The 45,509-nt window shown below is 49.8% G+C and carries 40 protein-coding genes and 4 pseudogenes; 40 read left to right on the top strand and 4 right to left on the bottom strand.

Annotated features, from left to right (window positions below; translation table 11 throughout):
- Nucleotides 1-64 precede the first annotated feature (64 nt).
- Entirely contained in the window at nucleotides 65-469 is a 405-nt protein-coding gene (locus DW819_RS12960; RefSeq protein WP_118586754.1) for a PaaI family thioesterase, read from the bottom strand.
- Between the two features lie 245 nt (nucleotides 470-714).
- Between DW819_RS12960 and DW819_RS12955 the strand changes: the two genes are divergently transcribed.
- From DW819_RS12955 to DW819_RS12920, 8 genes are all read left to right on the top strand, one after another.
- Complete coding sequence (locus tag DW819_RS12955; protein WP_118586757.1) at nucleotides 715-1,899, top strand: acyl-CoA dehydrogenase family protein; 1,185 nt, start codon at nucleotides 715-717, stop codon at nucleotides 1,897-1,899.
- 161 nt (nucleotides 1,900-2,060) lie between these two features.
- A complete protein-coding gene (locus DW819_RS12950; protein ID WP_118733604.1) occupies nucleotides 2,061-3,296 on the top strand; it encodes a CoA transferase in 1,236 nt (411 codons plus the stop codon).
- A 34-nt stretch (nucleotides 3,297-3,330) separates the two neighbouring features.
- Entirely contained in the window at nucleotides 3,331-4,473 is a 1,143-nt protein-coding gene (locus DW819_RS12945) for an acyl-CoA dehydrogenase family protein (RefSeq protein ID WP_118586763.1), read from the top strand.
- 24 nt (nucleotides 4,474-4,497) lie between these two features.
- Entirely contained in the window at nucleotides 4,498-5,286 is a 789-nt protein-coding gene (locus tag DW819_RS12940; RefSeq protein ID WP_118542899.1) for an electron transfer flavoprotein subunit beta/FixA family protein, read from the top strand.
- A 21-nt stretch (nucleotides 5,287-5,307) separates the two neighbouring features.
- Nucleotides 5,308-6,318 (top strand): electron transfer flavoprotein subunit alpha/FixB family protein, encoded by a 1,011-nt coding sequence (locus DW819_RS12935; protein ID WP_118733603.1) that lies wholly within the window; start codon nucleotides 5,308-5,310, stop codon nucleotides 6,316-6,318.
- Nucleotides 6,319-6,470: 152 nt separating this feature from the next.
- Nucleotides 6,471-8,258, top strand: a complete 1,788-nt coding sequence (fadK, locus tag DW819_RS12930; protein ID WP_118733602.1) for a medium-chain fatty-acid--CoA ligase — start codon at nucleotides 6,471-6,473, stop codon at nucleotides 8,256-8,258.
- A complete protein-coding gene (locus DW819_RS12925; RefSeq protein WP_118733601.1) occupies nucleotides 8,186-8,737 on the top strand; it encodes a hypothetical protein in 552 nt (183 codons plus the stop codon). Before fadK ends, DW819_RS12925 begins: the two co-directional genes overlap by 73 nt.
- Nucleotides 8,738-8,816: 79 nt before the next feature.
- On the top strand, nucleotides 8,817-10,118 hold the full coding sequence (locus DW819_RS12920; protein WP_118733600.1) for an SLC13 family permease: 1,302 nt from the start codon (nucleotides 8,817-8,819) through the stop codon (nucleotides 10,116-10,118).
- An 84-nt stretch (nucleotides 10,119-10,202) separates the two neighbouring features.
- Here DW819_RS12920 and DW819_RS12915 read toward each other — a convergent pair whose 3' ends face one another.
- On the bottom strand, nucleotides 10,203-11,096 hold the full coding sequence (locus DW819_RS12915; protein WP_118733599.1) for a LysR family transcriptional regulator: 894 nt from the start codon (nucleotides 11,094-11,096) through the stop codon (nucleotides 10,203-10,205).
- Nucleotides 11,097-11,269: 173 nt separating this feature from the next.
- Here DW819_RS12915 and DW819_RS12910 point away from each other — a divergent pair, with 173 nt between their 5' ends.
- Nucleotides 11,270-12,298, top strand: coding sequence for an MBL fold metallo-hydrolase (locus tag DW819_RS12910; protein WP_118733598.1), 1,029 nt, complete (start codon nucleotides 11,270-11,272; stop codon nucleotides 12,296-12,298).
- Here the strand turns inward: DW819_RS12910 and DW819_RS12905 are convergent.
- Complete coding sequence (locus DW819_RS12905) at nucleotides 12,252-13,016, bottom strand: ATP-binding cassette domain-containing protein (protein WP_118733597.1); 765 nt, start codon at nucleotides 13,014-13,016, stop codon at nucleotides 12,252-12,254. The genes DW819_RS12910 and DW819_RS12905 overlap by 47 nt on opposite strands.
- A 197-nt stretch (nucleotides 13,017-13,213) precedes the next feature.
- Between DW819_RS12905 and rimP the strand changes: the two genes are divergently transcribed.
- The 9 genes from rimP to DW819_RS12860 all read left to right on the top strand — a co-directional run bounded on the left by rimP (nucleotide 13,214) and on the right by DW819_RS12860 (nucleotide 21,819).
- Nucleotides 13,214-13,678: a ribosome maturation factor RimP gene (rimP, locus tag DW819_RS12900; protein ID WP_118733596.1), complete on the top strand. Its 465-nt coding sequence runs from the start codon at nucleotides 13,214-13,216 to the stop codon at nucleotides 13,676-13,678.
- Between the two features lie 23 nt (nucleotides 13,679-13,701).
- Entirely contained in the window at nucleotides 13,702-14,856 is a 1,155-nt protein-coding gene (nusA, locus tag DW819_RS12895) for a transcription termination factor NusA (RefSeq protein ID WP_118733595.1), read from the top strand.
- Nucleotides 14,857-14,937: 81 nt separating this feature from the next.
- Nucleotides 14,938-15,207: a YlxR family protein gene (locus DW819_RS12890; protein WP_118531989.1), complete on the top strand. Its 270-nt coding sequence runs from the start codon at nucleotides 14,938-14,940 to the stop codon at nucleotides 15,205-15,207.
- Nucleotides 15,200-15,535, top strand: a complete 336-nt coding sequence (locus DW819_RS12885) for a ribosomal L7Ae/L30e/S12e/Gadd45 family protein (RefSeq protein WP_118733594.1) — start codon at nucleotides 15,200-15,202, stop codon at nucleotides 15,533-15,535. The genes DW819_RS12890 and DW819_RS12885 overlap by 8 nt, the downstream gene beginning before the upstream one ends.
- Nucleotides 15,522-18,401: a translation initiation factor IF-2 gene (gene infB / locus DW819_RS12880; RefSeq protein ID WP_118733593.1), complete on the top strand. Its 2,880-nt coding sequence runs from the start codon at nucleotides 15,522-15,524 to the stop codon at nucleotides 18,399-18,401. The genes DW819_RS12885 and infB overlap by 14 nt, the downstream gene beginning before the upstream one ends.
- A 136-nt stretch (nucleotides 18,402-18,537) precedes the next feature.
- Nucleotides 18,538-18,903 (top strand): 30S ribosome-binding factor RbfA, encoded by a 366-nt coding sequence (rbfA, locus tag DW819_RS12875; protein ID WP_118733592.1) that lies wholly within the window; start codon nucleotides 18,538-18,540, stop codon nucleotides 18,901-18,903.
- Between the two features lie 17 nt (nucleotides 18,904-18,920).
- Entirely contained in the window at nucleotides 18,921-19,889 is a 969-nt protein-coding gene (locus DW819_RS12870; protein WP_243025850.1) for a bifunctional oligoribonuclease/PAP phosphatase NrnA, read from the top strand.
- Nucleotides 19,889-20,866, top strand: a complete 978-nt coding sequence (truB, locus tag DW819_RS12865; RefSeq protein ID WP_118733591.1) for a tRNA pseudouridine(55) synthase TruB — start codon at nucleotides 19,889-19,891, stop codon at nucleotides 20,864-20,866. The genes DW819_RS12870 and truB overlap by 1 nt, the downstream gene beginning before the upstream one ends.
- A 2-nt stretch (nucleotides 20,867-20,868) precedes the next feature.
- On the top strand, nucleotides 20,869-21,819 hold the full coding sequence (locus DW819_RS12860; RefSeq protein ID WP_118733590.1) for a bifunctional riboflavin kinase/FAD synthetase: 951 nt from the start codon (nucleotides 20,869-20,871) through the stop codon (nucleotides 21,817-21,819).
- A gap of 179 nt (nucleotides 21,820-21,998) precedes the next feature.
- Here the strand turns inward: DW819_RS12860 and DW819_RS12855 are convergent, their stop codons facing one another.
- Nucleotides 21,999-23,477 carry a DUF1846 domain-containing protein gene (locus DW819_RS12855; RefSeq protein WP_118733589.1) on the bottom strand — a complete coding sequence of 493 codons (1,479 nt, stop codon included), beginning with the start codon at nucleotides 23,475-23,477 and terminating at the stop codon, nucleotides 21,999-22,001.
- Between the two features lie 244 nt (nucleotides 23,478-23,721).
- Between DW819_RS12855 and DW819_RS12850 the strand changes: the two genes are divergently transcribed.
- From DW819_RS12850 to DW819_RS12745, 22 genes and pseudogenes are all read left to right on the top strand, one after another.
- Nucleotides 23,722-25,182, top strand: coding sequence for a putative glycoside hydrolase (locus tag DW819_RS12850; protein WP_118733588.1), 1,461 nt, complete (start codon nucleotides 23,722-23,724; stop codon nucleotides 25,180-25,182).
- Between the two features lie 67 nt (nucleotides 25,183-25,249).
- On the top strand, nucleotides 25,250-25,792 hold the full coding sequence (locus DW819_RS12845) for a DUF1653 domain-containing protein (RefSeq protein WP_118733587.1): 543 nt from the start codon (nucleotides 25,250-25,252) through the stop codon (nucleotides 25,790-25,792).
- Nucleotides 25,793-25,858: 66 nt separating this feature from the next.
- Nucleotides 25,859-27,742: an excinuclease ABC subunit UvrC gene (gene uvrC / locus DW819_RS12840; RefSeq protein WP_118733586.1), complete on the top strand. Its 1,884-nt coding sequence runs from the start codon at nucleotides 25,859-25,861 to the stop codon at nucleotides 27,740-27,742.
- A 100-nt stretch (nucleotides 27,743-27,842) separates the two neighbouring features.
- Complete coding sequence (gene hprK, locus DW819_RS12835) at nucleotides 27,843-28,766, top strand: HPr(Ser) kinase/phosphatase (protein ID WP_118733585.1); 924 nt, start codon at nucleotides 27,843-27,845, stop codon at nucleotides 28,764-28,766.
- Between the two features lie 57 nt (nucleotides 28,767-28,823).
- Complete coding sequence (gene murB, locus DW819_RS12830) at nucleotides 28,824-29,732, top strand: UDP-N-acetylmuramate dehydrogenase (RefSeq protein WP_118733584.1); 909 nt, start codon at nucleotides 28,824-28,826, stop codon at nucleotides 29,730-29,732.
- Nucleotides 29,733-29,748: 16 nt separating this feature from the next.
- Entirely contained in the window at nucleotides 29,749-30,606 is an 858-nt protein-coding gene (gene rapZ, locus DW819_RS12825) for an RNase adapter RapZ (protein ID WP_118733583.1), read from the top strand.
- Nucleotides 30,607-30,669: 63 nt separating this feature from the next.
- The gene (whiA, locus tag DW819_RS12820) at nucleotides 30,670-31,635 is read left to right on the top strand and encodes a DNA-binding protein WhiA (RefSeq protein ID WP_118733582.1); all 966 of its coding nucleotides are present in this window, start codon (nucleotides 30,670-30,672) and stop codon (nucleotides 31,633-31,635) included.
- A gap of 46 nt (nucleotides 31,636-31,681) precedes the next feature.
- Nucleotides 31,682-31,939, top strand: coding sequence for an HPr family phosphocarrier protein (locus DW819_RS12815; protein ID WP_118733581.1), 258 nt, complete (start codon nucleotides 31,682-31,684; stop codon nucleotides 31,937-31,939).
- Between the two features lie 114 nt (nucleotides 31,940-32,053).
- On the top strand, nucleotides 32,054-35,521 hold the full coding sequence (locus DW819_RS12810; protein ID WP_118733580.1) for a DNA polymerase III subunit alpha: 3,468 nt from the start codon (nucleotides 32,054-32,056) through the stop codon (nucleotides 35,519-35,521).
- A gap of 136 nt (nucleotides 35,522-35,657) precedes the next feature.
- Nucleotides 35,658-36,632 (top strand): 6-phosphofructokinase, encoded by a 975-nt coding sequence (gene pfkA, locus DW819_RS12805; protein WP_118733579.1) that lies wholly within the window; start codon nucleotides 35,658-35,660, stop codon nucleotides 36,630-36,632.
- Between the two features lie 190 nt (nucleotides 36,633-36,822).
- Nucleotides 36,823-37,164 carry a DUF6145 family protein gene (locus DW819_RS12800; protein WP_118733578.1) on the top strand — a complete coding sequence of 114 codons (342 nt, stop codon included), beginning with the start codon at nucleotides 36,823-36,825 and terminating at the stop codon, nucleotides 37,162-37,164.
- Complete coding sequence (gene dusB, locus DW819_RS12795; RefSeq protein ID WP_118733577.1) at nucleotides 37,161-38,165, top strand: tRNA dihydrouridine synthase DusB; 1,005 nt, start codon at nucleotides 37,161-37,163, stop codon at nucleotides 38,163-38,165. Before DW819_RS12800 ends, dusB begins: the two co-directional genes overlap by 4 nt.
- A gap of 110 nt (nucleotides 38,166-38,275) precedes the next feature.
- On the top strand, nucleotides 38,276-38,761 hold the full coding sequence (gene greA / locus DW819_RS12790) for a transcription elongation factor GreA (protein ID WP_118733576.1): 486 nt from the start codon (nucleotides 38,276-38,278) through the stop codon (nucleotides 38,759-38,761).
- A 235-nt stretch (nucleotides 38,762-38,996) separates the two neighbouring features.
- Nucleotides 38,997-40,493: pseudogene (gene lysS / locus DW819_RS12785) on the top strand (lysine--tRNA ligase); the annotation flags it as partial.
- A gap of 248 nt (nucleotides 40,494-40,741) precedes the next feature.
- Nucleotides 40,742-40,963, top strand: coding sequence for a DUF6462 family protein (locus DW819_RS12780; RefSeq protein ID WP_005340583.1), 222 nt, complete (start codon nucleotides 40,742-40,744; stop codon nucleotides 40,961-40,963).
- An 8-nt stretch (nucleotides 40,964-40,971) separates the two neighbouring features.
- A complete protein-coding gene (locus tag DW819_RS12775) occupies nucleotides 40,972-41,430 on the top strand; it encodes a DUF6462 family protein (protein WP_004611514.1) in 459 nt (152 codons plus the stop codon).
- A gap of 3 nt (nucleotides 41,431-41,433) precedes the next feature.
- Entirely contained in the window at nucleotides 41,434-41,718 is a 285-nt protein-coding gene (locus DW819_RS12770) for a DUF6462 family protein (RefSeq protein ID WP_005340582.1), read from the top strand.
- 88 nt (nucleotides 41,719-41,806) lie between these two features.
- Nucleotides 41,807-42,004: pseudogene (locus DW819_RS15975) on the top strand (hypothetical protein); the annotation flags it as partial.
- Nucleotides 42,005-42,007: 3 nt separating this feature from the next.
- Nucleotides 42,008-42,697 carry a SpoVG family protein gene (locus DW819_RS12760; protein ID WP_117477954.1) on the top strand — a complete coding sequence of 230 codons (690 nt, stop codon included), beginning with the start codon at nucleotides 42,008-42,010 and terminating at the stop codon, nucleotides 42,695-42,697.
- Between the two features lie 60 nt (nucleotides 42,698-42,757).
- Nucleotides 42,758-42,994, top strand: a pseudogene (locus DW819_RS12755) (DUF6674 family protein); the annotation flags it as partial.
- Nucleotides 42,995-43,297: 303 nt separating this feature from the next.
- Nucleotides 43,298-45,217: a tetracycline resistance ribosomal protection protein Tet(O) gene (tet(O), locus tag DW819_RS12750; protein WP_117477955.1), complete on the top strand. Its 1,920-nt coding sequence runs from the start codon at nucleotides 43,298-43,300 to the stop codon at nucleotides 45,215-45,217.
- A gap of 50 nt (nucleotides 45,218-45,267) precedes the next feature.
- Nucleotides 45,268-45,509 (top strand): annotated as a pseudogene (locus tag DW819_RS12745) (tetracycline efflux MFS transporter Tet(40)); the annotation flags it as partial.

Below are 45,509 nucleotides of genomic sequence, written 5' to 3'. Positions count from 1 at the left end.
CTGCTTATTCTGTAGGGCCTGACCGAACCTTCGGACCTTATTGGTTATTCTCTAAATTGCAATTTTATATTTCCTTCCCCAGGAACATTGTAAAGTTTCCCGTCGCCAGCAGTTCTTCTTCCTCTCCGGTGATATCCACCCGGCATACGGCGGTGTGCCTTCCTTTATGAACAATGTTGGACTCCACATAGATCGTCCCGCTGTTTACGCCGCGCACAAAGTTAATTCCGGCGCATTGGGTGACGTTGGTGACTTCGCAGGCGTAGGTGGACATGCCGGCGGCAATGTCGCAGAGAGAGAAGAGGAAGCCGCCGTGGGCATTGCCGTACAGATTCAGGCATGCTTCCGTCAGTTCTATGGAAAGCCGGACATGTCCCGGCTCCACTTCTAATATATTCAGGTTTTCCTGCCCTCCGATGGGCTGGATATGCCGTCTGATCCCTTCCATGATTTCCGGTCTTGTAATCATAAGAAACCTCCATTTGTCAAAAATATACAACTTCACACGCTAGACTATAACACCCTCAAAATCCATTTACAAGTCAAAAATCGATTGATAGTTTTTTCCGATTAATTCGATACGTTCGCACGGATACAGCCGATTGGATATTTACGGACAGGCACGTTATAATAACATCATCAAGATTGTTAAAGAAATAGCAACAAAATAAAAATGAACAATCAAATGATCAACTCAAATAAGGAGGATATCACATGAGCAAGTTAACAAAGGAAGAGTTCCAGGCTTACTTAAAACAGATCCGCGAGCTGGCAGAAGGTCCGTTGGAAGAGATCCAGAAAGAAGTCGAGGTAACCAACAAATTCCCGCAGGAGTTCTACGATCTGGCGATCGAGAACAATTTATACCGTTGTTCCTTACCGGAAGAGTACGGCGGATGGGGCTTAAACGAGCTTGAAATCTTACAGGTACAGGAAGAGTTCTCCAGAGGACCGGGCGGAATGAGAATGCATCTTCACTATGCAATGGATTTAAACTGGAGAATCCTGGATGACTATGGCAGCCCGGAGCTGAAAGCAGAGTACATGTCCAAGTTCCAGAACAAGGAAGTATTCACCTGCTTCGCGCTGACTGAGGCAACCGGCGGCACCGGCGCTGACTTACATACCATGGCAGTGAAAGATGGCGACAGCTATGTATTAAACGGCGAGAAGACCTTGATCTCCCACACCGACTGCTGCGAGTTCGCATACGTTATCGCAGTAACCAATCCGGATTCTGATAAAGATGACAGACTTTCCGCATTCTTCGTACCGATGGATGCACCGGGATTCGAAGTGATCAACATGCCGCATATGATGGGCTGCCGCGGTGCAGGCCATGGCGATCTGAAATTCACCAACTGCCGCATAGACAAGAAATATCTGTTAGGCCGTGAGGGACAGGGACTTGAGATTGCAATGCACTCCTTATCCGTATCTCGTGCCCACATCGCAGCCAGCAACCTGGGTATGGCACAGAGAATGTTAGAACTGTCCCTGGCATACGCACATGACCGTGTAACCTTTGGCAAACCGATCGGAACCCGTCAGGCTATCCGTGTAAAGATCGCAGATATGTCCATGATGGTACACGCACTGCGCTGCATGGTTTACGATTTCGCAAAGGCTTATATGGAGAACCCGACCGGCGAGTACATTGAGGAGAAGGCTGCTATGTGTAAGCTCTTCAGTATTGATACCACCAGAAAAGTCAGCGATGAGATGCTTGAGATCTTCGGCGGCGTAGGCTACTTCGAGGACTGCAAGTACGGCCCGGTTGAGAGACTGTACCGCGACTGCCGCGCAATGTGGCTGGAAGAGGGCGCTCCGACCGTTCAGAGAATTACCATTTCCAGAAATACCATCAAACACGGTGCTCATATGGAGTACGTGCTGTAAATATTTTTTCCTAAACAGGGTCGTCAGGTTCCTACTTGGGCCTGGGGACCCTGTTCCCCCTAAATGACAGGCGCTGCTGTCTGCGCAGCGCGTAAACAGCAATGCAATGATCGGACTGCAGGACGGGTACCCCGGAATGCAGAGAGATGGAGGAATACTTTATGAGACCTTTGGAAGGAATCAAGGTCGTTGATTTAACGACTTATCTGGCCGCGCCGACTACGGTGCGTGTACTGGGAGAGTGGGGCGCTGACTGCGTGAAGATCGAATCCGCAAAAGGCGATCCGGCTAGAACCCAGGGGGCAGTGTTCAACATGCCTTATAACGATGATGAAAACCTGGCCTTCGATGTAGCCAATTTAAATAAGAAATTTATCACATTGAACTTAAAAGATCCGAAGGGTCTTGAAATTGCCTACCGCCTGTTAGCGGAGGCCGATGTGTTTGTAACGAATACAAGAACAAAGTCCTTAAAGAAACTGGGACTGGATTATGATACCTTAAATGAAAAATTCCCGAAACTGATCTTCGCACAGGTGCTGGGCTATGGCGAGTACGGACCGGAGAAGGATACCGCCGGATTTGACGTAACCTGCTACATGGCAAGGGGCGGCGTATTCGGAACCACCGTAAACCGCGGCGACGCGCCGATGATCCCGACCAACGGATTTGGTGATTTCCAGGTTTCCCTGGCTCTGGCTTCCGGTATCTGCGCTGCTTTATATGGAAGAGAAAAATCCGGCAAGGGCGATAAAGTAACCGTCAGCCTGCATCACGCAGCTGTCTATGCCCTCAGCACCGGCCTGATTTCCGCACAGTACGGCAACCAGTATCCGAAGAACCGTACGGAGGTCGTAAACCCGTTCAATGATGTATTCCGTACCAGCGATGGCAAATGGGTATGCATCTGCTGTCCGGAATATGACCGTGATTACGAGAAGATGTTCACCGTGCTGGACGCTCCGGAGATGTTAACGGAGGAAGCGAAAGAGAAGTACCGCCGCTGCGAGAGCATCAACGCAAACGGACTGAACCAGGAAGTAGTCGCAGCGTTAGACCGCGCGATCGCAAAGTTCACCAGAGAGGAACTGATGGAGCGCCTGAAAGCGAACGACATGCCGTGTGAGGCCTGCATGGAGCCGGTGGATATTTACAAGGATGAGCAGGCAGCAGCCAACCACATTCTTGCAAAGATCCCGTACCCGTCTGGCGAGCGCTTTATGCCGACCAACCCGATCCGCTTCGGCAGCATGGGCGAGCCGGAATATGTGATCGGCGGATCACAGGGCGCGCACACCGTAGAGCTGATGAAGCATGTGGGCTACAGCGACAAGGAAATCGAGGAAGCCATTGCTTCCGGAGCCGCAACCGGTGAGACAAAACTGAAAAAATTATAGGTTTAAAAATAAGAAAGGGGAAGGTGACACAGATATGAGCTTAATGTACACCGAGGAACAGAAAGCGCTGATTGCTCTTGTAAAAGAGATGGCAGAGAACGAGATCAAGCCTTATGTGAAAGATGCGGATGAAAAAGGCGAGTGTCCGAAAGAACTTTATAAATGGGGATTTGACATGGGACTTCATATGCTGGAGGTTCCGGCCGAGTACGGCGGAGCTGGTTTAAGCTATGAGACCACCGCAATGATCTTCGAGGAACTGGCCAAGGTGGATGCCGGTTATGCCATCACCTTTGTCACTTCTTTCGTAGCATTAAGAAACGTCATCCTGGCAGGTACCAAGGAGCAGGGCCAGTATTTCGCAGATAAAGTGGCTCCGGGCGCATTCGCAGGTTTCGCCCTGACCGAGCCGAACGCCGGTTCCGATCCGGCAGCGATGCGCGCGACCGCAGTAAAAGATGGCGATGAGTACATCTTAAACGGAACCAAGACCTTTATTACCAACGGCGCGGTAGCAAGCGTTTTCGTAGGTTTCTTCAAGACCAACCCGGCAGCAGGACACAAGGGAATTTCCGCTTTCATCATCGATGCGGACGCTCCTGGCGTAACCGTTGGCGCTCACGAGAACAAGATGGGCCTGCGCCTCTCCAACACCACCGACCTGATCTTTGAGAATGTCCGCGTAAAGGCATCCGCCATGGTAGGACCGGAAGGCAGCGGATTTAAGCTGGCTATGAACGCCCTGAACTTATCCCGCGCGTTCGTGGCAACCCTGGCAGTCGGCATCATGCAGCGCGCACTCGATGAGTCCGTGAAGTACGCAAAAGAGAGAAAACAGTTCAATACCCCGATCATCAAATTCCAGATGGTACAGCAGATGTTAGCCGATATGGCTATCAAGATCGAGGCATCCAGATGCCTGGTCAACAACACCATGAAGATGATGGATGCAGGTATCATGGTTCAGAAAGAGGGCTCCATCTGCAAGACCTTCGTTTCCGACTGCGCCCAGGAGGTTACCTCCAATGCAGTTCAGATCTTCGGCGGATATGGCTACAGTAAGGAGTATCCGGTTGAGAAGCTGATGCGCGATGTCAAAGTATTCCAGATCTTTGAGGGTGCAAACCAGGTACAGAGACTGACTATCGCCAACGTATTAAATAAAGAATACAAATAGGAAAAACCGACAGGAGGATTGAAGATGAATATCGTTGTTTGTATCAAACAGGTTCCGGATACCACAGAGATCAAGATCGATCCGGTTAAAAATACACTGATCCGTACCGGCGTGCCGAGCATCATGAATCCGTTCGACAAGAACGCTCTGGAGACCGGACTTTCCTTAAAAGACCAGTATGGCGGCAAAGTAACGGTTATTTCCATGGGACCGCCGCAGGCAAAAGCTGTTTTGAGAGAGGCACTGGCTATGGGCGCTGATGAGGCTTATCTGGTAACGGACCGCGCATTCGGCGGATCCGATACCTACGCTACCAGCTACATCTTATCCCAGGCAATCAAGAAACTGGGCGCTTACGATGTCATCCTGGGCGGCAAGCAGGCAATCGACGGAGATACCGGCCAGACCGCACCGAGTATCGCAGAGCATCTGGGCGCAACTCGTCTGACTTACGTTCTGAGCTTAAAGGTTGAGGGCGACAAAGTCATTGCAGAGCGCCAGGTAGAAGAGGGCGTGGAAGTCATCGAGACGAAGTTCCCGGTACTTTGCACCGCAACCAAAGAAAGCAACAAACCGCGTTACGCAACCGTAAAGGGCGTTATGAGATCCTTCAACACCGAGATCGGTCAGATCACCCTGGCAGATCTGCCGGACGCAGACACCACCAAGATGGGACTGAAGGGATCCCCGACCAAAGTAAAAGCAACATTCACTCCGAAGAGAACCGCAAACTGTGTGAACATCGAAGGCGTAAGCCCGGTGGAGATTGCGGACAACCTGATCGGAAAGCTGGTTGAGGCAAAAGTACTTTAATAAACAGAGGAGGTCGTCAAGATGAGTTTTGATACATGCAAGGACGTATGGGTATTTATCGAGAGCTTCCAGGGTCAGCCGAAGAGTGTCGGCCTGGAGCTGTTAGGACAGGGAAGAAAGCTGGCGGACGGACTGAAACAGAAGCTCTGCGCCATTGTTATCGGCAAGGATGTAGACGCAGCTGTAAAAGAATCCGCAGCGTACGGCGCCGACAAGATCTATGTGATCCAGGGCGACGAGTATGAGAACTATTCAGCTGACGCTTACGGAAACGTATTCTTAAAGCTCTGTGAGAAATATGATCCAAACACCATTTTAGTAGGCGCAACCGTAAACGGAAGAGACTTGGGATCCAAGATCGCAGTCAGCCTCCGCACCGGCCTGACTGCCGACTGTACCGCGCTGAGTGTCGATGAGGACACCGGAAATGTAGTATGGGAGCGTCCGGCATTCGGCGGAAACTTATACGCGCAGATTCTCTGCAGCGAGACCAGACCGCAGATGGGTACCTGCCGTCCGGGCGCGTTCAAGAAGCCGGAGCGCAACGAGAACAATCAGCCGGAGATCATCAAAGAGGATATTCATACCCCGGAGAGCGAGATCCGCACCAAAGTGCTTGATTTCATCAAGGCATGTGAGGACAACGATATGCGTCTCGATGAGGCAGATGTCATTGTATCCGGCGGCCGCGGCATGAAGAGTGCTGAGAACTTCGGTATCTTAAAAGAGTTGGCAGATGTGCTTGGAGGAACCGTAGGATGCTCCAGAGCAGCGGTTGACGCAGGCTGGATGCCGCAGAGTAAGCAGGTAGGACAGACCGGCTCCACCGTAACCCCGAAAATCTACTTTGCATGTGCCATTTCCGGTGCAGTGCAGCACGTAGCGGGCATGAGCGGATCCGGCACCATCGTAGCCATCAACAAAGATGAGACCGCGCCGATCTTTGAGGTTGCGGATTACGGAATCGTGGGCGATGTCTTTGAGATCGTTCCGGCGCTGGTAAAAGAACTGAAAGCAAAGCAGCAGGCGTAAGACCACAGGAAAACGGACCGGCCAAAGACTGGTCCGGGGCATGCATGACAGGTGAAACAACACGGGAAAGCGCGTTTTGTACGCGCTTTCTGCGTATAGAGAGAAATGCACCGGATGCGGGAGCGCTGCGGAAGGATAGAAGGAGGCAGGTTATGTTTGAGGAAAGGAAAATCAATCCGGAACTTCTGAAACAGTATCGAGAGCAGGGGTACTGGAAAAATGAGACGCTTCTGGACTGCTGGGAGCGGGCCGCAGCGCAGTACCCGGACCGGGAATATGTGGTGGATGACCGTGGTTACCGCTACACCTACCGGGAACTGGACGAAGCGGCAGGCCGGGTAGCCTCCTACCTGATGGAGCTTGGAATCCGCCCGGGCGAGGTGGTTTCCTACCAGTTCCCGATCTGGAGTGAGTTTGCCATGCTGACCATTGCCTGTTATAAGGTCGGAGCTGTGGCACACCCCATTGCCATGTCCTATGAGGAGAAGGAACTGGCAAGAAGCTTAAACGTAACCGAGTCCCGCTGTTATTTCGGTCCGACTTATTTTTACAAGACCGATTATGAGGAGCGGATTCTGGCTGTCCGCGATCAGACGCCGCTGTTAAAGGATATTGTGCTGATTGACAGCGTGAAACCGGCAAAAAGCAGTGTCCGTCTGCTTCGGGAAATTCTGGCTTCCTATGAGCCGCTTCCGAAGGAACAGTGCGTCCACACGAAAAACGGACAGGACATCGCGGTGATCCTCTGTACCTCAGGGACGACCGGCGGCACCAAGGGCGTGCTCTTAAGCCATGACAATGTGCGCTTTGCGGAGGAAGCCTTTAACCGGGAACTGGGTCTTACAAAGGAAGATATCATGTTCATGCCAGCGCCGCTGCATCACGCAACAGGGTTTCATCACGCCATCATCGCGCCGATGCTTTACGGGGGCAAGGTGGTGCTGCAGCAGAAGTACCAGTGCCGTGCGGCTATCGATCTGATGAATCGGGAGAAGGTAACCTATTCCATGGGAGCGACCCCGTTCATTTATGATATTTTGCGGGAGCTGGATGCCAACGGCGGCGGCCTTCCTACACTGAAATTTTATCTGTGCGGCGGTGCTCCGGTGCCGGGATATCTGGTACAGCGGGCCAACCGCTATGGAATTCTGCTGTGTGAGGTGTATGGCTCCACGGAGAGCGTTCCCCATGTGTTTGTGAGACCAGAGAAAGCGCTGGAGAAAAACGGAACAACTTCCGGGTGGGCTGTGGATGGAATGGAAGTCCGGGTTGTAGATGAGGATGGCCGGGATGTGCCTTTCGGAACCCCTGGTGAGGAATGGTCCCGGGGACCGGCGGTTTTTGCCGGATATTTAAAGGCCCGGGATATTACGGATGGTGTTCTGGATGACGATGGCTGGTTTCACAGCGGTGATCTCTGTGTTATGGACGCGGAGGGCAATATCCGCATTATCGGACGAAAAAAGGATATGATCGTCCGGGGCGGGGAAAACCTGAATACCAACGAGATCAACGATGCACTGGAGGGCTGTCCGGGTATGGGAGACCATACCATCATCGGAATGCCGGATGACCGTCTGGGAGAGCGGATATGTGCCTTTGCGGTGCCGCTGCCCGGGTATGAGGAACTGTCTCTCTGTCAGGTACTTTCCTATTTGAAAGAGAAGAAAGTGCCGAAGCGGTTCTGGCCAGAGCGCCTGGAGCTGATTGACCGGATTCCCCACACGGGAAGTGGAAAGGTGAAAAAATATCTGCTGCGGGAAGAACTGGAGCGCAGGAATAAACAGAACGCTGCAAGTTTGGAGCACCCAGAGCAGGAATGCAGGCATATGCAGGAATGTAAGCATATGCAGGAAGGAGAACGGATATGGAAGAGGTATTTGGAGCAAGACGGTGCCGCGACACCAGAAAGCCCCGTGCAGAGCAGTGTCCTGACGTAACGTTTTACCGTTGCAGTACCTGTGGAGCACTGTTCCCGGTAACGGGAGCCGAAAAGGCAGAAGGACTTGAGATTTTCTGCTGTGGAAAACCGGCGGAAAAACTGGAGCCGAGAAGAGCGGAAGAGGTGAAAGAGGTCATTGAGGCGGATTACCAGATTACCGGCGGCTACAATGACAACGCGGTGAAGGTTTCCTGGAAGCGGAAGCCTTATGGCAGCCACCCGGAATGGGTTTACTTAAAAACTTTCACCGGTGGCTATCTGAAATATATTTCAGATGGAAAACGTTCTCCGATTGTCTTTGCCCTGGCTGACACAGATGCGTTCTGTTATTGTGACGAAGACCCGTGTCTGGAGTGTGTGTTCCGCTGTAAACGGGGGTTTACAGCATATTTTTATGATGCGGAGGCAGGTCTTGTGGAGCTGCCGCTGGATAAGATGACTGCCCACTGGCAGTCAGGGGGAAAAGCACCGGAGTAGGCCTTTTCTTTACCATAAAACGTTAATTTAATAACGAAAAGAGGCGTGCGACTGAATTTTACAAAGGAGGGGTTTCGACATGATAGCAACAATCGGGTTTATCTTGGCAATCGGACTGCTGGTGTACATGATCATTCGGGGAATTGACATGATCACAGCCACCGTCGTGACTGCGGCGGTGATTCTGGTAACCAGCGGACTGAATGTATGGGATGGTTTTCTTACAACATATTCTGGCGGAATCGGAAGTTTTGTGACTTCCTGGTTCTTAATTCTCGGACTTGGCGGCGTGTTTGGCCAGCTGGTTCTGGAAGCCGGGCTTGCGACCCGGATCGCAAAGACACTGACGGAAAAGCTGGGAGCAAAGATGGTGGGAGCCGTCATCCTGATCTGCAGCTTCTTCATCACGCTGCTGGGAATCAACGGCTACATCATGGTGTTTGTGCTGTATCCGATCGCGGATAACTTATTAAAGCAGAACAAAATGGACCGGCGCGTGCTGCCGTTTCTGATCCTGGGCGGTGGAGCCTGTGCCAACGGCTTCGCTTTCTCCCTGGATGTCTGCAATGTGCTTCCAAGCAATTATCTGGACACATCACTGGGCTCTTCCCCGGTTCTGTCTTTCCTGTTTACAGCCATTGCGGCCATCAGCTATTTTGTATATTTCAATTATGCGCAGAAGCAGAGCAGAAAAAAACACAGCGTGGAAGAACTGCTGGCCATGTATCCGGAAAATGAGAAGGAAGAGGATGAGATGGAGCTGCCAGGATTTGGCATTTCTGTCCTTCCGTTCCTTGTGGTGCTGGGAGCGGTTGTTGTGACCTCCAGCTGGGGAACCTCCACCAGCATCCTGTTTTCTCTGGCAGTAGGAATTCTGCTGATCGTGCTGACTCAGTTGAAACGGATCAAAAATATCAAGGCATCCATTAAGAGCGGCAGTACCTCCGGTCTGAATTCCATGCTGACGGTAGGTGCGGTTATGGGGCTTTCCCGAGTGCTGGGTGCATCCCCGGTGTTCCAGAATCTGCAGGCAGTTGTGCTGAATCTGAATATGCCGATGTATCTGAAAGCATTTTTCGGAACCACGGTGCTGACCGGACTGACCGGCTCGGCCATTTCCGGTGAGACCATCTTTATGGAAAGCTTCGCCCAGGCCTTTGTGGATATGGGCATTAACGTACAGGCCCTGCACCGCATTGTGACGGAGGCGGCTCTGGTGTTAAACAAGCTTCCGAACTCTTCAGTAGCGATTCTGACCATGTCTATCTGCGGATGCAGATTTAAAGACAGCTACAAGCATGTACTTCTGGGAACCACGCTTCCGTGCTTTATTGCGGGACTTCTGGTGGCTGTGCTTGCAACCATGGGATTTGTATTCTAAAAAGTACATGAAACATTGACAGAAAAAAGACCGGTATGGCTGATCAGTCAGCTTCATATCGGTCTTATTCACAGCTCTGGAAAATTAAGATTCCGGAGGCAGGTTTAAGCAGTGCGCAACCATGAAGTTGGCAAAAGCCTCCACGGCGGCCGTGATAAAATTCTTTTTGCTGTAAACGAGATAGAGCATACGGGTATCTTTGGGAACATCCGTTAAATGGATCTTTTTCAGATTGTCAAACTGCTTTAAAAACGGAGTATCTGCCACGATGGCCGTCTTGGAAGAATGGTTGATGCGTCCGGCGATGGAAATCTCGTCATCGTAGGAGTAGACAGCTTCCATACCTTTTTCTTTCAGAATTTTGCGGATGGTTTTGCCAATGGGAATGGTATCGCGGTAGGTGGAAAGCATATAGCCTTTTAAGGCAGTCAGCTCGATGGAATCGTGAACAGCCAGCGGATGGTCATTCCGCACGATCACCACAAGTTCCTGATAGGTGATGGGAACAAAAACGAGGTCGTCTTTGTTTTCCACCATGGAGCATAAACCGATATCGTAGGTCCCGGCAGAGACTCCTTCTGCGACCGGAATGGATTTTTCATGGAAGATATTGAAGCTTACCTGCGGACATTTTTCGTGGTAAAGATCGAGGGCATTCGGGAGAAAATCTCCAAGAAGCGTCGGAATACAGCCAATGTCAATGGTGCCGGTGACAGAATCCGATTTTTCCCTTACGGCGGCAATGCCGTGTTCCAGGATCCCCAGTGCCTGGTTCACGTACTCATAGAATTCCTGACCGTATTTGGTAAGCTGGACTCCGCGGCCCTTTTTCTGGAATAAGGAAACGGAAAGTTCATGCTCCAGGGAAGCGATGGAATCGCTCAGGCTCGGCTGTGTGATATAAAGTGCTTTGGCTGCTTCGGTATAATGCTGAACTTCAGCCAGTTTTCGAAAGTAATAAAGCTGTTGTAAATTCATAACCCTTCTCCTTTGCTAGCATACATTCCATTATACAGGATGAACAGGGAAAATTCCAGAAGAACGCCTGAAAAATGTTAAAATAATATCAGAAACAGGGCGGCACGGGGTTTGACAATTTCAGAAAAACTGTCTAGAATAAAGGTGAGTGTCAGCGCATAGGAGACTGAAGCATGAGGGAAATCAAGAAGCATATATTTCTGGAGACAATTTCATATGAGAACCGCCATATGAGCCCCCGCAATCTTTATATCATCCGGGGCGAAGAGCGGAGCCTGATGGTCGATACATCGAACAATACTGAACGGGACTGGTCCATCTTAAAGGGTATGATCGATGCGCTGGGGATTGATTGCAGAAAGCTGGATATTTTTATTACCCATGAGCATCCGGATCATACAGGCCTGGTACCGAAGCTGCAGGAGCTTGGAGCCAGGGCATTTATGAATCCGGATGAGACAAGAAAGCGGGTAGATCTGCTGCACAGCTATCTGGCAGATGAGCGTGCCCGGATTGAAAATCTGCGGATCGTTGGGGTAACCAAAGAGGAAACACCGGAGGTATATGATACCTTCATGGAATATACGACAAAAGCTTACGCATCCGAGAAGAGTCCGCTGGAGCTTTCCTTTATTCCGATCCATCCGGGAGATATCCTTTCGTATGGCGGATACCATTTTGAGGTGAAGCTGTTAAAGGGACATACCTTCGGACAGTGTGGTCTGTACGAGCCGGAGAAGAAGCTTATGTTTGTGGGAGATCAGCTCATGACCACAATTGTCCCGATTGTAGGAACACAGGAGACAGATCTCGGTATGCTGAAATGCTATCTGGATTCTCTTGGAGATCTGAAGCATAATTACAAAGACTGTTATTTTCTGCCCTGTCATTATGGGGAGATCAAGAATGTTGAAAAAGAAGTAAACCGCATTATTCTGGGGTATCTGGAAAAATGCGAGATCATGAAGCATGTTCTGGAGGAAGCGGGAACGGCGCTGACCACGCGGGATATTGGTGTACGGACTTATGGACGGAGCCAGGGACCGCCGGATTACGCGCATTTTGCCTCCTGTACCTATATCTGGGCCAAGACCTTTTCCTGTATGGAATATATGATGGGGGAAGGCTTTGTCGAGAGATCTGAGCGGGACGGCATTATCTACTGGAAAGCGCCCTCCATACATTTTGAAAATAACCGGTAAATTCCGGCGCATTTCTGCGCTTTAAGGGACTGTCATACTGAGGAGCAAAGGTGAGGGAAATCTCTGCCTTTACCTGTCCGGGTCTTGCAGAAAGAATCAGCACACGGTCAGCGGTGCTGATGGCTTCTGCAAGGTCATGAGTGATCAGGATGGCGGTCTTTTTTGTTTCCCTGATGATCGTGGCAATGTCATCGCACACGGTGAGCCTGGTCTGGTAATCCAGAGCAGAGAAGGGCTCATCCAAAAGCAGCAGGTCCGGTTTTAAGATGAGTGTGCGGATCAGGGCAGCACGCTGTCGCATACCGCCGGAAAGTTCGGAGGGATGAGCGTCTGCGAATTCAGCCAGGCCGTAGTTTTTCAGCATTTCATCAAGTGTTTTCATGGCGGCCTTTGTTTTCCGGTGCCGGATCTCCAGACCAAGGGCAGCATTTTCACGGATCGTACGCCATTCAAACAGATGATCCCGCTGGAGCATGTAACCGATCCCTGCCTGAGCTTCCTTGAGCGGAGCGTCACCTATATAGACAGAACCTTCTTCCGGAGTCAAAAGGCCGGCGAGAAGGGAAAGCAGGGTTGACTTGCCGCAGCCGGACGGGCCGACAATGGCAAGAAATTCGCCCTTGTTTACGGTAAAAGAGATGCCGGAAAGCGCAGGGGTCGCACCCAGCGGAGAGTGATAAGCATAGCTGATGTCACAGACGCGTAAGAAAGGTTCCATGGCCGGTCCTCCCTGTTTTTATACCATATTTTATGAAGAAAAGAACGAAGAGTTCCGGAAAACCCTTGCATTTACGAAAAACAGGTGCTATAATAAAAACGATAACATGATAATCTGACAGTTTGAGAGTGGGCATATGTCCACTCTCAATTTTTTGTGACTGCTGTCAGGGCATGACGTGAAGTGAGGTGACAACCATGACAAGAAGAGAAGAATACGAGTCCCGTACAGAAGCATTTCTGCTTCCGGTTCTTGCGGAGCACAATTTCGAGCTCTGGGATGTGGAGTATGTAAAGGAAGCCGGTACCTGGTATCTGCGAGCCTACATTGATAAAGAGGGCGGTATCGCGGTGGATGACTGCGAGGTGATCAGCCGTATCTTAAGTGACTGGCTGGACCAGACGGATTTCATCGAAGACAGCTATATTCTGGAGGTGAGCTCTCCGGGACTTGGCCGTCCGCTGAAGAAAGAGCGTGATTTTGAACGCAGTCTTGGCGAAGAGGTGGAGATCCGCCTTTACAAGGCACTGAATAAGCAGAAGGAATTTACCGGAATCTTAAAAGCATACGATAAGGAAACGGTGACAATCGAAACGGCAGAGGGCGAACTGGTATTTAATCGTCCGGACATTGCGCTGATCCGGCTGGCGTTTGATTTTTAAATAGGATTTAGGAGGATAAAACCATGAATAAGGAATTAATCGAGGCATTAAACCTGCTGGAAAAGGAAAAAAATATCAGCAAGGCGACTCTGTTGGAAGCAATCGAAAATTCTCTGCTGACCGCCTGCAAGAACCATTTCGGCAAGGCAGATAATATCAAAGTCAACATCAACCCGGAAACCGGCGATTTCTCTGTATATGCAGAGAAAGAGGTTGTAGAGGAGGTAGAGGATCCGTTAACCCAGATCAGCTACGCGGAAGCAAGACTGAAAAACCCGAAGTTTTTCCTGGGCGATATCATTAACTGCCCGATCGAGTCCAAATCCTTTGGCCGTATCGCTACCCAGAACGCAAAGAACGTCATTCTGCAGAAAATCCGTGAGGAAGAGCGCAGCATGCAGTTCAACGAGTGGTATCAGAAAGAAAAGGATGTGGTAACCGGTATTGTTCAGCGCTACTTAGGCAAGAACGTCAGCATCAACCTTGGTAAGGTTGACGCTATCCTGAATGAGGCTGAGCAGGTAAAGGGCGAGGTGTTCAAGCCGACAGAGCGTATCAAAGTATATGTTCTGGAAGTAAAGGATACACCAAAGGGACCGCGCATCTCCGTATCCCGCACTCATCCGGACCTGGTAAAGCGTCTGTTTGAGGAAGAGGTTGCCGAGGTGAAGGACGGCATCGTTGAGATCAAGGCAATTGCCCGTGAGGCAGGCTCCAGAACCAAGATCGCTGTATGCTCCAACGACCCGAACGTAGATCCGGTGGGAGCATGTGTCGGAATGAATGGTGCCCGTGTCAACTCCATCGTTAATGAGTTGCGTGGTGAGAAGATTGATATCATCACCTGGGATGAGAACCCGGCCTTTATGATCGAGAATGCGTTAAGCCCGGCAAAGGTAATCTGTGTTGTGGCAGATGAAGAGAGCAAAGAGGCACAGGTGATTGTTCCGGATTACCAGCTTTCCCTGGCAATCGGTAAAGAGGGACAGAATGCAAGACTGGCAGCACGCCTGACCGGCTACAAGATCGATATCAAGAGTGAAACGCAGGCAAGAGAGCTTGGCCTGTTCGAGGAGATGGGCATTGATTATCAGGAAGAGGGCGTCTATGACAATCTCGACGCTGATTTTGAAGTGTCCGCTACCGATGATTATTCAGACAATAATACCGAGTTCTAGTTGCAAAGAGCAGAAAAATAGAGAGAACGTCTGGTTTACGCAACGCGTGAACAGCGGCAGATAGGAAGTGAACAGCAATTGGTGAATGCGAAGAAATTTCCGCAGAGACAGTGCATCGGCTGCGGTGAAATGAAAAACAAAAAAGAAATGATCCGTATACTGAAAACACCGGAAGGAGAATTCGTTGTGGATGCGACCGGACGCAAGAACGGACGCGGCGCATACATCTGCCCGTCCATGGACTGCTTCAAAAAGGCAGTGAAGGGCAAGGGACTGGAGCGTTCCTTTAAAATGGCGATCCCGAAAGAGGTGTACGAGACACTGGAAAAGGAGATGGAACAGCTTGGATAACAGACAGAAAATCCTGAACCTGATCGGACTGGCTACCAAGGCCGGAAAGACCGCAAGCGGGGAATTCTCTACAGAGAAAGCCGTAAAGAGCGGCAAAGCCCACCTGGTCATTGTATCAGAGGAGGCTTCCGACAACACGAAGAAGATGTTTACCAATATGTGTACTTACTATAAAGTTCCCATCCTGTTTTTAGGCGGCAAAGAGGAGCTTGGGCATTCCATGGGCAAGCAGATGCGCGCATCTCTGGCTGTTGTGGATGCAGGACTGGCAAAGGCAATCGTGAAACAAATGAATATAATCGGAGGTAGTGTGTATGAGAGTAAGTGAACTGGCAAAAGAGCTGGGGAAAACCAGTAAAGATGTATTAGATGTATTACAGAAAAATAATCAGGATGTGGCATCTCATTCCTCTAATGTGAATGAGGCACAGATCGGCATGGTAAAGAAAGCACTGAATGCAGGTGCTTCCGAGCAGCCGAAGGCAGATGGTGCGGCACCGAAGAAGAAGCTGGCAGCGGTATATCGTCCGCAGAATTCCCAGCAGAGACCGGCTCAGCCGAAGCCGGCAGCACGCCCGCAGGCGCAGAATACTTCTGCTCCGGCGCAGCAGGCAGCTGAGAACGTAGCACCGCAGCAGGTAAGACCGGCCCAGAATGGTGAGAACCGTCAGGGCAGTGTGGGCCGCGATAACAACCGCCAGGGCGGCTTTAACGGAAACCGCGAGGGTGGCTTTAACCGTGATAATAACCGTCAGGGCGGCTTCAACCGTGATAACAACCGTCAGGGTGGCTTTAACCGCGACAATAACCGCCAGGGCGGCGGCTTCAACCGTGATAACAACCGTCAGGGCGGTGGCTTTAACCGAGATAACAACCGCCAGGGCGGCTTTAACGGAAACCGCGAGGGTGGCTTTAACCGTGATAATAACCGTCAGGGCGGCTTTAACCGTGATAACAATCGTCAGGGTGGCGGCTTTAACCGTGATAATAACCGCCAGGGTAGCTTTAACGGAAACCGGGAAGGTGGCTTTAACCGTGATAACAACCGTCAGGGCGGCGGCTTTGGCGGAAACAGAGACAACCGTCAGGGCGGCTTTAACGGAAACCGCGAGGGTGGTTTTAACCGTGATAATAATCGTCAGGGCGGTGGCTTTGGCGGAAACCGCGATAATCGTCAGGGCGGCGGCTTTGGCGGAAACAGAGACAACCGTCAGGGCGGTTCCGGCAGACCGGGTCAGAAAGACGGAGGTTCCAAGAATTACGATACCCCGATCCAGACCAAGCCGACCAACAACCGTCAGCAGACCAACAATGCGCATAAGAAAGACAAATACGATAAGACCAGAATGATGGAAGACGGACCAAGAAACAAGAACGGAAAGGTTTCCAAGCATCCATTCATCATGCCGCAGAAGCCGGCTGAGGAGAAGGTGGAGGATACCGTAAAGGTAATCACCATTCCTGAGGTTCTGACCATTAAGGAGCTGGCAGACAAGATGAAGCTGCAGCCGTCCGCTATCGTTAAGAAGCTGTTTTTACAGGGCAAGATTGTAACCTTAAACTCTGAGATCGATTTCGATCAGGCAGAGGAGATCGCAATGGAGTATGAGGTACTCTGCGAGAAGGAAGAGAAGGTCGATGTCATTGCCGAGCTCTTAAAAGAGGATGAAGAGGATGAGAAGGACATGGTTTCCAGACCGCCGGTTGTCTGCGTTATGGGACACGTTGACCATGGTAAAACATCCCTGCTTGATGCCATCCGTCAGACCAATGTTACCTCACGCGAGGCAGGCGGTATTACCCAGCACATCGGTGCATATACCGTAGATGTGCGCGGCCAGCAGATTACCTTCCTGGATACCCCTGGACATGAGGCGTTTACCGCAATGCGTATGCGCGGTGCACAGTCCACAGATATCGCGATCCTGGTAGTCGCAGCAGATGATGGCGTTATGCCGCAGACGGTTGAGGCAATCAACCACGCAAAGGCAGCAGGGGTTGAGATCATCGTTGCCATCAACAAGATTGATAAGCCGTCCGCAAACGTAGACCGAGTAAAACAGGAGCTGGCTGAGTATGAGCTGATTCCGGAGGACTGGGGCGGAAATACCGTATTTGTGCCGGTATCCGCGCACACTAGGGAAGGTATCCCGGAGCTGCTTGAGATGATCCTTCTGACTGCAGAAGTGAAAGAGTTAAAGGCTAACCCGAACCGCCGTGCAAGAGGTCTTGTGATTGAGGCTGAGCTGGATAAGGGCAAAGGTCCGGTTGCCACCATTCTGGTACAGAAGGGTACTCTTCGTGTCGGTGATAACGTAACTGCAGGTCCGTGCTACGGTAAAGTCCGTGCCATGATGGACGATAAGGGCCGCAGAGTGAAAGAGGCTGGTCCGTCCATGCCGGTTGAGATCCTGGGCTTAAACGATGTTCCGGGCGCAGGTGACGTGCTGATGGCTACCGAGAACGAGAAAGAGGCAAGAAGCTACGCAGAGACCTTCATCTCTGAGAGCAAGAATAAATTACTGGAAGACACCAAGGCAAAGCTGTCTCTGGATGATCTGTTCAGTCAGATCAAGGCTGGTAATGTCAAAGAGCTTCCGATCATTGTAAAGGCAGATGTACAGGGTTCCGTAGAGGCAGTAAAACAGAGTCTTGTAAAACTGTCCAACGAGGAGGTTGTAGTCAAGGTGATCCATGGTGGTGTTGGTGCCATCAACGAATCCGATGTATCCCTGGCATCCGCTTCCAATGCGATCATCATCGGATTTAACGTACGTCCGGACGCTACTGCGAAGTCCATCGCAGACCGCGAGAAGGTTGACCTGCGTCTGTACCGCGTCATTTACCAGGCCATCGAGGATGTTGAGGCAGCCATGAAGGGTATGCTGGATCCGGTATTTGAGGAGCAGGTAATCGGTCATGCAGTTGTCCGTCAGACCTTCAAGGCATCCGGCGTTGGCACCATTGCGGGTGCTTACGTGATGGATGGTAAGTTCCAGAGAGGATGTTCCTGCCGCATCACCCGCGACGGTGAGCAGATCTTCGAAGGCGCGCTGGCTTCCTTAAAGCGTTTCAAGGACGATGTCAAGGAAGTTGCAACTGGCTACGAGTGCGGTCTTGTATTCGAGAAGTTCAACGATGTCAAGGAAGACGATATGGTGGAAGCATACATGATGGTAGAGGTACCGCGCTAGTTTTTTGCGGTGATGACCTGAAAATCCATGTGACTGCGCACAAAAGAGACAGTCACGGGTTCCCTGAACTTTGGAAAGGAAGCACTGAATTTTCGGTGCTTCCTTTAAGAGTATTTAGAGAGAGGAATGAAATAGAATGCGAAAAAACAGCATCAAAAATACAAGAATTAATATGGAAGTGCAGAGAGAGCTCAGCGAGATCATCCGCACCGAGATCAAGGACCCGCGGGTAAACGGCGCCATGACCTCCGTTGTGGCTGTTGAAGTTACGCCGGATCTTAAATACTGCAAGGCATACATCAGTGTGCTGGGCGACGAGGAGCGCGCGAAGGATGCGCTGACCGGCCTTAAGAGCGCCGTGGGCTACATCCGCAGAGAACTTGCGCACCGCGTCAATCTGCGCAATACCCCGGAGATCACATTTGTTCTGGATCAGTCCATAGAGTATGGTGTGAACATGTCCAGACTGATCGACGAGGTAACCAGAGATTTAAAAGACTGAGAAAGGAGTGACGGAGGATGCAGGAACGCAAACTGATGGAACTGGCAGAAGCAGCAGGTAACATTGCCATTGTGGGCCATGTGAGACCGGATGGGGACTGTGTAGGCTCCTGTCTGGCTGTGTGCAACTATATCACGGAGCAGTATCCGGAGAAAATGGTAGATGTTTATCTGGAGACGCCTTCGGCAAAATTTTCCTACTTAAAGCAGTTTGAGCGGATCTGCTCTGATCCGGATACCGGAAAGCAGTATGATCTGTGCATCTGTCTTGACAGCGGAGACCGCGAGCGCCTTGGAAAGAATGTGGTATATCTGAATACCGCAAAGACCAGCATCTGCATCGATCATCACATCACAAATCAGGGGTATGCTGCGGCGAATTTTGTGAAGGCCGATGCCAGCGCAACCTGTGAGGCACTTTATGATTTTCTGGATGAGGAAAAGATCAGCAGAGATGTGGCAGAGTGTATTTATACCGGTATTCTTCATGATACGAATGTCTTTAAGAACAGCAATACCACGCAGCGGACTATGCAGGTGGCCGGAGCCATGATGGCAAAGGGTATCAATTTTTCCCGCATCATTGACGAGAGCTTTTATCGAAAAACCTATGTCCAGAATCAGATCATGGGACGTGCTGTGCTGGAGAGTGTGCTGTTTCTGGAGGGAAAGTGTATTTTCAGCGTGGTACGAAAACAGGATATGGATTTTTACGGCGTAGAAGCCTCTGATCTGGACGGCATTGTGGATCAGCTCCGGATTACGGAGGGCGTGGAGGTGGCAATCTTCCTGTATGAGACCGAGAATCATGTATACAAGGTAAGCATGCGCTCCAACAACCTCGTCAATGTGAGCCAGGTAGCTGCGTATTTTGGCGGCGGCGGACACATCCGCGCAGCCGGATGTACGATGAGCGGAAGCGTCCACGATGTCATTAACAACCTTTCCGCACTGATCGAAAAGCAGATAAAGGAGAATGAAGCCTAGTGGACGGAATCATCAATGTATATAAGGAAAAAGGCTTTACCTCCCACGATGTGGTAGCGAAGCTGCGTGGTATCCTGCGCATGAAAAAAATCGGCCACACCGGAACCCTGGATCCGGCAGCGGAGGGTGTACTTCCGGTCTGCCTGGGAAAGGGAACCAGACTCTGTGACATGCTGACCGACAAGACAAAGACTTACCGGGCCGTGCTGCTGCTTGGAAAGGAAACTGATACCCAGGACACTACAGGCGCGGTGCAGGCCGAGTATCCGGTGCATGTGACAGAAGAGGAGGTACGGGAAGCTATCTTAAGCTTTCTTGGTGACTATATGCAGATTCCGCCGATGTACTCCGCACTGAAAGTGAATGGCAAGAAGCTTTATGAACTGGCACGCCAGGGCAAGGAGGTGGAGCGAGAGGCTCGTCCGGTGCAGATCCTGGATATTCAGATTGAGAGTATCGAGCTGCCGCGAGTTACCTTTTCCGTGAGCTGTTCCAAGGGAACCTATATCCGTACCCTGTGTTATGATATCGGACGAAGGCTTGGATGCGGAGGCTGCATGGAATCTCTTTTGCGGACCCGCGTGGACTGCTTCGTTCTGGAAGACAGCCTGACCTTATCCCAGATCGAAAAGCTCCGGGATGCCGGCAGAGTGGAGGAGCATGTGGTTCCGGTGGAAGGTGTATTTCTGGGACTTCCGGCCCTTGCCACAAAACCGGGAGACGGGGACAAACTGGTACATAACGGAAATCCGTTCCCGGCGGAGCTTGCAGAGCCGGAAGAGACTGCAAAAGGAGCAGATTCGTCTGCGAAACCGGAAGGCAGGTCAGAAACCGAATGTAATCTGGCTGTATCTCTGGCAGATCGTTTTGATGGTGTCCGTGTCTACGACAGTGAACATCAGTTTATCGGTATTTACCGTTACAACGAAGAAAAACGGCGTTATCAGCCGCAGAAAATATTTCTTGGGGGAAACTAGCTATGAAGGTGATTACCGGGACCAGAGAGTTTTGCATAGAAGAACCAACTGTGGTAACCATTGGGAAATTTGACGGACGGCATCAGGGGCATCAGAAGCTGTTAAAAAAGATGCTGCAGCAGAAGGAAAACCACGGATGGAAGACAGCAGTCTTTACCTTTGATATGGCACCCATGGGAGTTGTGTCGGGAAAGCGGGCAACGGTTATTACCACCAATGAGGAACGCCGCAACAACATGAGGACCATGGGTATGGACTATCTGGTAGAGTATCCATTCAATCGGGAAGTGGCTGCCATGTCACCGGAAGATTTTGTCACCGAGGTGCTGGTAAAGCAGATGCATGCGAAGGCCGTGGTGGTCGGACCGGACTGCAGCTTTGGGTATAAGGGAGCCGGAAACGCGCAGCTTCTGCGCAAGCTCGGACCGGAATACGGTTTTGAGACGATCGTCATCGAGAAAAAGCAGGACGACCATCGGGATATCAGCAGCACCTATGTCCGGGAGGAACTGGACCGGGGCAATATCGAGAAGGCGAATGAGCTTCTGGGCGAACCTTATGCCATTCACGGAAAGGTCGTGCATGGAAACCACATTGGCGGCGCCGTTCTGGGCTTTCCAACTGCAAATATCCTTCCGCCGCCGGAGAAACACCTGCCGCCCTTTGGTGTCTATGTTTCCCGCGTATTGATTGATGGAATGTTTTACGGCGGAGTCAGTAACATCGGAAGAAAACCGACTATTCAGGGCGAAAATCCGATCGGGGTGGAAACCTATGTCATGGGACTGGAAGAAGATCTTTACGGAAAAGACATCCAGGTGCAGCTCCTGAACTTCGAGCGCCCGGAACAGAAATTCGATTCCCTGGATGCGCTCAAGGAGCGGATCGGGAAAGACAAGCAATATGCCGCGGAATACATGGAAGCACATCCGGAGCTGTTCGCGGAAAAATAAAAAACAGAAAAAGCTGGGAAGCATTCGATTTCCCAGCTATTTTTCGTATGATAGGAAATTGCGTCCTATCATACAAAAATGCTCCGCGAGGATGCGCACTCGGCGCAAAGGCAGATGGTTGCCGAAGCAACCGCGCCTCGGCGCGAGAATGTGCCAAGGCACATTCTTTTATCTGTAAATTAATGATATAACCGGTTATTTTCGTAGATCGGCTCGGAAGTCAGGTTCAGGCCCAGCTTCTTGAACGTGTTGGTATCAACAGAAGAGAGCATGACGGAGGTGTGAAGCTCGCATCCTCTTAACTTCGGAAGCTGCTCTAAGGCAAGCTTTGCGTTCGGGTCGGTGGCTGCGCACATGGAGAGGGCGATCAGAACCTCATCGGTGTGAAGGCGCGGGTTTTTGCTTCCCAGATATCCGGTCTTTAATCCCTGGATCGGCTCAATGAAAGTCGGGGAGATTAAGTGGATGTCATCGGAGATGCCGCCCAGCTCCTTGACTGCGTTTAACAGGACTGCTGCGGAAGCGCCAAGCAGGGCAGTGGTTTTTCCGGTGACGATCTTTCCATCCGGAAGCTCCATGGCTGCGGTCGGTGCGTTGGTCTCTTTGGCGAGGTTCACAGCAACCGGAACCACACTTCTCATGTCGGTGGTGATCTTGGCCTGCTTCATGAGCAGCTCGATCTTGTATACCTCATCCTTGCTGCCTTTATCTTTGGCTACACGGTTCAATGCCTGATAGTAGCGGCGGATGATCTCCTGGCGGGATGCCTCCTGGCATGCTTCATCGTCGATGATACAGTTTCCGGCCATGTTCACGCCCATGTCAGTCGGGGATTTGTACGGGCAGTAGCCGTAGATGCCTTCAAACATGGCAGCCAGTACCGGGTAGATCTCAACGTCACGGTTGTAGTTGACGGTGGTCACGCCGTATGCCTCTAAGTGGAATGGGTCGATCATGTTGACATCGTTTAAATCTGCGGTAGCAGCCTCATATGCCAGATTGACCGGATGCTTAAGCGGAATGTTCCAGATCGGGAAGGTCTCAAATTTTGCGTAGCCGGCCTTGATGCCGCGCTTATTCTCATGGTAGAGCTGGGAGAGACAGGTTGCCATCTTTCCGCTGCCCGGTCCTGGTGCCGTGATGATGACAAGCGGCTTGGTGGTCTCGATGTAATCGTTCTTTCCGTAGCCGTCATCGCTTACAATGTGGGCAATGTTGTTCGGGTAGCCATCGATCGGATAATGACGGTATACTTTGATTCCGAGATGTTCAAGCTTTGTTTTAAAGACATCTGCGGATGTCTGGCCGGTGTAGCGGGTGATGACCACGCTGCCCACATAGAGACCCTTATCACGGTATTCCTGGATGAGACGCAGTACGTCCGCATCGTAGGTGATGCCAAGATCGTGGCGGATCTTGTTTTTCTCAATGTCTGCCGCATTGATGGCAATGACGATCTCAGCCTGGTCTGCCAGCTGCAGAAGCATGTTCAGCTTGCTGTCCGGCGCAAAGCCTGGCAGGACACGGGAAGCGTGATAATCGTCGAACAGCTTTCCGCCGAACTCCAGGTACAACTTGTCTCCGAACTGGCTGATCCGCTCGCGGATGTGTTCAGACTGCATTTTTAAGTACTTTTGATTGTCAAATCCAATTTTCATAGTTGTTAATACCCCTTTCCATGCAGGCTCGTGACTTCCTCACGAGCCTGCCTCGCCGTTCGCCATAACCATGCTTGCATGGTTATGGCTCTCTTTCGCTCGTTGTATTGTACCATAGAAAAGAGAGTTTTGCACCCGGATTTGTCAAAAAAATGTAATATGTGGTATACTCTAGTTATCGTGTATGACCGGAATTTTCCGGACAGATAATTTCATAATAAAAAACAGAAGAGGAACGTGAACTATGAAGGGAAAACGAAGATGGCTTCTGGCCGGTCTGCTGCTGACTGTTCTTGCGATCACCGGCTGTGGTTTTCTCCGCAATGCGGAAAAAATCGCAACGACGCCGGAACCGGTCGTGGTAGGCTCTGACGCAGAAGAAGCCTCAGAGGCCGAAAAAGCAGAGCAGAAAGCGGAAGCAGAAGAGCAGAAACTGATTTCAGAAATCCGGATTTCCAACATACCGGAACGTGAGGAAACCCGGGCAAAGGGTATTTATATTTCCGCCTATGTGGCAGGAACTCCGGCCCTGGTGGACAATCTGATCAACGAGTTTGACCGGACCGAGGCGAATGCCCTTGTCATTGATTTTAAGGATGATTTTGGGCGAGTGGTATGTGAGACGGAGTCACCTCTTGTGAAGCAGCTTGGCTCCACAAAGGTTTATATTGAGGATATTGCTGGGCTGATGCAGAAATTAAAGGATCATCATATCTATGCCATTGCGAGGATTCCGGCTTTTCGTGATGCGTGGCTTGCTGAGGCGCAGCCGGACTGGTGTGTGAAGAAAGCGGATGGCACGGTGTTTCAGGACAGGGATAACCACGCCTGGGTGAATCCTTATAAAGAGGAAGCCTGGGAGTATCTGGCAGAGATCGCCCTGGAAGCGCAGAAGCTTGGATTCGATGAGATCCAGTTTGATTATGTGCGCTTTTGTACAGAAAAGGGAATGCAGGATGCGGTATTTTCGGAGGAGGATACCAAGGGCCGCAGCCGGACCGAGGCGATCCTCGACTTTATGGAATATGAGTATGAGAAACTGAGCGCAGCCGGACTCTTTGTATCCGCGGATGTGTTTGGCGCTATCATCAACAGTGATGTGAATGCGGATTCCGTGGGACAGATTTACGGAGAGATGGCAAAGCATCTGGATTACATCAGTCCCATGATCTACCCGTCCCATTATTCGGACGGAAATTATGGGATTGACCACCCGGATATGCGTCCGTATGATACCATCTGCGCAGCGCTGACAGAATCACGCAAGGAGCTTTATTTCGCAGGACTCGACGGAAGTCATGTGGCGGCAGTGCGTCCGTGGCTGCAGGATTTTACAGCCAGCTGGCTGAAGAATCATATCCCCTATGGAGGAGACCAGGTGCGTGAACAGATCCGGGCGGTGTATGACTGTGGTTATGATGAGTGGCTTTTGTGGGATGCGGCCTGTACCTACGACTGGGAGGGCCTTCTGACACCGGAGGCAGCAAGCGAAGAGGATGAACGGATCGCGGCTTCTCGTGCACAGCTCCCGGAAACGACCTATGCACCGGAGGAAACGGGACACGATGCCCTGACCGTAACGGGCGGAGAAGATCTGGCAGGAAAAAGCTTTCCGGCTGCCCGGGCACTTTCCGAAGCAATGGAGACGGCAGAAGAGCCGGGAACTCCGCCGGAGACCGGAACCACGCTGCCGCCTACGGTTTAAGGCTGAGAAAAAAGCAAAAGAGACAAGAATAGAAAGAAACCAGAACAGAAAGAGACAGGAAACGGACATGACAGAACGAATCGTAAGACCGGGGGAATTTTACCGGCATTTTAAAAATAAACTCTACCAGATCGTGGCGGTGGCCAGACACTCGGAAACCGGCGAAAGTATGGTGGTTTACCAGGCACTATACGGGGACTACGGAGTGTATGTGAGGCCATACGATATGTTTACCAGTGAGGTGGATCATGAAAAATACCCGGAGGTGACCCAGCAGTGGAGATTTGAGCGGGTAGAGCCGGAGCAAAACGCAGCAGGAATGGCAGCAGGATGCGGACAGGCCGCAGCGGGAAACGGACAGGATTCCCGCCGGTATTACGCGGACCGTACCCCGGACCCGGCATTTCTGCAGTTTTTAGACACCGAGGATTTTGATCTGCGCATGGAATGTCTGAAAGCTCTGGAGGAGCGCGTCACCCAGCAGGAACTGGACAGTATCTATCTGGTACTGGATATGAAGCCGGAGCAGGGCTCTTTACAGGAACAGCTTTACGCGGTGCGCCGTTTCCTCACCATGCAGAAGCGCTATGACGGCAGCCGCCTTCGCTGATTTTATTTCAGCGGAAAAAGAACATACGGGCAGCAGAACAGGACAGAACTGCCATCAGGAGGAATTATGTTATTTGACATTGAAGAAGAACTGAAAAAACTTCCTTCCCAGCCGGGCGTATACATCATGCACGATGCGAAGGATGAGATCATCTATGTGGGCAAGGCCATCAGCTTAAAGAACCGGGTGCGCCAGTATTTCCAGAGCAGCCGCGGTAAAACCGCCAAGATCCAGCAGATGGTGTCCCGCATCGCACGGTTTGAGTACATTGTAACCGATTCCGAGCTGGAGGCACTGGTGCTGGAGTGCAATCTCATCAAAGAGCACCAGCCGCGTTATAACACGATGTTAAAGGATGACAAGGCTTATCCGTACATCCGTGTTACAGTGGGAGAGGATTTTCCCCGGGTACAGTTTGCGCGTACCATGAAAAAGGACAGGAGCCGGTATTTTGGCCCGTACACCAGTGCCGGAGCGGTTAAGGATACGATTGATCTGATCCATAAGCTATATAAGGTACGTACCTGCAGCCGTTTGCTCCCGCGGGATATCGGCAAAGACCGCCCCTGCTTAAACTATCATATCAGGCAGTGTGATGCGCCATGCCAGGGCTACATCGGGAAAGAAGAGTACGCAGAGCACATCAGGCAGGTGCTTGAATTTTTAAACGGACATTATGACAATCTGCTGAAACGCCTGGAAAAACAGATGATGGAAGCTGCTGAAAAAATGGAATATGAAAAAGCGGCGGAGTACCGGGATCTGCTTTCCAGCGTGAAGAAGGTGGCGCAGAAGCAGAAAATCACCAGCAGCAGTATGGAAGACCGGGACATCATTGCCATGGCCATGAACGATACCGATGCGGTGGTGCAGGTCTTCTTTGTGCGCGAGGGCAAACTGATCGGACGGGATCATTTCGGCATCCGTATCGGCGCGGAAAAAGACAGCAGTCAGATCCTCACCAGCTTTGTAAAGCAGTTCTACGCCGGAACGCCGTTTCTGCCAAAAGAGCTGTGGATCCAGAGGGAAATCGAGGATATGGAGGTCATTGAGCAGTGGCTCAGTGCCCGAAAAGGCCAGAAGGTCCGCATTGTTGTTCCAAAGAAAGGGCAGAAGGAGCGCCTGGTAGAGCTGGCGCAGAAAAATGCGTCCATGGTATTGCGGCAGGATTTGGAGCGCAACCAGAGGGATGAGATGCGCACCATAGGCGCCATGAATGAGGTGGCATCCTGGCTGGGGCTCACCGGCGTGCGCCGGATGGAGGCTTTTGATATCTCCAACATTTCCGGCTACGAGTCAGTCGGCTCCATGGTTGTGTATGAGGACGGCAGGCCGAAGCGCAGTGATTACCGAAAGTTTCGCATCAGGACCGTTACCGGGCCGAATGATTATGCCTCGATGCGTGAGGTATTAATGCGCCGCTTTACCCACGGACTGGAAGAAATGTCTCAGTTAAAGGAACAGGGAGAAGAACAGAAATTCGGAAGCTTTACCAGATTTCCGGACATCCTAATGATGGATGGCGGGCGGGGACAGGTGAACATTGCACAGGAGGTGCTCGCAGAGCTGGGTCTTTCCATCCCGGTATGCGGCATGGTAAAGGATGACAGCCACCGGACCCGCGGATTGTATTACCGGAATGTGGAGATCCCCATTGACCGGCACTCCGAAGGGTTCCGGCTCATTACCAGAATCCAGGACGAGGCTCACAGGTTTGCTATTGAGTATCACCGGAGTCTGCGCAGCAAGAGCCAGGTACACTCTGTGCTGGATGACATTCCCGGAATCGGAGATACCAGGAGAAAGGCACTGATGAAGCATTTTAGATCGATCGAGGCCGTGCAGGCTGCCAGTGAGGAAGAACTTTCCCAGGTCCCCGGCATGAACCGCGCCGCGGCGGAAAGTGTGTACCGGTTCTTTCGCAGCAGCGAAACCTGCCAACGCGGATGACAACCATCCGAATTTATGGTATGATGAACTTATTCTGAAAACAGATACAGCCTGTGGGCTTGAATCGGGCTGAATAAACAAGATAAAGGAGCGGGGCAATATGTACGGAGTAACAATTACAGAACTGATCACAAAGATGAAAATGAAAAATGTACTTCCGGAAATTGACGCAGACAAGGTGGTATTGAGTCACCCGGATGTAAACCGTCCGGCGCTTCAGTTAACGGGCTTTTTTGATCATTTTGACCGGGAGCGTGTCCAGATCATCGGATATGTGGAGCAGGCATACATCAATACCCTGCCGCGCGAGGTGCGGATGGAACGCTATGATAAGCTTCTTTCCAGTGAGATTCCGTGTGTGGTTTACAGCCGCGGCCAGGAGCCGGATGAAGATATGCAGAATCTGTGCCTGCACTATCAGGTCCCTCTGATGGTATCTGAAAAGAGCACCTCTGATCTGATGGCAGAAGTCATCCGCTGGCTGAAGGTCAAGCTGGCTCCGTGTATCAGCATCCATGGTGTGCTGGTGGACGTATTTGGTGAAGGTGTGCTGATCATGGGCGAGAGCGGTATCGGAAAGAGTGAGGCAGCCCTGGAGCTGATCAAGCGCGGACACCGTCTTGTATCCGATGATGTTGTAGAGATCCGCAAAGTCAGTGACGCGACTCTGGTAGGAAGTGCGCCGGATATCACCAAGCACTTTATCGAGCTGCGAGGTATCGGTATCATTGATGTGAAGTCCCTGTACGGTGTTGAGAGCGTAAAAGATACCCAGAATATCGACATGGTCATTAAGCTGGAGGACTGGGACAAGGACAAAGAGTACGACCGGCTGGGCCTGGAGGACCGCTACACGGAGTTTCTCGGCAATCAGGTGGTCTGCCATAACATCCCGATCCGTCCGGGCAGAAACCTGGCCATCATCGTAGAGTCCGCAGCCGTTAACTATCGTCAGAAGAAGATGGGATACAATGCGGCTCAGGAACTGTACAACCGCGTACAGGCAAACCTTGGCAACAAGTAAAAACAGTGCCAGGAACATCGCTTAACAGCAAAAATGAATAAAGGCAGAACAAAAACTATGAAACAGGCAGCAGAAAGACTGAAACAGGCGGTGGGCGCGGGAATATTTCTGACCGATGAGCCAATGAGCCGCCATACCACCTTCCGCACAGGAGGCCCGGCAGACATTTATATTGAGCCATCCGGTGTGGAAGAATTAAAGCAGGTGCTGGATATCTGCAGGGAAGAAAATGTGGCATATACCATCATCGGAAACGGCAGCAATCTGCTGGTGGGCGACGGGGGTTACCGCGGAGTACTGATCTCTTTCGGAAAACCGTTTGCCCAGGTGACAATAGAAGGAGCTCAGGTGAGGACCGGTGCAGGTGCCCTGCTTTCCGCTGTGGCAAAGCAGGTGCTGAACGCATCACTGACCGGCTTTGAGTTTGCAGCTGGGATTCCGGGCACCATCGGAGGTGCCGTGGTCATGAATGCGGGCGCGTACGGCGGAGAATTATGTCAGGTATTAAGGGAGGCAACGGTCCTGACTCCGGAGGGAGAGGTGAAAACACTTCCGGCAGAAGAACTGGAACTGGGCTACCGGACCAGCTGCGTCCAGAAAAACGGTTATATTGTGCTGGAGGCAGTGCTTCAGCTGCAGCCGGGAAACGCTGATGACATCCGTGCGGTCATGGATGATCTGGCATCAAAACGCCGTGAAAAGCAGCCATTGGAATACCCGAGTGCAGGCAGTACCTTCAAGCGCCCGGAAGGCCATTTCGCAGGCAGACTGATCCAGGATGCAGGGCTTCGCGGCTTCCGTGTGGGCGGCGCCCAGGTGTCAGAGAAGCACTGCGGCTTTGTGATCAACCGGGATCATGCCACCTCTGCAGATATCCTTTCTCTGTGCAGACAGGTACAGGAAAAGGTGAAAGCGCAGTCTGGTGTGGAGCTGGAACTGGAAGTAAAGCTTTTGGGTGAGTTTTGAGAAACGGAGAAAACAGATGAGACTGGTAATCATGACGGGAATGTCGGGAGCCGGAAAAACCTCGGCTCTCAAAATGCTGGAGGATCTTGGCTTTTACTGTGTGGACAATCTGCCGATCCCCCTGATGGAGGCATTTGTAGAACTGGTCATGCAGAAGCCGGCAGCCCACGAGGAAGTGGCACTGGGCATCGATATCCGCAGCGGAGAGGAGTTGCCGCAGCTGGAGCAGGTTCTGGAAAACTGGAAAGCGCAGCAGGTGCCTTACGAGATCCTGTTTCTGGACAGCAGCGATGCGACACTGGTAAAGCGCTATAAAGAAACCAGGCGGTCGCATCCACTGGCCGGGAAGGGCCGTGTGGACAGCGGCATCCAGCTGGAGCGGGAAAAGCTTGCGTTTATCAAACAGCAGGCGGATATGATCCTGGATACCAGCAGTCTTCTTACTCGGGAACTGCGCAGTGAGCTGGAAAAAATCTTTGTCCAGGACCGCAGGTATCAGAACCTGTTTATCACAGTGCTGTCCTTTGGATTTAAGTATGGCATCCCGAATGACGCAGATCTTGTTTTCGATGTACGTTTTCTTCCAAATCCCTACTATGTGGAGGCACTGCGCAGCCACACCGGTCAGGAGGCGGAGGTGCAGGCGTATGTCCGCCAGGGCGGTACAGCAGACCGCTTTCTTTCCATGCTGTACGGGATGCTGGATTTCCTGATCCCCAATTATGTGCAGGAAGGAAAGAACCAACTGGTGATCGCCATTGGCTGTACCGGGGGCAGACACCGCTCCGTTACTGTGGCCAATGCGCTGTATCAGCATTTAAGCGGTCTGGAGGAATACGGACTGAAGATTGAGCACCGGGATATCGGACGGTAGCAGGACAATGGTGGATTTCTGTCTCGGAATGCCCGGGCAGAAATCGGAATACAGGAGCAGGATATGTCATTTTCTTCTAAGGTAAAGGAAGAACTTTCAAGGCAGCTTTCTTCGGCCAGACATTGCCAGATCGCGGAGATCGCGGCAATCTTAAGCCTCTGCGGCCGTATCCAGATTTCAGAGAATGACCGTTACCGGGTGAAGATTCACACGGAAAATGAAGCAGTTGCAAGAAAGTACTTTACATTATTGAAAAAAACATTTAATATAGGAATTGATGTCTCCATACGGCAGAGCATCGGGAACCACAGAAACAGGACCTGCACTGTTGCAGTCACTCATCACGAGGATGCCATGCGGGTGCTTCAGGCAGTCAAACTCATCGACCAGTACGGGGAGATTGAGGAAAATCTGTCACTGGCCCAGAATGTGGTTCTTATGCAGAACTGCTGCAAGCGCGCATTCATCCGTGGAGCGTTTCTGGCAGCAGGTTCGATCAGCGATCCGGAAAAGTTTTACCACTTTGAGATTGCCTGTGCTACTGAAGCAAAGGCAAAGCAGATCCAGGGTCTCATCCTTTCCATGGGGATAGAAGCCAAGATCGTGCTGCGAAAGAAGTATTTCGTGGTCTACATCAAAGAGGGAAGCCAAATCGTAGATATTTTGAACGTTATGGAAGCACCGGTTGCCCTTATGGAGCTGGAGAACATCCGCATTCTCAAGGAGATGCGCGGAAGTGTGAACCGGCAGGTAAACTGTGAGACAGCCAATATCAACAAAACGGTATCGGCGGCAGTCAAGCAGATGGAAGATATCATATACATCAGGGATAAGGCAGGATTGGACAGTCTGCCGGATAACCTGAGGGAAATCGCAGAGTTAAGGTTGGCCAGACCGGAGGCCACATTAAAGGAACTTGGAGAGGCTTTGGATCCGCCGGTCGGTAAATCAGGGGTAAACCATCGCCTTAGAAAATTGGGGAGTATGGCAGAACTGCTGAGACAGGAACGGCCGGACACAGGGGTATAAGCAGAAAGAAAACATGCGATCATACCCGAAAACGAGGAGGATAATTATGTTAAAGAAAACAATCACCATTGGGCTTTCATCCGGACTTGAGGCAAGACCAGTAGCTATGTTGGTTCAGATTGCGAGCCAGTTTGACAGTCAGATCTATGTAGAGAATAACAATGCCCGGGTCAATGCAAAGAGCATTATGGGTATGATGACACTTGGCATGGGCGCTGGTGAGGATATTACCGTTTCTGCTGATGGAGGAGACGAACAAGAGGCACTTGACAATATTGAAAAGTACTTAAAGGGTGAAAAGTAAGATCATACCGATCATTTCCCCAAAAGTTGATCTATACAAAAGATGCTGAAGCAGCAGGGTGGAAATAACATTTCCGCCCTGTTTTTGTAAATAAGATATAAAAAGGAGAAAACAGTGGCATTTACACATTTGCACGTCCATACAGAGTACAGTCTGCTGGATGGTTCCTGCAAGATCAAAGAGCTGGCAGCGCGGGCGAAAGAGCTTGGCATGGACAGCATGGCCGTCACCGATCATGGAGTCATGTATGGCGTCATCGATTTTTACCGTGCGGCAAAGGAGGTGGGCATTAAGCCCATCATCGGCTGTGAGGTCTATGTTGCGCCGGGATCCCGATTTGACCGGGAAACTTCAAATGGCGAGGACCGATATTACCATCTGGTCCTGCTGGCAGAAAATGATACCGGATACCACAACCTGATGAAGATCGTATCCAGGGGCTTTGTGGATGGCTTTTATTATAAGCCCCGCGTGGACTATGAGGTGTTAGAAACCTACCATGAGGGCGTGATCGCCCTAAGTGCCTGCCTGGCGGGTGAGGTACAGCGCTATCTGGCCCGGGGCATGTATGAGGAAGCCTGCAGGTCCGCAAGACATTATGAGGATATTTTCGGAAAGGGCAATTTCTTTTTAGAGCTGCAGGATCATGGAATTCCGACCCAGAAAACCGTAAACCAGGGACTTATGCGCATGAGCCGGGAACTGTCCATAGATCTGGTGGCAACCAACGATATCCACTATATTCTCGCGGAGGATGCGGCAGCGCATGACATTCTGCTGTGTATCCAGACCGGGAAAAAAGTCTCTGATGAGAACCGTATGCGTTACGAGGGCGGTCAGTATTACGTGAAATCTGAGGAGGAGATGCGGGCGCTGTTTCCATACGCCCAGGAAGCCATCGATAACACCCATAAGATCGCGGAGCGCTGCAACGTTGAGATCGAGTTTGGCGTGACAAAGCTGCCGAAGTACGAGGTGCCGGAGGGATACGATTCCTGGAGCTATCTGAATAAGCTGTGCCAGGATGGCATGGCGAAGCGTTACCCAAATGATGATGGAACCCTGCAGGAACGCCTTTCCTACGAGCTGGGCGTAATCCACAATATGGGGTATGTGGATTACTTCCTGATCGTATGGGATTTCATTCATTTCGCAAGATCCCACGACATCATGGTCGGTCCGGGACGAGGGTCCGCAGCGGGAAGTATCGTTTCCTACTGTCTGGAGATCACTAATATCGATCCGGTGCGCTATGATCTGCTCTTTGAGCGTTTCCTGAACCCGGAACGGGTATCCATGCCGGATATCGATATTGACTTCTGCTTCGAACGCAGGCAGGAAGTCATCGATTACGTGGTCGAGAAATACGGAAAGGATCAGGTGGTACAGATCGTTACCTTCGGTACCCTGGCGGCCAAGGGTGTTGTGCGGGATGTGGGACGTGTTCTGGACCTTCCGTACGCCCGCTGTGACGCAATCGCAAAGATGATCCCGGGAGATCTCGGCATGACCCTGGAAAAGGCCTTAAAGCAAAGTCCGGATCTGCGTGAGGCCTATCAGAATGATGATGAGGTGCGCTACCTCATCGACATGGCCAAGCGCCTGGAGGGCCTTCCGCGTCATACCTCCATGCACGCGGCCGGCGTGGTGATCGGCCAGCGGGCCATGGATGAGTTTGTTCCGCTTTCCCGCGCATCAGACGGTACCATTACCACACAGTTTACCATGACGACGCTGGAGGAGCTTGGACTGTTAAAGATGGACTTTTTAGGCCTCCGAACCCTGACTGTCATTCAGAATGCGGTGCGTCAGGCAGAGGAAAACTACGGCGTTCATCTGGTTATGGAAGAAATTGATTATAATGATAAAGATGTCCTGGCATCCATTGGCACCGGAAAGTGCGATGGCATCTTCCAGCTGGAGAGTTCGGGAATGAAAAGCTTCATGAAGGAGCTGCGGCCCGAAAACCTGGAGGATATCATTGCGGGGATTTCTCTCTATCGTCCGGGACCGATGGATTTCATTCCGCGTTATTTGAAAGGAAAGAATGATAAGGACTCCATCACATATGAATGTCCGCAGCTGGAGCATATTCTGGGACCGACCTATGGCTGTATCGTCTACCAGGAACAGGTTATGCAGATCGTTCGCGATCTGGCGGGCTATACCATGGGCCGAAGCGATCTGGTGCGCCGTGCCATGTCCAAGAAGAAGGCGGCGGTCATGGAGAAGGAACGCCAGAATTTCGTGTACGGCAATCAGGAAGAAAACGTAAAGGGCTGTATTGAGAATGGCATTGATGAGAAGACTGCAAATCATATTTATGATGAGATGATCGATTTCGCAAGGTACGCCTTTAACAAATCCCATGCAGCCTGCTATGCGGTGGTTGCATATCAGACGGCGTATCTGAAATACTATTATCCGAAGGAGTTCTTCGCGGCACTTATGACCTCTGTTATGGACAATGTGGGTAAGGTGTCGGAGTACATTCTGACCTGCCGCCAGATGGGCATTCGTATCCTGCCGCCTGACATCAACGAAGGGCAGAGCGGTTTCTCTGTTTCCGGTGATGCGATCCGATATGGTTTGTCGGCAATCAAGAGCATTGGACGCAATGTGGTGGACGAGATCATCCGGGAGCGTCAGAATAACGGCCTTTTTACCTCCATTGATGATTTTGTGGAGCGCATGGGCGGCCGTGAGGTGAATAAGCGTACCCTGGAGAATTTCATCAAGGCCGGTGCCATGGATTCTCTTCCGGGCAACCGGAGACAGAAGACCATGATTGCGCCGGAACTTCTGGATCAGAAAAATAAGGACCGCAAAAATGTGCTGGAGGGTCAGCTGAGCCTTTTTGATTTTGCGGCAGAGGAAGAAAAGCAGCAATACCAGATCACCATGCCGAAGGTGCCGGAGTTTCCGAAGGGAGAGCTTTTGGCCTTCGAGAAGGAGACACTTGGCATCTATGTCAGTGGTCATCCGATGGATGAGTATCTTGAAACCTGGAAAAACAGCATTACCGCCAAAACAACCGATTTTATGGTGGATGAGGAGACAGGAAGAGCTGTTGTGGAAGACGGCGCCCGGGCGACCATTGGCGGCATGATAACAGCCAGGACCGTAAAGCTTACGAAGAATGGCCAGCAGATGGCCTTTGTGACTCTGGAGGATATGGTTGGTTCCGTGGAAGTCATCGTCTTCCCGCGGGATTATGAGAATAAGAAGCAGCTCCTGAATGAGGATGCAAAGGTGTTTATCAGCGGACGTACCTCCATTGGGGATGACCCGGCAGGACGGCTGATCTGTGAGCAGGTGATCCCCTTTGACGAGGTTCCGAAGGATCTGTGGCTGAAGTTTGCCGATAAGACCGAGTATGATGCCCGGTGGCCGGAAGTGACGGAAATTCTGAGGGGCTCTGATGGCCATGATACCGTGATCATTTATCTGGAAAAGGAACGGGCAAAGAAGGTTCTTCCCGCAAACTGGCATGTGGCAGCGTCAACAGAAGTGACGGAAAAGCTGATGAAAATAATTGGTGAAAAGAATGTCAAAGTTGTGGAAAAGGGATTGAAAAGATAGAAAAAATGTTTTAGAATACAGTTTGTATGAAAAAAAGTGCATCTATATAAAATAAACGGAATGGAAATCGCGCAGCGCTTTCTGCACGAGACAGAGAGCTCATCGCGAAAACGAAGGGTAACAGGAGGAGACAACTATGGCAAAGCAAGTAAAGACAATCGGTGTCCTGACAAGCGGAGGAGATGCTCCAGGCATGAACGCAGCCATCCGTGCGGTGGTTCGTACTGCCATCAGTAAGGGTATGAAGGTAAAAGGAATCATGCGTGGCTACGCAGGACTTTTACAGGAAGAGATCGTAGACATGAGCAGTACCGATGTGTCCAATATCATTTTCCGTGGAGGTACCATCCTGTACACAGCAAGATGTATGGAGTTTGTAACGGCGGAAGGTCAGCAGCAGGGCGCGGAGATCTGCCACAAGCACGGTATTGACGGCATCGTAGTCATCGGCGGTGACGGTTCTTTCCGGGGAGCCGGTAAGCTGGCAGCCCTTGGCGTTAATACCATTGGCGTTCCGGGAACCATCGATCTGGACATTGCCTGCACCGATTACACCATCGGATTCGATACGGCAGTCAATACCGCCATGGAGGCAATCGATAAGGTACGTGACACTTCTACATCTCATGAGCGCTGCAGTATCATTGAGGTTATGGGCCGCAATGCCGGTTATATCGCACTGTGGTGTGGTATTGCAAACGGCGCGGAGGATATTCTGCTTCCGGAACGTTATGACGGCAATGAGCAGGCTCTCATCGACCGCATCATAGAGAACCGCAAGCGCGGCAAGAAACACAATATCATCATCAATGCGGAGGGTATCGGACATTCTGGTTCCATGGCACGCCGCATTGAGGCAGCAACCGGTATTGAGACAAGAGCCACCATTCTGGGCCACATGCAGCGAGGCGGCACCCCAACTTGTAAGGACCGTGTGTACGCGTCCATTATGGGGGCAAGGGCAGCAGAGCTTCTGTGCGAAGGAAAGAGCAATCGCCTGGTCGCTTATAAGCACGGTGAGTTCGTAGATTTCGACATCCAGGAAGCACTTCAGATGAAGAAGGACATTTCCGAGGAGCAGTTTGAAATCGCAAAGATGCTTGCGAAATAGGAAGCATCATGGAAGCAGGCTGACAGAACAGGACTGCATGATACAATCGAAAAAGAAATCTTCGCCCGGCAGCATATCCGCCGGGCGTGTTTCGTGTTTATGGATATGAGAAAATTTTGACAAATCGCAGCTGCAGATCTGGCGAGAAGATCAGAAGGCAGCAGGAAACGGATTCAGGAGGAAATCGCGGATGACAGGACAGGACGGAAATATCGTTCTTTGTGGTTCTAACAGCTATGAAAAAAAGTATTATTTTAATGAAGAGTTTGACAGCCTCCCGGAGGCAGTGAAGAAGCAGCTTCACGTGATGTGTGTCTGGTTTACGGAGGAATGCGGCGGTATTCTTACCATGGAATTTGAGCCGGATGGCACGCTGGAGTTCAGGCATACTATTTCAGAGTACGATGGCTACTGCGATGAGATCGGCGCAGACTTAAAGATCAAGCAGTACCGACAGGATGGGCAGGAGTTCTTAAAGGCCCTGGAACTGTACTTTAAGGTATTCTATCTTGGTGAGGAACCGGAAGAATGAAGCTGAGGATTGGAAATGTAGAGCTGGATAACAACCTGATCCTGGCTCCCATGGCAGGCGTTACGGATATGTCCTTCCGGCAGCTGTGCCGGGAGCAGGGCTGTGGACTTCTTGTCACTGAGATGGTGAGTGCAAAAGCCATTCTTTACAAGAACCGTAACACGAAGGAGCTTATGGCCATTGACGAGGGTGAGCGTCCTGTGTCTTTGCAGCTGTTCGGTTCGGATCCGGAAATCGTCAGTGACATTGCCCACCAGGTGGAGGATGGGCCTTATGACATCATCGATCTGAACATGGGATGTCCGGTGCCGAAGATTGTCGGAAACGGTGAGGGCTCTGCCCTGATGAAGAATCCGAAGCTGGTGGAGGAGCTGTTATCTGCACTGGTGCGAAAGGTACACAAGCCGGTCACGGTCAAGTTCCGCAAGGGCTTTGATGACGATCACGTGAATGCCGTAGAGATTGCGAAGATTGCTGAGAGCTGTGGTGTGGCTGCTGTGGCGGTGCACGGACGGACCAGAGAACAGTATTATTCCGGCAGGGCAGACTGGGATATCATCCGTCAGGTGAAGGAAGCTGTGAAAATTCCGGTCATCGGAAACGGAGACATCTTTGAGCCGCAGGATGCGAAGCGGATGTTAGAGGAAACAGGCTGTGACGGCCTGATGATAGGCCGCGGTGCAAGAGGAAACCCATGGATTTTCAAACGGATCCAACATTATCTGGAAACCGGGGAAGTGCTTCCGCCGCCTGGACCGGTGGAGGTGGGAGAGATGATCCTGCGCCACACTCGGATCCATGTAGCCTTTAAGGGTGAGTATATTGGCATGAAGGAGATGCGTAAGCACATTGCCTGGTATACTGCAGGGCTTCCGCATTCTTCCTCGATCCGCAGAGAATGCAATATGCTGGAAACAGAAGAAGAACTGGTGGAGCTGCTGAAACAGCACGGGATGCTTGACAAGGAAAGTGCTTTCAAGTATAATATTCAGAATGTATGATCACAGGTTCCGGGGGTTAGCTCAGACTGTGGTTTCAGGTGCCAAAATAACTGCTTCGGAGGCGGAGGTTCCGCGCGGCGGCAGTGTAAATAAGGAAGGAAATGAGTGTCATGGCAGATAGCAAGAAACACATTTTAACCTATGAAGGTTTAAAAAAGTATGAGGATGAGTTACAGGATTTAAAAATCCATCGCAGACAGGAAATCGCGCAGAAGATCAAAGAGGCGCGTGAGCAGGGTGACCTGTCCGAGAATGCTGAGTACGATGCAGCCAAGGACGAGCAGAGAGACATCGAGCTGCGTATTGAAGAGCTGGAGAAGCTGTTAAAGAACGCAGAGGTTGTAGACGAGGACGAGATCGACTTAGACAAAGTAAGCATTGGCTGCCAGGTAAAGGTATACGATGTAGATTTTGATGAAGAGATGGAGTTCAAGATTGTTGGCTCAACCGAGGCAAACAGTCTGCAGAACAAGATTTCCAATGAGTCTCCGGTAGGCGCAGCACTGATCGGCAAGAGCGTTGGCGATGTTGTCGATGTAGAGACTCAGGCCGGCGTGCTTCAGTACAAGGTTCTGGAGATCCGGAGAGTATCATAAAAACAGTATTCTGTTTTATTAATTTATAGAAGAAAAGATGTAACTGTTCAGTAGGTCTGCGCATTTACTGCGCTGACCGTAAGAAAACATAGGCGGGTAGGCAAAAATCCCATTGCCGCAGGCAATTTTTCATGGATTTTTGCTCGTGACTGTGAAGGTACTGAACAGTTACGAAAAGATGTAACTGTTTGCACCGTGTGTGAACAACAACAAGAACGAAGGAGTAAGGGAAAAGATGGCAGAGCAGCAGAACGCAAAGCAGCAGAATGCGAAGGAGCCGGATCTCAACCAGCTTCTGAAGGTTCGCCGTGAAAAACTGGCAGAGCTTCAGGCAGCAGGCAAGGATCCGTTCCAGATCACAAAGTATGACGTAACCGCACACAGCGAGGACGTAAAAGCAGACTATGCAGAATGGGAAGGCAAAGAAGTATCCATTGCAGGACGTATGATGTCCAAGCGTGTCATGGGTAAAGCATCCTTCTGCAATGTTCAGGATTTAAAGGGCAACATCCAGTGCTACGTTGCGCGTGATGACCTGGGTGAAGAAGCATACAAAGACTTCAAGCGTATGGATATCGGTGATATCGTGGGCATTAAAGGTATCGTCTTCACCACCAAGATGGGTGAGATCTCAATTCACGCAACCTCCATGGTGCTGCTCTCCAAGAGCCTGCAGATCCTTCCGGAGAAATATCACGGTCTGACCAACACGGACGTGCGTTACCGTCAGCGCTATACAGACCTGATCATGAACGAGGACGTGAAGAAAACCTTCGTGATGCGTTCCCGCATCATCAGCTGCATCCGTCGTTACTTAGACGGACAGGGCTTCTTAGAGGTAGAAACCCCGATGCTGGTGGCAAACGCAGGCGGCGCTGCTGCAAGACCGTTTGAGACCCATTACAACGCACTGGATGAGGATGTAAAGCTTCGTATTTCCCTGGAGCTGTACTTAAAGAGACTGATCGTAGGCGGCATGGAACGTGTATACGAGATCGGCCGTGTATTCCGTAACGAGGGTCTTGATACTCGCCACAACCCGGAGTTCACCCTCATGGAGCTGTACCAGGCATATACCGATTACTACGGTATGATGGACTTAACCGAGAATATGTTCCGTCACATCGCAAATGAGGTTATGGGAACCACCACCATTCCGTATGCAGACGTTGAGATTGATTTAGGCAAGCCGTTCGAGCGTCTGACTATGGTAGATGCGATCAAGAAATATGCAGGAGTTGACTTCGACGAGATCCAGACCACTGAAGAGGCTAAGAAGCTGGCAGACGAGAAGGGTGTTCACTACGAAGACCGTCATGTGCGCGGCGATATCATCAACCTCTTCTTCGAAGAGTTCGTAGAAGAAAACCTGATCCAGCCGACCTTTATCATGGATCATCCGGTAGAAATCTCACCGCTGACCAAGAGAAAGCCGGATAAACCAGAGTATGTAGAGCGCTTCGAGATGTACATCTACGGACGTGAGATGTGTAACGCATACTCCGAGTTAAACGACCCGATCGACCAGAGAGAGCGTTTCAAAGCACAGGAGGCTGCACTGGCAGCAGGTGATGACGAGGCAAACACCACCGATGAAGACTTCATGAACGCACTGGAGATCGGTATGCCTCCGACAGGCGGTATCGGTTACGGTATCGACCGTCTGGTAATGCTGTTCACCAACAGCCCGGCCATCCGTGATGTATTACTGTTCCCAACAATGAAGAGCTTGGATAAATAAACCTAGTGTTTATGCGGGGTTGAGGCATTTGAGTACGTCAAAGGACGCATTAAAAGACGCATTTTGACATAGTCATTTACATCAGTATGAAAGAGTACACAATCTGAAAAGAAAAAGATTCAATCAAATATGAACTACTAAGAGGACATTTTCTAAAGAAATTTAGAAGATGTCCTCTTTTTTGCGTTATGGAGAAAATGCATCATTTGTTATGAAGTCAAAGTGAAAGGAGCACAGCAATGAATGAATCAAAGAAGAAAGATAGATATGAGGATGCAAAAAAGTTTGTAAGATATTCAGATGGTGCAAAAATGTACAGTATGGGAATGACAAAATTTCAAGAAGTGGCTAAGGATGCCAAGGCTTGTTATAAAATTGGTCAGCTTGTACTTGTTAATACAGAAATATTGGATAAGTATCTTGAAACTTTTCATATTACAGATTCTGAGTTTTATAAGTAGGTGATGTTATGGTAAATACATTGAGTGGTTCAGTTTGTGCCTATAGAAAAGAAACTGTAAAACCAAGATTTATTCGTATTGATGAGGTAATGGCTTTATTAGATGTAACACAAGATGAGGCAATGGATATAGCGTTGGCTGCTGGAGCAAGATATCAGCTTGCAAAGATTATATTAGTACATAAGGAAAGGTTGATGAAATTTATGAAACATTCTGCAAGAGTTCCTAGTTCAAATAAAATTGTGGAAAAGAAGTTTGTGAGAATCGGTGAGGGTTCAATGACTTACAGCATAGGACATCATAGATTTATCGAAATGGCTAGAGCAGCTGGAGCTGTATATAAGATAGGCGAAGCAAAAGGAAATACTATTCTGATTAATCTGGAGGTGTTTGATGAATATATGGAGCAATTCAGAGAACCGCCAACAGAAATGAAACATCCATTGCCAAATGTGAAAGGAGACTGATGAATGAGTTACTCATATAAGTGCTATTCAGATACAAAGGATTTTATGAAAAAATTTGTCAATGCAGAGGAAGGAGCGATTATTTATGGGATAAGTAAATCGAGAATCATAGTAATTGCGAGAGAGGCAGGAGCAGTCTATAAAGTCGGTAATTCAGCATTAATCAATACGGAATTATTTGAAAAATATCTTGAACGATTCAGAGAGCCGGCAAGAGAACTGCCTAAGCATACATGGAACAAATTAAAGGAAATGACAAATACACCAAAAACTGGTGAAAATTCGTAAAAATACACCAGTGGTGTCACTTCCGTAAAATTAAAGTGCATTGTAGAATATCAATTGTCCAAGAGAGATTGGACATAACAATTGAATAATGCCTGATTTTGATGTGACTATCGTGTATGAGGGGAACATTGAAACACAGGAGTGGCTCTATTACGAGCAGGATGGAATGGTCGTTACACTTGGCAACTGGCTTAATGGCAGATTGTCTTGTGAACAGATAGAACAGCTTTGGTGTGAGCTTATCATACCGGAGCAAAACAAAGAACAAAAAGAAAGCGAGGAATAGCATATGAAGTATTCAATTAAAGTAAACGAAGTAAGAGCAAAAGAGGGCAGCAACATCAAAGGATTTGCAACAGTAGTATTTGGTGATTCATTTAAGATTACCAATATTGCAATCCTTGAGAATAAGGATAAGGGAGAGCTTTTTGTATCAATGCCAAGATACCGCTCCAATGAGCGTGATGAAAGCAACGGTGTGATCTATAAGGATGTGTGCAATCCTATCACAGCAGAGTTTCGAGAGGAACTCTATACCAATATCCTTGATGCCTATGCAAGAATTAAGGAACCGGAGAAAGAGGAGACACAGAAGCAGGAGCGTACACAGGAAATGCCGGAGTTTTCCGTAACTGTAACACCTTATGAGAGGGAAGGTAGTAACATCAAGGGACTTGCACGCATTTATTTTGAAAACAGTTTCATCGTAAATAACATCAATATCGTGCAGGGCAAAGAGAAAATCTTTGTATCAATGCCTTCTTATAAGACAAAGCAGGTGGACGAGCAGGGCAAGCCAATCTACCAGGATGTCTGCTATCCGGTCACAAAGGATTTCAGGGAAAAACTCTATAATGAGATTATCTCTGAATATGAGAAAGCAAAGGATAAGAGCAACGAAAATGCAAGAGAGAGTGCAGAGAAACATCATGGCAATCCCGATAAAGAGAAGGACAAAGAGGCGACGCCCTTTCGATAATCAGTAATCAGAGTACAGGGGCGGCCAAGGCTGCCCCATTTACAGAATGGAGGAAACAGAATGGATATGGAAGCAGGAAAAACACTTACCAATGAGGAGGTCATAAGAGAACTTCTCGACTTATTAAAGAAAAATGCCATGAAAGAGCAGGCAAACGATGTATTTGAGATATGCAGCTATGTGGATGGACTGGAGAAAAAGATTGATTCCATGACGGAAGAACTCACCAATATGCAGAACCAGATCAAAGAAATGCAGGAAGATACTCTTGTCAATAATGCTAAAAAGGGCTTGACAAATAAAGGGTTAAGGAATATAATTAGATTCAGTTTTATACAAGGAGTTAATAAATATGCGGCAAGGTATTCTTAAATAAACTGTCAATTTGATAGTGGGAACAAAAAGTAGCAGTCCCGTTTCACTTTTAATATGGGGCTTAGTTTTTTGTACCCAGTTTAAGAATACTTTTATCATGTAATTTTATATGCCCGAAAACATATAAGTGTTTTGGGGCTATTGGAGTTATTTACCCAGTGATAGGAGTATTTATCACTGGGTATTTTTATGCCCTTTTTTGGGTGTTGATAGGAGGAAAATCACATGAAAATAATTAACTTAGGCATTCTGGCTCACGTTGACGCAGGAAAGACAACATTAACGGAAAGTTTATTATATACCAGTGGTGCAATTGCAGAACTAGGGAGCGTAGATGAAGGCACAACAAGGACAGATACAATGAATTTGGAGCGTCAAAGGGGAATCACTATCCAGACAGCAGTGACATCTTTTCAGTGGGAGGATGTAAAAGTCAACATTATAGATACGCCAGGCCATATGGATTTTTTGGCGGAAGTATACCGTTCTTTATCCGTTTTAGACGGAGCAGTATTATTAGTTTCTGCAAAGGATGGCATACAGGCACAGACCCGTATACTGTTTCATGCACTACAGACAATGAAGATTCCGACAATCTTTTTCATCAATAAAATTGACCAAGAGGGGATTGATTTGCCAATGGTATATCGGGAAATGAAAGCAAAGCTTTCTTCGGAAATTATAGTGAAGCAAAAGGTTGGGCAGCATCCCCATATAAATGTAACGGACAATGACGATATGGAACAGTGGGATGCGGTAATTATGGGAAACGATGAACTATTAGAGAAATATATGTCAGGGAAACCGTTTAAAATGTCAGAACTGGAACAGGAAGAAAACAGGAGATTCCAAAACGGAACGTTATTTCCCGTTTATCACGGAAGCGCTAAAAACAATCTGGGGATTCGGCAGCTTATAGAAGTGATTGCCAGTAAATTTTATTCATCAACGCCTGAAGGTCAATCTGAATTATGCGGGCAGGTTTTTAAGATTGAATATTCAGAGAAAAGGCGGCGTTTTGTTTATGTGCGTATATATAGCGGAACATTGCATTTGAGGGATGTTATTAGAATATCTGAAAAAGAGAAAATAAAAATCACAGAGATGTGTGTTCCGACAAACGGTGAATTATATCCATCCGATACAGCCTGCTCTGGTGATATTGTAATTTTACCAAATGATGTTTTGCAGCTAAACAGTATTTTGGGGAACGAAATGCTGTTGCCGCAGAGAAAATTTATTGAAAATCCTCTCCCTATGCTCCAAACAACGATTGCAGTAAAGAAACCTGAACAGCGGGAAATATTGCTTGGGGCACTTACAGAAATTTCAGATGGCGACCCTCTTTTAAAATATTATGTGGATACTACAACGCATGAGATTATACTTTCTTTTTTGGGGAATGTGCAGATGGAAGTCATTTGTGCCATCCTTGAGGAAAAATATCATGTGGAGGCAGAAATAAAAGAGCCTACTGTTATATATATGGAAAGACCGCTTAGAAAAGCAGAATATACCATCCACATAGAAGTCCCGCCAAATCCTTTCTGGGCTTCTGTCGGGTTGTCCATAGAGCCGCTCCCTATTGGAAGCGGAGTGCAGTATGAAAGCAGAGTTTCACTTGGATATTTAAATCAATCGTTCCAAAATGCGGTTATGGAGGGGGTTCTTTATGGCTGCGAGCAGGGGCTGTATGGATGGAAAGTGACAGACTGTAAAATCTGTTTTGAATATGGATTGTATTATAGTCCTGTAAGTACCCCCGCAGACTTTCGGCTGCTTTCCCCTATCGTATTGGAGCAGGCTTTAAAAAAAGCAGGGACAGAACTATTAGAGCCATATCTCCACTTTGAAATTTATGCACCGCAGGAATATCTCTCACGGGCGTATCATGATGCTCCAAGGTATTGTGCAGATATTGTAAGTACTCAGATAAAGAATGACGAGGTCATTCTGAAAGGAGAAATCCCTGCTAGATGTATTCAAGAATACAGGAACGATTTAACTTATTTCACAAATGGGCAGGGAGTCTGCTTGACAGAGTTAAAAGGATACCAGCCAGCTATTGGTAAATTTATTTGCCAACCCCGCCGCCCGAATAGCCGTATAGATAAGGTTCGGCATATGTTCCACAAGTTAGCTTAACAGCTTGCAAAAGTCATATAAAATGAGATTTGAAAGGAGAATGTAACTTCATGTTTGCTAAAAATTCAAAGGCATATTCTGTCTACCTGCTGTTCCGATTTGTCTGTTCCCTGGCGGTTTCTATGTCCACAGTGCTTTCCATCGTGTACCACATGGAGGTGGTGCAGCTGGATGCTTTCCAGCTTGTCCTGGTAGGGACGGTTCAGGAGACCTCCTGCTTTCTGTTCGAGATGCCCACCGGTGTGGTGGCGGATTTGTATAGCCGTCGGCGCTCGGTGCTGATTGGAATGTT

Source organism: Clostridium sp. AM33-3 (assembly GCF_003480315.1).
In the GTDB taxonomy this organism is placed as follows: domain Bacteria; phylum Bacillota; class Clostridia; order Lachnospirales; family Lachnospiraceae; genus Brotaphodocola.
The sequence above is the reverse complement of the archived record's forward strand: the minus strand, read 5'-3'. Positions and strand labels throughout refer to the sequence as shown.

Bases quoted from the DNA above. Each gene is read 5' to 3' on its own strand.
- DW819_RS12960 (WP_118586754.1), bottom strand. From the start codon at position 469: ATGATTACAAGACCGGAAATCATGGAAGGGATCAGACGGCATATCCAG.
- DW819_RS12955 (WP_118586757.1), top strand. From the start codon at position 715: ATGAGCAAGTTAACAAAGGAAGAGTTCCAGGCTTACTTAAAACAGATC.
- DW819_RS12950 (WP_118733604.1), top strand. From the start codon at position 2,061: ATGAGACCTTTGGAAGGAATCAAGGTCGTTGATTTAACGACTTATCTG.
- DW819_RS12945 (WP_118586763.1), top strand. From the start codon at position 3,331: ATGAGCTTAATGTACACCGAGGAACAGAAAGCGCTGATTGCTCTTGTA.
- DW819_RS12940 (WP_118542899.1), top strand. From the start codon at position 4,498: ATGAATATCGTTGTTTGTATCAAACAGGTTCCGGATACCACAGAGATC.
- DW819_RS12935 (WP_118733603.1), top strand. From the start codon at position 5,308: ATGAGTTTTGATACATGCAAGGACGTATGGGTATTTATCGAGAGCTTC.
- fadK (WP_118733602.1), top strand. From the start codon at position 6,471: ATGTTTGAGGAAAGGAAAATCAATCCGGAACTTCTGAAACAGTATCGA.
- DW819_RS12925 (WP_118733601.1), top strand. From the start codon at position 8,186: ATGGAAGAGGTATTTGGAGCAAGACGGTGCCGCGACACCAGAAAGCCC.
- DW819_RS12920 (WP_118733600.1), top strand. From the start codon at position 8,817: ATGATAGCAACAATCGGGTTTATCTTGGCAATCGGACTGCTGGTGTAC.
- DW819_RS12915 (WP_118733599.1), bottom strand. From the start codon at position 11,096: ATGAATTTACAACAGCTTTATTACTTTCGAAAACTGGCTGAAGTTCAG.
- DW819_RS12910 (WP_118733598.1), top strand. From the start codon at position 11,270: ATGAGGGAAATCAAGAAGCATATATTTCTGGAGACAATTTCATATGAG.
- DW819_RS12905 (WP_118733597.1), bottom strand. From the start codon at position 13,016: ATGGAACCTTTCTTACGCGTCTGTGACATCAGCTATGCTTATCACTCT.
- rimP (WP_118733596.1), top strand. From the start codon at position 13,214: ATGACAAGAAGAGAAGAATACGAGTCCCGTACAGAAGCATTTCTGCTT.
- nusA (WP_118733595.1), top strand. From the start codon at position 13,702: ATGAATAAGGAATTAATCGAGGCATTAAACCTGCTGGAAAAGGAAAAA.
- infB (WP_118733593.1), top strand. From the start codon at position 15,522: ATGAGAGTAAGTGAACTGGCAAAAGAGCTGGGGAAAACCAGTAAAGAT.
- rbfA (WP_118733592.1), top strand. From the start codon at position 18,538: ATGCGAAAAAACAGCATCAAAAATACAAGAATTAATATGGAAGTGCAG.
- DW819_RS12870 (WP_243025850.1), top strand. From the start codon at position 18,921: ATGCAGGAACGCAAACTGATGGAACTGGCAGAAGCAGCAGGTAACATT.
- DW819_RS12860 (WP_118733590.1), top strand. From the start codon at position 20,869: ATGAAGGTGATTACCGGGACCAGAGAGTTTTGCATAGAAGAACCAACT.
- DW819_RS12855 (WP_118733589.1), bottom strand. From the start codon at position 23,477: ATGAAAATTGGATTTGACAATCAAAAGTACTTAAAAATGCAGTCTGAA.
- DW819_RS12850 (WP_118733588.1), top strand. From the start codon at position 23,722: ATGAAGGGAAAACGAAGATGGCTTCTGGCCGGTCTGCTGCTGACTGTT.
- DW819_RS12845 (WP_118733587.1), top strand. From the start codon at position 25,250: ATGACAGAACGAATCGTAAGACCGGGGGAATTTTACCGGCATTTTAAA.
- uvrC (WP_118733586.1), top strand. From the start codon at position 25,859: ATGTTATTTGACATTGAAGAAGAACTGAAAAAACTTCCTTCCCAGCCG.
- hprK (WP_118733585.1), top strand. From the start codon at position 27,843: ATGTACGGAGTAACAATTACAGAACTGATCACAAAGATGAAAATGAAA.
- murB (WP_118733584.1), top strand. From the start codon at position 28,824: ATGAAACAGGCAGCAGAAAGACTGAAACAGGCGGTGGGCGCGGGAATA.
- rapZ (WP_118733583.1), top strand. From the start codon at position 29,749: ATGAGACTGGTAATCATGACGGGAATGTCGGGAGCCGGAAAAACCTCG.
- whiA (WP_118733582.1), top strand. From the start codon at position 30,670: ATGTCATTTTCTTCTAAGGTAAAGGAAGAACTTTCAAGGCAGCTTTCT.
- DW819_RS12815 (WP_118733581.1), top strand. From the start codon at position 31,682: ATGTTAAAGAAAACAATCACCATTGGGCTTTCATCCGGACTTGAGGCA.
- pfkA (WP_118733579.1), top strand. From the start codon at position 35,658: ATGGCAAAGCAAGTAAAGACAATCGGTGTCCTGACAAGCGGAGGAGAT.
- DW819_RS12800 (WP_118733578.1), top strand. From the start codon at position 36,823: ATGACAGGACAGGACGGAAATATCGTTCTTTGTGGTTCTAACAGCTAT.
- dusB (WP_118733577.1), top strand. From the start codon at position 37,161: ATGAAGCTGAGGATTGGAAATGTAGAGCTGGATAACAACCTGATCCTG.
- greA (WP_118733576.1), top strand. From the start codon at position 38,276: ATGGCAGATAGCAAGAAACACATTTTAACCTATGAAGGTTTAAAAAAG.
- DW819_RS12780 (WP_005340583.1), top strand. From the start codon at position 40,742: ATGAATGAATCAAAGAAGAAAGATAGATATGAGGATGCAAAAAAGTTT.
- DW819_RS12775 (WP_004611514.1), top strand. From the start codon at position 40,972: ATGGTAAATACATTGAGTGGTTCAGTTTGTGCCTATAGAAAAGAAACT.
- DW819_RS12770 (WP_005340582.1), top strand. From the start codon at position 41,434: ATGAGTTACTCATATAAGTGCTATTCAGATACAAAGGATTTTATGAAA.
- DW819_RS12760 (WP_117477954.1), top strand. From the start codon at position 42,008: ATGAAGTATTCAATTAAAGTAAACGAAGTAAGAGCAAAAGAGGGCAGC.